Origin of the sequence: Acidithrix ferrooxidans, assembly GCF_000949295.1 — a bacterium.
Lineage (GTDB): Bacteria > Actinomycetota > Acidimicrobiia > Acidimicrobiales > Acidimicrobiaceae > Acidithrix > Acidithrix ferrooxidans.
The window spans coordinates 1-57,671 of sequence record NZ_JXYS01000001.1 but is presented as its reverse complement, the minus strand read 5'-3'; the positions used below and the strand labels follow the sequence as shown (position 1 = coordinate 57,671).

The window sequence follows — 57,671 nt, the reverse complement described above, 5'->3', positions numbered from 1 at the left end:
GCGAAGCTAGAGTACTGTGGGCGCGAGTCATCTTATAGCTAGAGATGCTGCTTCTAAATTGGTCATGGGTGTGATGTTTTCGGTCTTGGTGGTCGAACCGCTTTACTTCACCACTAAATACCACGGCAGACCATGAAGCTCTACACTCTCAAGGCGGTTCGCGTCAGTGTTGGCTCATCCTCACTGCTGGGTTGACTAGTCCGTTACGGCCCGTTCGCCTGGGGCCTTTGCTCCACCCTCATTACAAGAGCTTCATCGCTAATGCACCCCAGTCCGCCCCAGTGGTGACATCCGGCACTCTCGTCTTCGCCTTTCGGCCTCGGCGTACTCCCGTTCCCTGAGTTTTGCCACAAGGACAACTAAACGACTGGTTCCTAAGTTCGATAGAAAGCCAGTACTACGCTCATGCCACCTAAACGCCGGACACCGCCTGGCCAGAAACGAGAACGCCCGCCATCTTCATTGTCGCCAGTTCGCGGCAATTCTAGCCGTGGCGTAGAAAACGACGATCTGGCTAGTATTGGCCAATTGCGATGTCGACATTTACAAAAATGCGAAAAAAACTTGTATTGACAAGTTCTCTTTTTCTTGATATGCGGCCTGAAACTTTGTACCTAGCGGAAACAATATAGGTGTGACAATACAAAATCAAGAGAAGTTTATCAAACCAGGTGCAACTTGGAACGAAGTATATGCTCGTGCTAGGGCCGAAGCCCCAGCCGCCTTTGAGAGCGATAGGATCAACAACCTTTGGGACGGCAAGTGGCAACGTATTGGACATCCACACAACGCCATCTCATCGATTGATGCAAGCTCCATAATCGGACCTTCAATGCTGGATGCAGAAGACGCACATCAGGCTCTGATCGCCTGTGTAAAAGACCATCAAAACTGGTCCTTAGTCGATCTAAGCGAACGTAAAGAACGAGTTCGCCGGGCAATCGATAGAATCAAGGCGAACCGTGAACTTCTAGCTCTCCTGCTTGTCTGGGAGATTGGGAAGCCATATCGACAGGCCCTCACCTCGGTGGATCGAACCACCGGAGGAGTGGAATGGTATCTAGACAATATTGATGCCATGATGGCTGGTCGCACCCCACTACCAGGACCAGTCTCCAACATTGCCTCATGGAATTACCCGCTTTCGGTATTAGCACATTCAATGTTTGTGCAGATGTTAGCTGGAAATGCCGTTATCGCAAAGTCTCCTACTGATGGTGGCGTAGCAGCTCTTACCTTGGCGATGCATTACGCCAACGAAGAAGGGCTACCAGTGACTCTGGTCTCTGGCTCTGGCGGACGTCTCAGCCCCGTTTTAGTTCGATCACCCGAAATTGGCTGCCTCGCCTTCGTAGGAGGTAGGGATACTGGAGGACAGATCGCATCGGAACTAGTAAGAGTCGACAAGCGGCACATGCTTGAGCAAGAAGGCCTTAATGCTTGGGGAATTTGGGACTTCTCAGATTGGAAGACGCTTTCGGGTCACATGAAAAAAGGGTTCGAATATGCAAAACAGCGATGCACTGCGTACCCAAGATTTGTCGTACAAAGGTCCCTCTTTGATCAATTCCTAGAGACCTATATTCCCGTTCTCGACTCCCTCACCATCGGAAATCCCCTAGCCGTCTCCAATGTGAACGACCCCTTGCCCGATGTTGACTTCGGCCCCGTAATCAATGCAACCAAAGCGAGAGAACTTGCACTCAAGGTCGAGGAGGCTATGGCAAAAGGAGGTATCCCGCTCTTTCGTGGAGAATTAGCAGAGAGTAGGTTCGTTCCTGGTCAAAACAAGGATGCATATTTTGCCCCAGTTTCCATACTCAACCCACCGAGTTCGTCGGCACTTTATCACTCCGAACCATTCGGACCAGTAGATACAGTAGTTATCGTGGACACGCCAGCTGAGATGCTAAGCGCCATGAACGTCTCCAACGGTGCATTGGTCTCCTCGATTGCCTGTGACAATATCGACCTAGCCAAACGTCTCGCCGAAGAGGTAAATGCATACAAAGTAGGAATCAATCAACCTCGTTCAAGAGGCGACCGCGAAGAGCCCTTTGGCGGCACGGGAGCATCTTGGAAAGGTGCCTTTGTCGGAGGTCAGTACCTAGTACAGGCCGTTACTGAAGGACCGGTTGGCGAACGACTATTTGGAAACTTCCCCGACTACCACCTCTATCCAAACATCTAATAAAACACCAACACAAAACCTTTGAATCAGGTGACTAATCGAAGATTGCGGGATAAAATCCAACTCAGCGCAATAGCCACCTGATTCATCGCAGAGCCCCTATGAATCGTTTGGTTCTCGAAGGAGATACCACTTCGCCATAACTTTGATGGGCACTATAAAGTTTCAGTGACTTGCCAGTGAAACGGCGACTAACATCAATTTTGCAATCTAATTTTTGGAGCAAATAAATGGATTCACCACTCGATCTAGGAGCTAAACGAAATCCATTTGCATTCCGTCGTAACTTAAATCAGACAAGTTATGACCAAAATGCCATATACCAATTCATAGATCAATACGCGACCTGCACCATTGGCGTAGAAATTGACGGCACCGTCCAAATGGTTCCAACACTCTATGCAAGAGTTGGTGACACGATCCTACTCCATGGATCTAGAGCGTCATCAATCATTCGTGCATCTCTAAAAAACCAAAAGATTACAATTCTGATCAATGCCACCTCTGCGTTAGTATTACCAGACTCCATCTTTGATCACACAATGGACTACAAAAGTGTACTAATCGCAGGCTCGCCTAAAGAGATAGTAAATTCTGCTCTAAAGCTAAAGGCACTAAAACAACTGACGGATTTCATCCTCCCTGGCCGCTGGGATCAAGTGCGAGCACCCAACGAAAAGGAGATGCGACAAACCGTAATTATCGAGGTAGCAATCGAGGATGCTCTATTGAAATTCTCAGAAACTGAACTCTCACAACTGGAATCTAAAACAACTTGGACCGCAAAGATCAATCTAGGCAACCGAAGCTTCGATGTAAAAAACGCACCTTCGCCAGCACCTTCGCCAGCAACGGACCCAGCTAAGATCGCTGAAAAGTTCCTTCGATAATCAACACTTGGCGCTATTACCCCCTGGAATTAATAAAATCCGCCATCGCTCCTAAGCCTGAATCCACAGAATTGGACCAGCTTGAGCCCTTCGGTGTGACTCTGAGTCGGTTTTTCGGAACTGATTTAGGTTTGACGGAGGGTCTATGGCTTAAATCTGGTTTCAGAGAGCCAAATATGACCTATTCCCTTTGTGGTTGAGCCTGTTTGGTCATTTTTGAGATTGTGAAATCTCATTTTGGGTATAGTGACCTAATCCCTTGTCTTCTAGAGCAGTTCCTTCAAGTAATATTCAGTGTGTTAGGTAACCAGATGTTCAGGTGATGGCGATCTCAAACTTTCTGATCCGATCAAGAGCCTCTAAGAACTTATCCTTATAGTGCCAGTGTTCTTCAAGATGCAGTATTACTTTTCTAGCTGAACGAGTGATATGTCCTGCGATCTGAAAGTAACACCGTCGAAGCTTTGGTGTGGTGATAACAGTTTCTGTAATAGCACCTATTCGTGCCAGGTTGTGTGCAGTTGCACCGTGCCAGGTTGTGTGCAGTTGCACCGTGCCAGGTTGTGTGCAGTTGCACCGTGCCAGGTTGTGTGCAATTGCACCAATGGCTAACCAGACCAGAGCCAACCAAACGGCATTAGCGTTCATGTATCTGGATGGAACATGATTCCACCTAGAACCTCCTTTGAGATCCTTGATGACTAGTTCGATCTGGGCATGTGCTCGGTGATCAGCCTCAAGGAAAAGCGTTTCGCCTTGTCGATCGGTAATAAATGCGTGATAGTCATAGTCACTAAATAGTGCCAGCTGAGACCCTGGAGTAGGCTTGACCCTTCCTACGATAAGACGAACGTCTTGTCTATCTCTTGCAAATGCGCGATATTTACTGTTTTTGACGGTATTTCACTTCTGCTACATCAGCTCCACCTTCAAGCCAGTAGGGAATTGAAGTCCAGGCATCCTCTTGGATATCGGAGATGATACCTTTTAGTCTCTTGGACATCCGTGTTGTAATGCAAAAGCGAGTATTGCCCGCACTGGCTGCGTCTCTTACGGCTCTTGAGAAGAACCCAGAGTCAAAACGCATGGTTATTTCACCAGTTGCTCCAGCGGCTCTGGCATTGTTGATTACCTGGGTTACAAACTCCCCGGCACCACGGGCGGTATTGGCATTGCCTTCACGAGTCACTATTCCAAGAATGTCACCTGTTTTACCAACTGCTGCTAGGTGTGGGTGATACCCCCTTAGGTTGGTATAACCAAAGTAAGCTCCTTCTTTTTTGTTTCCATATGCCTGACATATTGTGGAATCAACATCAATGGTGAACGGCTCATCACCTGGACCTGCTCCAGCTAGCCAGGCTCGTTTTAGCAACAAAGCTGCAACTCGTTCAACATCTGCGATGTCACTGGTCTCAAAACTACGCAAGAAGACACCAAACCTAGATGGTGCTGGCATTATCTGACCAAGGATAACTTGTGCATTTGGGCTTTCAAGGATTGCAGTGTCATCAATGCAATCACCACCGGCCAAAATGGAGGCCACGATAGCCATGGCTTTTCTGCCAACATTTGCTCGTCCAGGACGATCCTCTAGGTCAATGTGTAAATCAAAGAGATCCCTAAGGCCAAGTCTCTCAGCAAGGGTGATAGGGAGTATTAACCCACTGTTGGAAACTGCGTTCGAATCGTCAAAGGTGACTATCAAACACTCTAAAGCACTAGTAGATGCTTGCATCTAAAAGGTGCTCCTTGAACTGATAGATTTGAAGTGTCTTCAAACATCATTCTACCAGTTCAAAGCACCTTTTTAATGCCAAAATCAAAGTCGATCGGCTAAATTTTCGGTGGATCCAGGCTAAGACTAAAATCGATTATGTGACTCAACCCTAAAATCACTAAGCTCGAGCTAAGCAGGTATATAAACATTGCCTACGAGCGAACAATTGCCCTTTGGTCCAAGTTCGCCAAACAAATCCCTAAGCTAACCTACCTCGAGCATCAACCTCAAAATAAGAACCAACTCCAGAGAGCGAATTCAATAAGCCGCTACCTGCAACTTTCTTCGATGCCTCGGAGAACGCACCACGTTCAGCAATCTTCCCCTTAGGAAATATGGCGTAGCTGATGTAATCTCCACTTCCACATAAGAACCCACGCCCAACCGCTCAGCACTGTTGAATTGCGGTTCCTTGTTGAAGTGCACCAACTTATTCTGTCCAGTTCTTCCACTCATATGATCTGGATTCTTCTTACTCGGCCCTTCGACCAAGACCTCCTCAACCCTACCAATGCGAGCCTCGTGCCGGGCCAGAGCGCTTCGCTCAATCACAACCTTAAGACGATCGAAACGATCAGAGATCACCTCCGGAGCTATGAAGCGATCCACCATGGCAGCGGCCTCGGTTCCAGGTCGAGGAGAGTAGATAAAGGTATAGGCTCCGTCATATTGTGCACTCGCCGCCACCTCCAATGTGGCCTCGAAGTCCTCTTCGGTTTCACCGGGAAAGCCGACGATAATATCTGTAGTAACAGCTAAGTCGTCAATACCAAGGCGTGCATCACGGAGTTTCTCTAGGTAGCGCTCTGCGCTATATCCACGGTGCATGAGAGCAAGAATCCGATCGGACCCCGATTGAAGAGGAAAATGCAGGTGGTTCATTATCTCTTTAGTCGAGGCCATTGCCTCAATTGTCTCGGGCCTCAAATCCTTTGGATGAGGGGAGGTAAAGCGAACTCGAGAAATGCCGTCTATTTGAGCTACCTCTCGCATAAGGTCGCCAAAGAGCGGCCGTAGCCTTGCCCCTTCCTCACTTAGATATTGTTCACCAACGATCTTAGAATCAAAGACTCCACTGCGCCGTGCGTCAACCGTAAGGTCACGACCATACGAATTTACATTCTGCCCCAAGAGCGTTATCTCGGTAACTCCATCTTGAGCTAGTTGTCGAACTTCACCAAGAAGTTCACCAAAGGGACGAGAGATCTCTTTACCGCGAACTTGCGGGACTATGCAAAAGGCGCAGTTATTATCGCATCCAATTTGCACGGTCACATAAGCCGAATAGGGAAGACTCAATCGAGGACCCGGCGACGAAAAGAACTCTTGATCTAAGATCGACTCCTCAAGGATCTCCACTATTGGCCCTTTGGTAGAAGTCTCCTCCAGAAGTGTTGCTACCCTTGAAACATTGTGGGTACCCACCACCAAATCTACCCAGGGAGCACGCTTGCGGATAAGATCGCGATCCTTCTGGGCCAGACAACCGGCCACTACAATCTTGAAATCCTCTCGCTCGTCCTTGATAGCCTTTAAATGCCCTAGGTTTCCATAGAGCTTGGTGTCAGCATTCTCTCGGATACAACAAGTATTTAGAACCACTACATCGGCCGTGAGGGCATTATCGCTCGAGACATAACCATCGCGAATCAAAAGATTAGATATTCGCTCTGAATCATGCTCATTCATCTGACAACCAAATGTCCTAACAAAAAAACTTTTCTCCACGACTTATAGCCTATCAACCAATGCTCGATTGTCTTTTTGAGATTACCCAGAGTGAGATCAAGTTAAACCTCGCATGGTTGTCCAATGCCAACCCAGACTCCGACAACTTCCGCGAGACCCATAAAACGCGAACCTCATTTAAATGATTTGCCCCTGAAGTATTGATATGCACACTAAATCATAAAATGAAATATTTATAAAAAGTGCTAACAACAAAAGTGCCAAAGGCACCTCGAGGAAAATCATAAAAAAAGGGGTGGGTGAATTCGCTAAGTTCATGAGGGTAAAGGCGATCGACCAAGTGATCGACACACACCAAACCTAAGCCAACCCAAAGCTACCGGATATTAATGGTCTGGTTGCAATTTGGGCACAACTAAAACCTTGATGAAAGACCATTCTGGCTGTTCACAAAAGTGAACAGCCAGAATGCTCCAAATGCGCACGGGGAGTGCTGTATAAAAAGTGCCGTATAAAGCTGATTACTAGGCTCACTAACAGTGCAGCGATAACCTTCCGCACCCACCCCGTTAGGGCGTTAGTACCATTCCTATTGCCTTTGAATAGATATAATCAAAGAGCAGCCTAAATCAAATTTCATAGAAACCGCAAAAAAGCGATTTCATCGAGAAAGAATCACTCGTCTAAATAGATCGGCTCGTCGTCTTCCTCTGTAAATTCCGCCTTATGATCCACGACGACGACAGCTCTAATCTTCTCATCAAGCTCGGCCATCAAAACTGGGTTTGACTCGATATAGGACTTCACGTTCTCACGCCCCTGACCTAGCTGCTCGCCCTCATAGGTATACCATGCGCCAGCCTTCTTTATCAATCCCAGGTCCACTCCCACATCAAGGAGCGACCCCTCCCTTGAGATGCCCTTACCATACATAATGTCAAACTCTGCTTGTTGGAAAGGCGGGGCTACCTTATTTTTAACAACCTTGACACGGGTACGATTACCTACAATATCGGCGCCATCTTTAATCTGATCGATACGCCTAATATCCAATCGGACTGAAGCGTAAAACTTCAGAGCCCTTCCACCTGGAGTCACCTCCGGAGATCCGTACATAACGCCGATCTTTTCACGAAGTTGGTTGATAAAGACAGCAATTGTGTTAGAACGATTCAAGTTAGCTGTCAACTTACGAAGTGCTTGAGACATCAGCCGAGCTTGCAACCCTACGTGAGAGTCACCCATCTCCCCTTCAATTTCGGCACGAGGCGTAAGTGCTGCCACAGAGTCAATGATGAGAACGTCCAAGGCACCTGATCGAACTAGGGTATCAGCGATCTCTAGGGCCTGTTCTCCGGTATCAGGCTGCGAGATCAAAAGGGCATCGATATCCACCCCGATAGCCTTAGCGTAGACTGGATCCAGCGCATGCTCAGCGTCCACGTAAGCGCAAATACCACCCGTACGCTGAGCTTCTGCAACTACGTGTAGCGCCAGTGTTGATTTACCTGAGGACTCTGGGCCAAAGATCTCCACTACCCTACCTCGAGGTAGGCCACCAACGCCAAGAGCAAGATCAAGTGCCATAGCCCCGGTGGAGATGGATTCTATTGCCATCTTAGGAGCCGCGCCCATCCGCATAATTGAGCCTTTGCCGAATTGACGCTCTATCTGGCCTATCGCCATCTCGAGGGCTTTATTTTTGTCCATTCCCTCGCTACTCTGCTTTGGAACTCTTGCGGCCATTTTATCTCCTCTTACTTTCTTTTCAAATTGATCTGCACCACGGACTTTTCTTCCGGGACGAAACTTATCAGTTCAAAGTAACAACGAACTTCAATTGTGTAGTTTCAAAACCTAAGGTACTAGATTAGCACGAATAAGAACATATGTTCGATAGCAGAGAGTTATTTCTAATTGAGTATAGGATATATCTATATCTTTCATTGGAGGTGAGATACTCTCTTTTTCAACCTTGGCTTTAGTATTACCGGCTTTCCCAAAACCGATATTGCTTCGATAGCAGATGACAAACAGAAATAGAGAGAACCAAGGGCGCAGCTTTTAGGTTTTCACCTTTTAGCTTTCCACATTGCCCGACCATAATATGCACAATAGACGACTTCCTACAGCCAAAGCGAATCTTGGGTCAAGTAGCTATTGCATAAGCATCTTTATCGAAATCTCATAAGAGACCGCCGACCTAACTCAAGATCGATCACACGATCACTGCAATCGCCTACGACCTATCAGTTCAATCAGATTCGCCGCGAATTCATCACTTGAAATGACTATTCAAAGGACGCACAAAAGATGCATAGATCCCCAATGAACAATAGATTCACACAATCGCTATCAAAGACCCTACATCGGCCATTCTGGATAGACAACCAAGGGCCGAAAGAATACTCCTCGCCTAGATTGACGACCTCAATCAGGGTTGACCTAGCAATCATAGGAGGTGGCTTTAGCGGCCTTTGGAGTGCAATTTTAGCAAAAGAGGCCAACCCCGCAATTAGAGTCGCAGTTTTAGAGGCGCAAAGTATTGGAAGTGGCGCAAGTGGACGAAATGGAGGCTTTGTCCAACACAGCCTCACACACGGCCTAGAGCAGGGACAATCGCAATTTAACGACGAACTCTATGATCTAGAAAAGTTAGGGGTTGAGAACTTCCTAGCCATTGGCAAATTCATCGAGAACAACTCCATCGAGTGTGACTACCAAGTAGTTGGATCATTGGAATTTGCCACTAGAAAAGATCAGGACCTCAAAGAGACAGTGGACCTTCGCAACCGATATGGTCAAAATGCGAAGCTCCTTAGTGCCAAAGATGCAAAATCAATGATCAATGTCACTGGCTATCAAGAGGCGATCTTCAACCCGGAGCTAACCGCAATCGTTGATCCATATCGCCTTAGCATCGGACTCTACAACCATGCAATAGAGCTCGGTATCGAATTCTTTGAAAATACGCCAGTCACTTCGCTACGAGCTAGGGGTAGTGGCCTGCATCTGCAAAGTGACTTTGGGGAGGTTATCTCATCCAAAGCAATTCTGGCCACCAATGTGGCGACCTCGTTGAACCCTCAGATTCGCCGTTACATTCTGCCCGTTTACGACTATGTTCTAATGACCGAACCATTAGAGAGGGCACAACTAGAAGAGATTAAGTGGGAAGGACGATGGGGACTTTCAGATATCGCCAATCAATTTCACTACTGCCGCCTCACGTCTGACAATCGCATACTTTGGGGCGGATACGACGCGATCTACCACTACGGAGGCAGACTTGACGCTGGTTATGAATGGAGGCCAAAGACATACGAGAAGTTGGCCAACCAATTCTTCGTGACATTTCCCAACTTGGAGGGGATTGGATTTAGCCACGCCTGGTCCGGAGCCATAGACACCTGCACTAGATTTTCCCCATTTTTCGGTACCATATTCGATAAAAAAGTTGCATATTCAACCGGCTACACCGGCCTTGGAGTAGCAGCTACTCGCTTTGGCGCACAGGTCACCAATGACCTTTTATTCAACCCAAACTCAAAGCTACTCGGCCTAAAATATACGAAATCAAAGCCAAGAATCTTGCCCCCTGAACCCTTTAGGTACGCAGCGGTCCAGGTCACACGCCATGCTCTTGCCAGAGAAGACCTCACTGCCAAAGAGGGGCTGTGGCTCAGAACAACCAGAGCCCTAGCCTATGGATTTGACTCGTAACCAAATAGACATCTATTAAGTACTCAAAGGAGTGGCTACCCTTTGAGTATCCGACGACGAAGCAGATCCAAACCCGAGATTGTTGAGAACTGTCGAATTCGCTCGCGATCCCCCGGCAGTTTTAGCTCATGGGCAAAAGGAGCTCCATCACCAAGGTCAACCCCAACAAAGACAGTTCCTACGGCATGATCTCCAACGCCCTCCGGTCCCCCAACTCCACTAAAAGCTAAGCCGACGTCACTTTTGATCGCCGATCGAACCCCAATCGCCATCTCTATCACGGCCTGGGCGGTTATCACATCGTCGGCTACTACTCCCAATAGGGTTCGCTTTACCTCGGTGTCATAGCTCACAACACCTCCCCTAAACCACCGCGATGCTCCTGGAACCGCAACGATACGAGATGCCACTAAACCTCCAGTTACAGACTCCGCAACAGCCAAGGTGAGAGATCTCTCTAAAAGTAACTCACCGACAGCGGCCTCCATGGTGGTATCGTCATAGCCAAAGACATGGTCGCCAATGACTTCAAGAACCTTTGCCTCGTATCGGCTTATCACCTGACTTGCCGCCTCTTTGGTATCAGCCCGGGCACTAAGGCGAACCTTTATACCCTCAATGCCGCTGGCCAAAAAGGCCAATGTTATCGGAGCCTTAGTTGAGTCGATCTCTTGAAAAAGCGGATCAAGGCGTTCAGCTAATGCCGACTCTGAGAGACCCCAACATCGAATCACACGAGAGACGATGCTTGCTTTGTCACCTTGGCGCTCCAAAAGATCAGGGATAATAGCACGATCTAACATCTCAGATAGTTCGTATGGAACTCCAGGTGCTGCATAGATTACTTTTCTACCTACAGGTGCTATCAGTCCAGGTGCGGTACCTCGCACTTGAGTTATGGCACTAGCTCCGACAGGGACCATGGCTTGGAGTAGGTTATTCTGAGACATCGTCCGTCCCCTAGACGAAAAGATCGCCTTGATAGACTCAGCAATATCTTCATGCATCTCAAGGGGAACACCCATAACGCCAGCGATAGCCTCCCTGGTTATATCGTCCTGGGTTGGCCCAAGCCCACCACAGACAATAACCGCATCACTTCGAGAAAGGGCGTCACGAAGGACAAGCTTGATACGCTCTAGGTTATCTCCCACCTTGGCTTGAAAGAAACAGTCCAAACCAACATCCGCGAGCCTTTGCGAGATCATAGTTGAATTCGTATCAACAATTTGACCCAACAGCAACTCAGTTCCAACCGCAACGATCTCTACGCGCAACTTTGCTACTTTCTTTAGAAAACAAAAACCTTAGAGACCTAGCCACAAACCAAAAGGCTGATCGCCTTTACATTTGGCAACTCATAGCTCTATTGGATCACAATGAAAAAAAAATGCAAACGACTCCAGATTATCTCTAAAGTGCCCTAGGCGCAGGGTGAGATCCATCGATGAAATAAAAATAACCTGAGACCAATGCTAGAACTGCTGCAATCCAAATCAAAGAGACCGAAAGAGGACCACGCAATCCACCGATTCCTGGAGTGACTATGACAAAGATCGCCAATAGCTGTGCCACAGTCTTAGCCTTGCCCAATGGCCGAGCTGGTACGGATACTCCTCGCCGACCCAGGTGTGCGCGGTAATACGACATAGCAACCTCCCGAACGGCCATCACTGCTATCGGCAACCACCAAGCATATCCCTTAGCAACAATTGCAAAGAAGACGCCAAAGACCAATATCTTGTCTGCCAATGGGTCTAAAAAAGCGCCAGATCGAGTGGTACCTTGACGTCGTGCCAACCATCCGTCAGCACCGTCTGTCACCGAGACAAAGACCCACAGCAGAGCAACTAAAACGGAAGGCCCCTTATGAATAAATAATATTGCTATGACTGGGGTGAATGCGACCCTAACCGCGGTAATGATATTAGCCGGAGTCGCAATTGCGCTAGGTCCAAATGTGTAGCTCGACACCTCTAAACTATCTCCCGCTCTCCTTGTCCGAAACAACCTCAACTGGCTCACCAACAAGGTCTAACCCGATACAATCTAGGATTTTCACCAATTGTAAAGAGCCTACCTTAAGATTTGATGGAACGACGATCAGACCATCAATCTCAGGCGACTCCATATATGAGCGACCAACCCCTTTACTCTGGACCACGACCTCAAGCTGGCGTCCAATATGAGAGCGTCGCCTAAGGGCCGTGATCGCCTCCTGAGCTTGGGATACCTGTGCGAGTCGATCTACTATAACCTCACTTGGGATTTGGCCCTCTAAGGAGTCAGCATAGGTCCCTTGCTCTTTGGAATAGCCAAAAAATCCAACCCAGTCCAGCTGGGCAGCCTCAATAAATTCAAGCAATTCGTCGTGATCATCCTCAGTCTCACCAGGATATCCGATGATAAAATTGCTTCGAAAGACTGCACTTGGGTAAAGCTCGCGAATCCTTCTAATCTTCTCTAAAAACTCAGAACCAGATCCCGGTCGACGCATTTGTCTCAAAAGCGTCTTTGAAACATGTTGTAGAGAAAGATCAAAATAATTTACTCTAGATGAACCTATCAAATCAATAAGCTCAGAGTTCAGCTGACTCGGATAGAGGTACAAAAGGCGAACCCATTCTATCTTATCCATCAACTCCCGAACCAGTTCAACCAACCGAGCGCTGCCGTATAGATCCCTGCCATAACTAGCCAAATCCTGAGCGATAACGATAATCTCTGGAGAAGCTAAAGTCTCAGCCTCCGCTACCAAGTCATCAAAGTCTCGGCTTTGTTGCTTGCCTCGAAAAGATGGAATTGCGCAAAATCCACACTTGCGGTCACAACCCTCAGCTACTTTGAGGTATGAAAAAGGGCTATTGCTAGGACCAATTGGCAGATTCAATAGGTCAAAGGAGCGATCGAGATCCATCGATGGCGCCCCTTTGCGTCTAGTCTTTGAGATCTTAATAGAAGAGCCCTCTATGCCAGAGGTCTCGTGATGCATAAATTCCTCGCCAAAGCCAACTATTAGATCAACCTCTGGAAGAGCGTCAGTCAATTCCTGCCTGTAGCGCTCTGCCATGCAACCGGTCACAACGATCTTGGCCTCTTTTGCCTTATCTTCTAGGGCATCTAAGATCACTGAGATAGATTCCGCCCTCGCAGCCTCTATAAAGGCACAAGTATTTATCACAACCATGGATGCATCCTTGATTGTCTTGGCGCTTTCGTAACCCAAACCTTGAGCTCGAAAGTGCAACTTCTGAGAATCTACCTCATTCTTAGCGCAACCGAGTGTCTCGATCCAGATGCTCTCATTTACCTTCTTTGTCATAAATCGCCCTTAGCTTCGATCGTCGAGATCATCTGGATCGTCAAGATCCTCCAAAAAACAGATTCCCTCGGTATCTATCGCTACGTCAAACACCTCAGCCGCAACATTCGCCGAAGCTAGTTCATCACGGATCGTCGAGATAGAGGTTGCAATGTCATATCGATCGAATAGCCCAATCATTGAACTTCCCGCGCCGGACCAGGTGGCGAGAAGTGCACCGTTATCGCCAAGTATCTCTTTGATGGTAATCGCCCCAGGGAATATAACCTCACGATATGGTTCGTGCAACTTATCCTCTCCAAATTCAAATCGCATCGCCTCAATATTTGCTAGACCGCCCATCAGCAAAGCCATACGCCCTAGATTAAAGACGGCGTCACCAAAGGCAATGGATTTAGGAAGAACTGCTCGAGCATCTTTAGTAGGTATCTCAATCTCTGGAACCACAATAATGACCCCGTACCGGGGATCAATAGGAATGGAGATAGCCTCCCAAGAGTCTCCAACCCTGCTCCCTGCTACCAACCCACCAAAGTAACTAGCCGCTGCGTTCTCACAGTGACCATCAAAATCACTGCCAACTACAAAAGCATCATAGGCTCCACAGGCTCCTGCAACAGCAACAGACAGTGCTGCCGACGAACCTAAACCTCGAGCCAGGGGAATCTGAGAATCAATCTCTATAGAAACATTGCTATGGCCTAGAACTTCTTGAGCAACAACCGCCGCCAAATGGCTTGCATTGTTTGGCACATCAAAACCAAAGCCACTAGAGACTATAGAAAGGCTCTCTGCTTCGTTCACTTCTACCGTTACATAGATCGACAGTGCCAACCCAAGAACATCAAAACCTGGACCCAAATTGGCACTCGAAGCCGGTACCCTTACCTTCATGAAAAATCAACCTCTTGACCTAGGAAACTCAATATGTGGGCCAATCCTTACTTAGTTAATAGCCCATATTTACCTAAAGAGGGCTAGCTGTTGATGAAGATAGGATCGCGATTTGAAAGAAACTGGAAATGATACGATGTCTACTTAGCCATCACATTGAAGAAAATCATAACTGATAATATCTGCCGACCGCCACAACGTCCCCTAAAGTCTTCGCAATCTCCAAGCTATTGTAGGGGCCTTTACGCTACCGTTGACAATGAGATTTACACTAGCGCTCTCCGAACCGATTGTCGCGGTCAAGGTCCCAACCTTGAAGCCACTACCAAAGGAGGAGGGCAAATTCTTCAACGTTTGGACCCTGTATCGAACTGTCAGTCCGGGCCATCCAACCAATGATATTGAGGCGGCGGTAACGACTGAAACCGCGCTCTGTCCCGGGGCCGAGATCGAACCGACAATCGCACCCTGGTTGATAACTTTGATATTCTTGGGAATCTTCCGAAAAGAATCAAGCAATGCTTTTCCTGCAGATAGCGCGGTAGGAAGCGGGGTGTAGCCCTGTTGTCCCAAGATCACCCCAATTACCTGAGGATTCGAACTAACACTTCGAGGCAGGGCGGGGTTCGCTGGAAGTGTAGTGGTTCCAGAAAATACAAAGTTACCACCCGCTGGCGTGGAGCCTGTCTTTACTCCAGTGATATTGTCGTGGCCCACAAGTCCATTCACATTATAGACGACTCCAGCTACCGGTAGAGTAGCCTGGGGCATCGCCACAATCTGAGCCAAGACCGGATTGGCTAGTAGAGCTTGAGCCGCACGAAGTTGATCCGGAGCGGTACCTGCTGTATTGGAATCCAATCCACTCGGATCGACGTACTTCGAATTCTTCATGCCCAACGAGGCAGCCATCTGATTCATCTTCTGAGTAAAGGCACTTATAGAGCCGGCATCCCACTGAGCCAAAAGGCTAGCCACATTATCAGCAGAGGGGATCAAGAGCGCTTCAAGCGCCTGATACTCCGTTAGAACTTCACCAGAAACGACAGCCATCACCGAATCCTGAGCGGCAAGCATGGATTGATAGTTGCTCACATCGCCTGGAGTTACAGTAAGATTGGGCCCCTGGGCGCCCACAGCGAGAGGGTGATCATGGATGATAACCAAGGCTGTGATTATCTTAGCCACCGAAGCCAACCCTATCGGAGTCTTTGTCCCGTGATTTCCAACACTGCCCACTCCTTCCAATCCAACGTCTGCCGCGCCTTGAGATGGCCATGTAAGAGTTGGAGCGGGGCCCGCGATAGCCTGGCTGGAGGAGATCGATGTCGTTAATTTTGGTTGGGGAGGCGTTCTAAGAAGCTGAAACGCCCCTAGGGCACCAACTAAAACCAAGATCACAAGCAGCCCAATTAGTAATCTCTTAGCTCCCCTGGCACGATCTCTTCGATAATAGCCGTAACCTCCGCCTGATGTTTTAGCACGAGGCACCCATGAATCGTTTCTACCCAACTACCGAATCCCATCTAAATTAAAAAAATAAAAAATTCAATTGAAAAGGTCGTCCTACGAACCGCTACAAATTGAACTTCTCCGATGAAATAGGATAATTGAAGTTGGAAGATCTGGTTCATAGCTTTGGAGCCAACTAACCAAAAAGATAGCTAATAGCCATTCTTGAGCTGGTGTAATCATCAAAAGTAATTAACCAGAATCACCCAGGAGCTAACCTATCAGTCGCTGATCTTTGTAACTCTCAAACTCCTCTTTACCCATCAATACCACTCTCGGCTTCGAGCCCTCTAGCGGGCCGACAATACCCCTACGCTCAAGCAAATCCATAAGGCGACCGGCGCGTGAAAACCCGACCCGCAACTTTCTCTGGAGCATTGAGGTGGACCCGAGTTGAGAGCTAACAACTAGCTCCAACGCTGCCATGAACAATTCGTCCTCATCCTCTTTGGAATCGGAACTGTCGCTTGTAGTCTCAACCACTTCGAAGTCACCTACAAAGCTGGTTCTACCCTGTCGAATCCAGGAAGCTACTACCTTGCGAATCTCCTCTTCCGCGACCCACGGAGCTTGAAGCCTCTGGGGGTGAGACGTTGATGCTCCTAGCATCAACATGTCACCCTTACCGATCAATCTTTCAGCTCCTGGTTGGTCCAAGATGACTCTCGAATCCGCCAAGGATGAGACAGAAAAGGCCATACGAGAGGGGATGTTGGCCTTTATCAACCCCGTAATCACATCTACGCTAGGACGTTGAGTGGCAATCACCAGATGGATTCCGACGGCTCTAGCCATCTGAGCAATACGACAGATCGACTCTTCTACGTCCCTAGCGGCTACCATCATTAGATCATTGAGCTCATCAACGACAACAACGATGTAAGGAAGGTGGCGATAGGACTTCTCTTTGATGGAATCGAACAATGGAGATGGACCCAACTCAATCTCGGATGAGGTCTCATTTGCAGCATCAACGAACGGCAAATCCGCTTTATCTTCTTCAGAGGCCTCCCTCTGAAGGTTTTCGACTATCTGGTTGTAACCCACGATATCTCGAGCACCAAGCTCAGATAGGAGATCATAGCGCTGCTCCATCTCCTTGACCGCCCAGGCTAAGGCGTTCGCCGCCTTTTTGGGATTGGTGACCACAGGAGTCAGAAGGTGCGGGACACCATTATATTGACCTAGCTCTACCCTCTTTGGGTCGATCAGAATCATCCGAACTTCATCTGGGGTGGAACGCATCAGGATTGAGGTCAGAATAGAATTCAAACAAGAAGACTTACCAGAACCGGTCGACCCGGCTATCAGAACGTGAGGCATCTCTGCGAGATTCGCCAATGTCGCCTTGCCCGAGATATCTCGACCAATAGCCACAGCTAGAGGGTGCAAATTAGCCGCCGCCTCTGGAGCGCCAAGAACGTCACCCAATGCAACAATTACTCTGCGCTCATTTGGGACTTCCACCCCAATGGCACTCCTACCTGGAATAGGCGCCAATATTCGGACATCGGCCGCCGCCATGGCATAAGCAATATCTTTGTTTAAAGATGTCACACGAGCCACCTTGACGCCCGCACCAAGTTCCAACTCGTAACGAGTTACAGTAGGACCCACAGTCATTCCAACCAGTGAAGTCTCTACCTTATGGGTTGCTAGGGCGTCGCATAAAATACGACCACGCTTCCAAAGTTCATCTTTGTCTAAGGCGCGGACCGCTGAACGACGTAAAATATTACCCGGAGGCAGCTTCCACGCGACAACTCGCTCATCTGCCTTTTCGTCAAAGTCCTGAGCAACCCCATCTTGGCTATCCAGATCCTCATCGGCTGGAGAGGAGTCGAAAGCATCTGCATTTGAGCCCCCAAGTAGCAGCTCTTCATCTAGCTCTTGTGAATCCGACCCCTCGGCCACAGCTTCTAACGGCGGCACCGGTATGTTTATGACCTTTGATTCAGGATTTCCAAGATCCTTGCTTCCCCGATCAGCCCCTAAATAAGCCTCATTCGATAGAGAATCCTCGGCGTAGTCATATACCGGAACCGATGGCATCCTAGATCGAGATCTAGACCTAGTTGGCTTATGCACCAGAGGAGGCGAGCTAGTGTGTGGCTCGTCCAAGGACAAGGGCGCTCCTTGAATCTCTCTGGCGTCGGATCCGTCGTTGAAATGGCGAGCAATACGGTGGCGATAACGCCGAACGATAGCGATTGGGGAATGGCCAAAAAGATCCAAAAGAGAAAAGACAACTACGACAAAGATTAATATACCAGCGCCACCGGGAGAGACCAATGCGGCAATGCCTCGAAAGGTATACCACCCGATAAGGCCGCCTCGCTCCGCTAATGATGGATTGCGATGAGGATGTAGAAGCTCAAAGATCAAAAAGGAGGAAAAGGCCAACAAAGTCACTATTGTAAGTGCCCCGCTAGATAGATACCGACGCTTGAGCGATGGCCTTATATCTAAGACAAGCACCAGTCCATAATATCCGATATAAGCGTAGAACAAGACCCTTCCATAGCCAAAGGCCGCGGCGAAGAGATGATCAAACGAAGTTCCAACTCCACCTAGTACTGAAAAGAGAGAGAGTAGTCCAAAGATAACGCCACCAAGAATGATCAAACCTGCTACATCGGCCTCTGTCCTTCTGGCACGCAAATGAGCAGGACGCCTATTGCTGGTTGATGATCCCTTTGAAGGGACAGTGGCTATGGCTGACGTTCGAGGAGAGGTTGCCCTGCTCTTTGAAGTCGACCCCGAAGATCGCTTTGCTATCGGCTTTGGCTCCTGGATAATACGGCTCGAACTTGCTTTTTTACGGGTTTCACCAGTGCTTTTCAGGGTCTCAACCTCCAATCTGAACAACTAGACGATTCATTCATCTGAAATTACAAGCATCCAAAATTAGAATAACTACATAAGTGTAGTACCGTGCATCACTAAAGGCTAGACCTATCGTAGCGTTGTGCACAATTTGGTACTATAGATCACTTGAACCCGAAAAGTCTAGGAAAAATCCAAAGAAATCAATTTTAATACTCTTGAGATAAACCGAAGATGAAAAGACCTATAGATTTATCCAGCCAACGGAGAGCTAAATCTCTGTCAGAACTGGAATAACCATCGGTCGCATCTTGGTACGCTTCTCGATTAGTTTCGCAGTCGTGGTACGAATATGTCGAGATACCGTATCGTAGTCAGAGCCTGCCTCACCAATCGTGGTGGTAATAGTCGCTCTAATCGCTGCCTTTAGATCCTCAATAAGTTCGGCAATAGAGTCAGGACGATCATTGTCACTATGGGCCCATCCTCGGGTTACGATCTCAGGACCAGTAATTATCGTAGCACTAGCTACATCGACAGAGACCACAACTACTACAACACCCTCTGAGGCGAGGGTCTTTCTATCCCGAAGGACACCTTTGGAGAGGCCATCCACAACCCCATCGACATAAAGATAGCTCGCGGGGACCTTGCCATCTCTGGTCAAGCTCTCGCGATCCAATCGAAGCACATCACCGTCTAGGCAGACAATTATGTTATCCTTTGGCACACCCATCTCATTTGCAAGTCGGGAATGAGAATTCAAATGTCGAAATTCACCATGTACTGGAACAAAAAAACGTGGTTTACAGATCGTCTGCAATAGCCTCAACTCTTGACGCTTGGCATGGCCAGATGTGTGAACCTTGGCTATCCCTGCATGGACCACGTCAGCTCCACGACGGTGAAGTCCATCGATAACCTTGCCAACAGCTGACTCGTTACCGGGGATCACATCAGCGGAGATGATGACAAGGTCATTTTGATTCAATTTAAGAAACTTATTCTCATTGGCCGCCATTAGGGTAAGAGCAGACATCGCCTCGCCCTGACTTCCTGTGGAGATAACACAGATACGATCATCAGGATAGGAATTAACCTTCTCTATATCAGCTAGTGATGCTTCGGGTATATTCAATAGACCAATAGAGCGAGCAAGCGCAATGTTTTTCCCCATAGAACGCCCAAGGGGAAAGATCATTCTGCCTGCCTCCAGAGCTGCATTAGCAATCTGTTGCATTCTGTGGATATGCGAAGCAAAGCAGGTGACCACGATTCTTTTGGTCTTATTGGTCGCAAACAGCTGTCCAAGCACCGGGCCGACCTCTGACTCAGAGTCAGAGTGACCTGACTCCTCTGCGTTGGTCGAATCAGCCAACAGCAGGGCTATGCCCTCAGAACTAGCGATCTGACCAAGACGTGCGAGATCGGGCAGTCGCCCATCCACAGGGGTAAGGTCAATCTTAAAGTCGCCCGAATGAACAATTGTGCCGATCGAAGTTCGTATTGCAAGCGCAAAAGAGTCGGGCACAGAGTGGGTAACCGGGATAAATTCTACAACAAAGCTACCTATATCTCGGACCTCGCGGTCAGAGACGTAGTGCATCCGGGCTTTTGCGCCTAGGCCTGCTTCTTCTATCCTTGAGCTAGCTAGCGAAAGCGCTAGCTGCGAGCCGTAGATATCAAGGCTCATCTCTCGTAAGAGAAATTGAAGTGCACCGATATGATCTTCGTGACCATGGGTTATGACGACCCCAATCACCTTATCTTTATTTTCCAAGAGGTAAGAGAAGTCCGGAAGAATCAAATCCACACCAGGGGTGTCGTGAGTTGGAAACATCAAACCGCAGTCGATGATCAAGATCTCATCACCCATCTCAATCGCTGCGCAGTTGCGACCTATCTCACCTAACCCGCCAAGGAAAACTACCCTGACGTGATCTTGGCTGTTATCAATTTTGCTTGTCAAAAATTCACCTTAATTGAATAGTTTTGGGCGCTTTCCTTCAAATTAGCCAAGACTCGCTTCGCATCTTCTTGAAGGCCGAGAGGGGGTGCTCCCATGGGAAGTCGACACTGACCAACCCTAAAGCCCATTTCGTTCATCATTACCTTTGTTGGCATGGGATTAGGCGCGAAATCGCCTGTCTCAAAGCCATACGATTCAAATAGTGCTGCATTGATCGACATGGCACGGCGATGGTCGCCAGAATTAAAGGCCTCTATCATCGCTGAAAAAAATTCACTCGCCCAATGCGTCGCGACACCAATGGCGCCTATTGCACCTACGGCCATCAAGGGCAACGTCATAGCGTCATCACCTGAATAGACGTCAAAGCCGCTTCCAAGGCCGGCAATCACTGTAGCGGTGGCACTAGGGTCACCCGCTGCATCCTTGAGTCCAACTATGTTGTCACAACTGTTGGCTAACTCAAAGATCGTAGAAGTAGCGATCTTTCGACCGGTGCGAACGGGAATATCGTAGATAATCACAGGTAGATCGGTCGCATTGGCCATCTCTCGGATATGACCGAAGATTCCACTTTGAGGGGGGCGATTGTAATAGGGAGCAACCGCCAAGACACCAGCGATCTTCAGCTTTGTCGCCTGCTTGGTAAGGGAAACAGAGTGCAGGGTGTCATTACTTCCAGAGCCAGCAATTACCGGGATATTCACACTTGAGGAGACTGCATCCCATATAGAGAGCTTCTCGTCATCGGTAAGCGTCGAAGCCTCGCCAGTTGTACCCGAAACAACCAATGCACTGTTGCCGGCAGTTTCTAGATACTTAGCAACTGAAACCGTCGCATCTAAGTCCAACTCGCCATCTTCATCAAAGGCGGTGATCATAGCTGTGACTACTGAACCAAACTGATCTAGCGCTCTTCCCATTCCCTACTCCCCAGCTAACCAATAACGTCAAATACCGACTAGCTCTCTTGTCAAACCAGATCAAATGCAAGTCATTCGAACCAATTGACTATCTCTACCTTAAACCCAAATAATCATCCAAAATCGACTCAATTCCAATGGTCAACCCATCGCGCTCGGAGATCGCTTTAATCGCTAACAGCACCCCTGGCATAAAAGAATTCCGATCATAGGAGTCGTGCCTGATACTCAAGGTCTGGCCCGTAGTCCCAAAGATAACCTCTTGATGTGCGACCATTCCGGCCATTCGCACAGAATGAATAGAGATATTTTTATCGACCCGACTACCTCGTGCTCCATCAAGCTCAGCGGAGGTTACATCTTGAGCAAAACCACCGTTCTTGGCCGAGGCGATTCGACCAGCAGTTACAAGTGCGGTGCCACTCGGTGCATCAGCTTTTCGATTGTGATGAAACTCAATTATCTCGCACGTCTCAAATAACGGAGCGGCCAACTCGGCAAAACGCATCATCAAGACCGCGCCAATCGCAAAGTTCGGAGCGATTAGACAATTTGAATTCGACTTTGAAAAAGCCTCTTTGAGAATCTCAATCTGCCGGCTTGTCAACCCAGTCGTGCCTATCACGATATGAATTGAATTCCTGGCGCAAAAAAGAGCATTCTCGAAAGAAGCTTCCGCTTCGGTAAAGTCAACTGCTACGTCAACCTTATCTGGCTCAAGAGCATCCCGTTCTCCCAAGATACTAAGGCCGGTTCCGAGGATTGACGTCGCTTGCCCTAGATCGATCCCAGCTAAGCGAGGATCTAGGGCGCTACTAAGTTCACAATCATCATCGTTAAGCACAGCCCTACAGACGCTTGCGCCCATCTGACCACCCGCGCCAAACACTGCTACTCGAATCTTATTGATAAGTCAATCCTCCGACCAAAATCCAACGAAATATCAGATACTATCTACGACTGTCACGACGTGGACGGGAACGACGATTTCGGTCACGATCTCGACCACCATCATTGCCGGCGAATGCTCGAGGCTCAGCTTGCTCGGGACCTAGATCACCGTATTCAGCACGCAGTTGATCCTCAAAAGCAGCTTCAAAGGAGACGACCTCAATGTCGTCCTCTTCGTACTTATTTCGCTCTATCCGATCGCCGCCTCTGGGTGTAGCTGGCTCGTGAGCAACGGGGGCTCGATCATGAATGGGACTTTGGCTACCACCGCCAAATCTATCGCCACCATCATCATCGTCGTCGTTGTCATCGTCGTCGTCACGATCTGTCACCAACGAGAGCGAAAGTTTACCATTTGGATCAATGTCATCAACTACAACACGTAGCTCTTGGCCCATGGATAAAACATCCTCAACCCGATCAATTCGACGTCCTCCGCCGATCTTTGAGATATGCAACAGTCCGTCACGACCAGGAAGAATATTTACGAAAGCGCCAAATTTGGCTATGCCAACGACCTTACCCGAGTAATGGCCACCGACTTGCGCTAGAGGTGGATTGATGATCGCAAGAATGCGGTCTCTAGCCTCATTGACGGCTGCCATCTCCTTGGCACCGATGGTGACCATTGCGGTCTCTCCATCTTCATCTAGCGTTATCTCTGTCCCAGTCTCTTGTTGGATTGCGTTTATCACTTTGCCCTTCGGCCCAATGATTTCACCCATCTTGTCAAGTGGAATCTCAAAATTAACGATCTTTGGAGCATTGTGATTGAGCTCAAGCCTTGGAGCCGGAAGGGTTTCTAGGATAACTCGCAAAACCTCTAATCGGGCCGTCTTTGCCTGCGAAAGCGCGCTAGCCAAAACGCTTGCTGGAATGCCGTCGATCTTGGTATCAAGTTGAAGTGCAGTCACAAACTCTGAGGTCCCAGCCACTTTGAAGTCCATGTCACCAAAGGCATCTTCGGCACCCAAAATATCTGTAAGAGTGGTGTATTTGCCATCATGGAGCACTAGGCCCATCGCTATGCCACCAACAGGAGCCTTAATGGGAACACCTGCATCCATCAAAGAAAGAGTCGATCCACAGACTGACGCCATTGAGGTCGAACCATTTGAGGCCAGCGCCTCTGAAACCAAACGTAGCGTGTAAGGAAATTCATCCTCTGGTGGAATAACAGGTAGCAAAGCTCGCTCAGCCAGAAGACCATGACCAATCTCTCGTCGCTTTGGTGCCCGCATGAATCCAACCTCTCCGGTAGAAAAAGGTGGGAAGTTGTAGTGGTGCATATAACGCTTGAAGTCATCGGTGCCAAGCGAATCCAGCATCTGGTTCATCTTTGGCATACCCAAGGTGCAAACATTTAGGACTTGAGTCTCGCCACGCTGAAAGAGCCCCGACCCGTGAGCAGTAGGAATAAGACCTACAGCCGCTGTCAATGGACGGATGGTTGTCGTATCCCGACCATCAATTCGAACGCCATCGTTTACTATTCGCTCGCGAATAACTGTCTTGGTGATAGATCGAATTGCTGCCGAGATCTCTTTCGAAGCATCTGGGAATTCCCCAGCTAGCTCTTCTTGAACACTTATGGCTACACCATCGAGTGCTGCGGCCCTCTCTGCCTTACCGGCAACGACGTTTGCTTGTCGCATTCGATCCATAGCTATGGCAGACACTCGGCTATAGACTTCATCGGAATAGTCAACCACTGGCGTGTATGCCATCGGAACGACGTTTCCAAAGGCCTCTACTAGAGAGTGCTGAAGTGCAATCGACTCACGTATCCAAGTCTTAGCGGCCTCTAATCCCTCAGCAATGACCTCTTCGGTTACCATAGGTGCTCCACCTTGGTAATTCTTCCAAGATGCCGCCGTGCCACCAGCCTCTACCATAATTATTGCAATGTCGCCCGTACTTTCGCCAGAACGCACTTGTCGACCAGCAACAACTAGTTCAAAAGAGGAGTCATCTCCATCTTGATAGGATGGATTTGCAATCCATGAACCATCGCTCGAGTATGCAATCCTAACCGCACCAACTGGTCCATTGAATGGAATTCCAGAGATCATCAAAGCGGCAGATGCAGCGTTTATAAAAAGAACGTCATAAGGACTCTCGGAGTCAGCGCCCAAGACAGTTCCCACGATATGTACGTCGTGACGAAAATCCTTTGGAAAACACGGTCGAATCGGACGATCTGTAAGCCGCGATGCCAATACGGCAAAGTCTGTCGCCTTTCCTTCACGACGGAAGAACGAGCCCGGAATCTTTCCTGCTGCGTACATTCGCTCTTCGACATCGACTGTCAATGGGAAAAAATCGATACCCTCTTTGACTGATTTTGAAGCTACGGCTGTAGCCAAAACCATCGTGTCTCCCAATCGAGCCACGACTGATCCATCTGCAAGCGGCGCTAAGAGGCCTGTTTCAAATGAGATGGTCTTCTCAGTCCCTGATATTTGGGCCTGAACTTTTATAATTTCTTTCATACTTCCTCTGATTTGATACGTCGAACTAATCGCTCATGCGAAGAGTTCGACTCTATAGTTGAGCACCATTTTTATAACTAGGCGGGCCTATACCTAGATAACAAGTCGCACCAGCTTCGCCTTGGCAAATTCGCATTCTCGCAGTTCCCAGTGGACTAGGTCCAAACCCAATTGAAGTTTCAATTCGGGCCCACTCCACTGGCAGCTGCAAGCCTTACACCCTTGACATGGAAATTGCGGCTTATATGGTGCGATTCATTCTGCTACATATTACAAATTAGCCGATTCCAACGCATATATCGCCGAAGATATAGACGTCCTTTCAAATGAAGCTTGACATAGACAAAGAGCCTGGCGAATAAACGCCAGGCCCGAGACGTAAACTTCAAGCTCACACTCTAAAAAATCGACTAACGACGAATTCCTAAACGAGCGATAATACTTCTATAACGCTCCACATCATTGGACTTTACGTAGTCCAAAAGACGTCGCCTTTGACCAATTAGCATCATAAGGCCACGACGCGTATGGTGGTCACCTTTATGCTGCCTTAAGTGCTCGGTTAGATGCGAGATTCTGGAACTAAGAAGTGCTATTTGCACCTCGGGAGATCCAGTATCTGCCTCATTTTTACCAAACTCTGCGATTATCGCCTTTTTGTCAATCATTCCTGCACCTTGCGAAGAGCTTCTAAAAACTTCTGTGAAACACGAATTCATAAGCTTAGTTGCTCAGATGTAATTTGCCTACCTTTGCTTTACCTTTACATCCTCAACGTCAAGTTCAATCTGATCGACTAACTCCTTTGAATTGGAGAAAGTCTTCTGTGGCCTCAAAAAGTGAGTAAATCCCACTTGGATCTCCCGCCCATAGAGATCACCATCAAAGTCCAAAAGAAACGCCTCAATCAATCGATTACCCTCTTTGGGGTAGTAAGTAGGACGAGTTCCTACAGATACTGCAGCCATGTAACGACTCTGCTGATACTGAACCCACCCGGCGTAAACACCATCCACTGGCAGAACTCTATTATCCTGATAGGAGACGTTCGCCGTTGGATAGCCCAACTCTGAACCACCTCTACCATCGCCCGACGTGACTAAACCAACTATGTAGAAGTCTCTGCCCAAAAGGCGATGCGCCAATTCGACACTACCGAGCGAGATCAACCTTCGAATCAACGTAGAGGAGACCACCACCTCTCCTTCATCTTGTAGCTCCGGAAGAACCTTTCCAACCGATGCGGCGATCTCACCTACCAATTTGACCAATAGATCAGATTCAACTACAAAACCACAGTCTCCAGCCATCTCTTGGAGCAGGTCCACATTACCGGCTCGTTTCGAACCAAATCGGAAATCCGGGCCAACTATCACAACCTTCGCGCCCAGATCTCCAACCAACGTCCCCTTTACAAAATCTGACGCCAATTCTTGGGATCTGGCTAGGTCAAACTCAACCAGGTAGCAATAGTCCACTCCCAACTCTTCAAACAGCGCTAGCCGCTCCTCAAAAGAGTTGATCAAAGCTGGTGCAGTTCCACCTCTGACTATGGTTGCTGGGTGAGGATTAAAGGTTATTGCTACACTGGGAATTCCCAAGGCGTCACCTCGCCGCTTAGCATGTTCCAAAAGATTGCGATGGCCAAGGTGAACACCATCAAAGGTTCCAATGGTTACAACCGACGCCGCTAACGGCGTCTGCGTGGCTGGGGTCAAAAGTTTCATATCTCTCCAACAATCGATTCCTTGCCGTCATTGCAACTTCTCTAATCGCATCGACTACCGAGAATTATCACTATCTCTATCTATGAATGATAGCCCTACGAAGTCGGCCACCGGAAACTCATTTTGCCAACGTTGGATCGCAAGGCTCACTTTGAATGTTCGCTCACCTCATACTTAGCCCACGCACAAAAAGCTCGACTTCAAAACAATCTCTTCGACTTTTCCTAAGGAAACGGCCGTCTCGTTCCGATAAATGCCCATAGACAATGGAATGTGTATCCTAGGCCCCTCGATTGACGTAAAGAGATAGAAAATTTTATCTCAATGAGGCGGCACGCAACTGGAAGTTAAGTGAGGATCGAATGGCTACAGCTACCAAGAAAGCCGAAGAAAGCTCGGCTAAAGAAGAAAAGAAGGGGTCAAAAAAGAAGCTCATTTTGATCATACTGCTGGTAGTTTTAGCAGCTGGAGGAGGGGGCTTTGGCGCATTGACCTTTCTTGGATCATCAAAACCGCATAAGGCTGCCTTTGTACCTCCCAAAGTTGGACCGATCTATGGCTTTGGTACCATCACAACAAATCTCTCAGATGGTCATTTGATACAGCTAGGGATGAGCCTCCAATTGGGAGTCAAAGACCTGACAACAGCGATCACCCCATTGAATAAGGATATGACCGACGTCGTAATTACTGATCTTTCGGGTTGGACCTACGCCCAGCTTCTGTCGCCCATAGCCAAACTCACCTTAAAGAAACAGCTAATTCTTGATCTAAATAAGATCGTAAAGGTAGCAACCGGTAAAAACGAAATCACCGACATCTATTTCACATCATTCATAATGCAATAGTCGCCATTGTCACCAATAGGCGTTGGAGCAATTTGCCCGATAGGCTAGTTATGGATAATCTTTTAGAAACCCTCATCTAACATATCTAAAACGTTAAAACACCCGCTAGCCCAACACAACATCAATGAAGACAAATTAGATAGATACGGCTGATACCCGGAGCAATCATAAATTGAACAGTCACTAGGAGCCTAAACAGTTCACCAAATCCCAACAGGTCCTAGCAAAAACATCGCCGTGAGCGAAAAAGCCACTGCGTCTAATCCAGCCTACCATTTGATATACGATCGAAAACCAAGGCCCAGCCCAAACACAGAGCAAATTGAACATACGAGAGCTTGATACCATCCAGCTAAAATCGTAAACAAAAAGAGCATCTAAGCCGAGAAACCCCCGCTCAATAACGCCAAACAGGGTCCTTAGATATCGGGTTAGCCACATCATCAATATCTGATCCCAGGTACACAGACATGTTCTTTAGCAATCAAATCATCCCAAAAAATCTAAGGATATAAGCCAAAGACCAATAGCCTCCCTTGACAAAAGTCCTTAGAGACTCGGAGCCATAAAAACGATCTTTGGAATCAACATATCCCCACTGACCCCATAGATCCCGATCAGATTATCGAACGTTACCTCGCCATCACCCAAAGATCTATCATCGGACAAAAGCGCAACTAACGAATCAGAGCCACCTTCACCAAAATTACGTCCGCCACTAAGGGGAATTGGACCACCGTGACAGGCGCGCTGGAGTAGACCTGGCTCTATAAACATAGTGTCAAAAGAGGAAAGCACCTTAGAGAAAGGAAGAAATGAGTCCCTCGACAAAGAATCGATCTCCACACAATCATCTATGGAATACCCATCGGAGGAGGTACGTCGCAAAGAAGTCAAATGGCCATAGGTCCCTAACCTTTGGGCGATTGTCTCACCCAAGGTACGCACATATGTTCCACGCGAGCAGACAACGTCCACTGCCAGAATCGACGGATCGGGTGTCAATTGGATAGAAAGTTCCACTATCTCAACCTCTACGGCTGCGAGTTCGACGGCCCGATTTTCACGAGCAAGGACGTGACTGGGGACCCCAGCTACCTTTTTAGCGGAAAAAGCTGGAGGCGTCTGCATTTGGTGACCGAGCAAGGACAGTGCCACAGCGTCTAATTGCCCTTGTGTAAGAATAGGCACTGGTGCGCTCAAAATAACTTCACCAGTATGGTCAGCCGTATCTGTCGCTGACCCTAAAGTCAAACTAGCACTATAAGCCTTAGTTGAAGAGTGGATATGTGGGATCAGCTTGGTCGCCTGTCCGACACAAACTACTTGGACCCCGCTCGCAAAGGGGTCCAATGTACCCATGTGCCCAGCCCTGCTGTTTCCAGCTACGCGTCGCACAACAGAGAGGGCCCCATTTGAAGTTATCCCTATTGGCTTATCTAGAACGACAACACCGAAGGGTAAACCACCAGGATAGACTTTACGTCTGGCCAATCGTCAAACCACCAGGCAATTCATTCATCGCCGCCAGGCATATCCATCACATTTGGAGGGATAACCTTACGAAGAATCGACTCTATGGCAAGACCGGAGGCAATCGCTGGGTCAGCCTCAAAGAACAACAAAGGAGTACTTCTCATACGAACCCCATTTGCAATCTCGCGTTGAAGCTTCACCCTATTGGTGCTCAACCAATCTTCAAGACGCGGCGAAAGGTGATCAAAATAGACCTTGGCTCTGCGCAAATCTGGGTCGACAACCACGGCCGTAACCGTAGCTATCGACTCGGAATCGATCGGTTCATAGTGTTTCTCCATGGCAAAAGCCAAAACTCTCTGAACCTCATTCGAGACCCTATCCATTCTCGGGAAAGAACCCCGCTTGGTCATCTGTCGATTAGCCATCTAAATTACCTCAAAGCACTCTAGCGTCAAAGAGCTCGAGGAATCTCGCGATCCTCGAAGGTCTCTATTATGTCGCCAGATCGCAGGTCTTGAAAGTCACTAAGCCCAATTCCACACTCAAATCCAGAGGCAACTTCGCGAACATCGTCCTTGAAGCGACGCAAAGAGGTAATCGAGCCCTTCCAGATAACTACGCCATCTCGAAGGAAGCGAACCTTGGAACCACGTGTAATGGAACCATTTTGTACGTAACAGCCAGCAACAGCTCCAACCTTTGGCACTCTAAAGATATCGCGCACCTCGGCCTCACCCGTAACTACCTCTTCATACTCAGGAGCAAGCATACCGACCATGGCCGCTTCAATATCCTCGAGCATCTTATAGATAATCTCATAGGTTCTAATCTCAACGTGCTGTGCCTCGGCGGCCTCTCGACCACGACGATCGGGACGGACGTTAAAGCCGATGATCAATGCATTCGAGGCGGCCCCAAGGGAAACATCATTCTCATTGATTCCACCAACTGCTCGGCGTACGATACTCAACTTCACCTCAGGTCGTTCGAGCTTTCGAAGACTTTCAGTAACTGCCTCCAGCGAACCCTGCACGTCAGCTTTGATAATCACATTAAGAGTCGCAGTTTCCCCACGCTTAATCTGCTCAAAGAGATCTTCCAGTTTTGCACCCGGTGCCGCTCCACTTTGAGCACTCAGACCAGCAAGACGAATCCGCTGTTCGCGCATGGAACCGATCTGTCGAGCAACGCTAAGCTCAGCCGTCTCTCTAAATTCATCTCCAGCACTTGGAACCTCAGAAAATCCTAAAACTTGAACTGGAGTAGATGGCTCAGCCTCGTGAACTGGATTACCAGCCTCATCTATGAGAGCCTTGACCCTACCAAAGGCTGGCCCTGCCACCAAGTTAGAACCAACTCTCAGAACACCTTGCTTCACTATAACCGTCGCCACTGGGCCACGTCCAGGATCCAAATTGGCCTCCAAGACAACACCCTTGGCGCGGCCGACCTTGGTGGAGGTCAACTCCAACACCTCGGCCAACACAACCAGCTGTTCCAAAAGATCATCGACACCCAAATTCTGGAGAGCCGAAAGCTCAACCATTATAGTGTCGCCGCCCCATGCCTCAGGGACTAAACCATATTCAGAGAGCTGTTGCATAACACGATTCGGATCAGCGTCTGCACGATCGATCTTATTTATTGCAACTACTATCGGCACGTGAGCAGCCTTAGCATGGTCAATCGCCTCGATCGTCTGGGGCATCACCCCATCATCAGCAGCTACGACCAAAACCACGATATCGGTGACACCCGCACCTCGAGCACGCATAGCCGTAAAGGCTTCGTGGCCAGGTGTATCGATAAAGGTAACGAACTTGTTGTCGACTTGTGCCCTATAAGCACCAATGTGCTGTGTAATTCCACCGGCCTCTTTGGCAACGACGTTGGTCTCTCTAATTCGATCAAGCAGCTTTGTCTTACCATGATCAACATGGCCCATAACCGTCACAACCGGAGCACGCCACTCAGCTTCACCCTGTGGAACGATATCGTCGTCGGAGAAGTATTTGGCATAAAGCTCAGCCTCTTGTTCTTGTCCGGGGTCAACCAACTTAACCTTCGCGCCCAATTCAGCGGCGAAAAGCTCAATCGCATCATCTGAAAGCGTCTGGGTTGCAGTTACTGGTTCGCCCTGCAAAAGTAGGAATCGAACCACATCTCCAGCAGATCGATTGAACTTTGGCCCTACCTCTTGAGCCGATGATCCTCTTTCAATAATTATCTCGCCATCAGGCACTGGTGCATTGGATGGTATATAGGACGTAACCTGAGTTGGCTCCAGCTCTTCCATATTCTTTCTACTGCGGCGCTTAGCGGCACGCTGTAGTGGTCGTCCTCGAGATCCAGCTGGCGACTTTCCACCAAAAGCTCCGCCCGGAGATGGGGTTGGAGTTCTAGAACCCGGAAATCCTCCACCAGTTCGAGGAGCAAAACCCGTTGAGGGACCACTCCTTGGGAAACCACCACCGCCACCTTGGCCCGCGCCACCCGGACGAGGTCCACGATCGGCGAAGTTGCCTTGGCCGCCACCGGGACGAGGTCCACGATCGGCGAAGTTACCTTGGCCGCCACCGGGACGAGGTCCACGATCGGCGAAGTTACCTTGGCCCGCGCCACGATCTGGGCGATCACCAAAATTACCTTGACGTCCGCCTTCAGAATTACGATCAAATCCACCACCGGGACGAGGTCCTCTATTAAAGCCAGGACGATCGCCTTGTCTTGGATTTGGGGAATCGTTCTGATACCGCCCTCCTGATCCTTGACGGTTAGAGCCCATCCCTGGAGGTGGCGGAATTGGCTTTCCCGAAAGCGACAAGGGTACCCTGGGACGCGGAGGGGGAGCCACGCTTCCACCTTTTGCACCTGGTTCTAGACTAGGGGCTGAATTGGCCTCCACGTCATTACGAACCACAGGTGGCCTGGTATCTCGATTTGGCCCCATTGACGATCGTTGACCATGTGATTCGGTAGACCTGAATACGCGACCGCGTGAATCACGAGCCTTTGGAGCAAGATTTTCCGATGAGCTACTTTTGTTCTCAGGCTTGTTCTCGGCCTCGGGAGCCGGTTGCACCTTTTGCACAGTGGCATCGGCATCGCTCTTTACGACAACCGTGCCCCTATCTAAATCTGGAGTAATGACTACTTTTTCCTCTTGTTTGGCTGGAGCCTCGGGTGATTTTACCACCTTTTGTTCGTGCTCATTATTCTTCGAAGATGCTAATTGTGATGGAGCAACATCAACCCTAGCGACAGGCTCTGATGGCAGAACCTCACTAACCGTGCCACTTACCGCTTTAAAGTTATCTTTAGCCGCTCGATCACTCTTGTCCGTGCCAGCCTCAGAGTCCCTAGGGGCATCCGCCCCGCGACGGTGGCTCTGCTTTGAATGGCCGGAATCTAAATGCCTACTGGTATCAGGCTCAGTTAGGGGCTCTGTCTTGGCTTGTACTTGTGCCTCGGGTTTAGCTTCAATTACTGGCGGTGCCTTGGATTCGCTCTGTGGCTCACCTAGAGGCTGCGCCTTGACTTGTATTCGTGGCTCGGCTGCGGGAGGTTCTATCGGCGCTGAAGCTTTACTAGCTATCGGATCCGCCGGCAAAACGTTAACGGCAGCATCGCCAGCCGCCACGGTAGTCTTTGTATCGCCGTGTGAGTGCTCTCCACCACCGGCCCTCTCATAGCGTCCAGCGCCTTCTCGAACTACCTTACGCCTAGCCCGATCAGCTTGAGCATCTTCTATGCTCGACGATGGACTCTTAATACCCATGCCAAGATCGTTGCATAGGTCAAATGCGCCCTTGTTTGAAAGCCCTAGTTCTTTGGCTAGGTCATAGACCCGTATCCGTTTTGCCAACTGCTACTTCAGTCCTCTCCTAAAACACTCATTCAAATTGAGAAATTATCGTCCAAATCAATACTGGACGAACATAGAATAACGACACGCAGACAAAACGGCCGCCTTCCAATGCTACACGGTTTTTTACGTTCACCCAATAAACGTGCGATATCGTCCGATTAGCACGTAACCACTTCGGTTACCTTGATACCTCTTTTAGACAAAGCATACATAATCCTAGTCGGATCCAAGCAAGTGCTAGCATCTGCATGCACCCAGTATCCCCGACCACAATCAATCTCCGTCGATTGGGCGCGATTCTCCGAGATTCGAAGTCTAATCAACTTCGACTTCGAATCTCTTGTTCGACACACAATACAACTTCGCAAAAAGCGACTCTTTGACACCGGTAGTTCTTTCGTTACAACCAATGAATGGCCCTCCGCGAGCTATTCTTCGCCTTGGCCGGCCTCTGGTTGATCCTCGTCTTCGTCTATCGGAACCGAATCCAAAATCGCAGCTTCCTCGCCTGTTCCAATATCAATTCGCCACCCGGTCAAACGAGCAGCGAGTTTGGCATTGAGACCCTCCTTGCCGATAGCAAGAGGCTGCTCGGATGCATCGACGATTACGATTGCAGTTCCAGTGGCATCGTTTAGGTCAACCTCACGCACGTGGGCAGGCTGCAATGCTCGAGCTACAAATTCAGCTGGCTCCTCGGAAAATGGAATTATGTCGATTCGCTCGTTGCGCAATTCAGCCATTACCATTCGAACACGAGCTCCCCTAGGTCCAACACATGCCCCAACGGGATCAACATTTGGGTCATTTGAAGCAACTGCGATCTTAGAGCGAATGCCTGGCTCGCGAGAGAGAGCTTTTATCTCTACTACCCCACTAGCAATCTCTGGAACTTCCAATTCAAACAATTTTTTCATCAGACCAGGATGAGAGCGAGAAACCACTATCTGTGGTCCCTTGTTGGTCCGGCGTACCTCGACAATATAGGCTTTGACTCTTACGCCATTGCCATAGCGCTCTCCCGGAAGCTGCTCTTGAAGAGGCAGCAGAGCCTCAACCTTACCCAAATTGAGCAAAGTGTAACGACTATCGGCTTGCTGTACAATTCCGGTAACAATGTCGCCTTCGCGTCCTGCATATTCCTCATACTTTAAATCGCGCTCTGCATCGCGAATACGTTGAAACATGACTTGCTTAGCAGTCTGAGCCGCAATACGGCCGAAATCTGTTGGCGTATCGTCCCATTCGCGAATTACATTACCATCTTCATCTAGGTCCTGCGCCCAAACCTGAATATCGCCAGAATCGGGATCAATAGTGACCTCGGCATCTTCAGCCGAATCAGGCCTACGCTTATATGCTGCAAGTAAGGCATTCGCCAATGACTCTAGAAGGGTCTCAACCGAGACACCCTTCTCTCGCGCAATCGCCTGCAAAGGCTCCATAAAGTCGCCACCAAGCCTCGCCATTGATATCATCCACCTTCCCGCTTTTTACACTCGACAACGAGCGTAATCATAAAATCTTTCGTTATTTCTTGTCTTTTGAGCCACTTTTGGGCGCCATAGTTCGCTTCTCACCAATTTGCCACTCAAAGACCGTCTTTGCTCGCTCAATATCAATTAATTCAATAACTTGAACGTTTGCGGAGCCTACGGGAGAATCAAAACCAATGATAACAGTCGAATCCTGCACACCTTGTATCCAACCCAAGACTCGTCGATCTGAAGAGACTCCACTCTTGAGCTTGATATTCACTTTGCTTCCGATGAACCTAGCGAAGTGACCCGGCGTTCGAAGAGTTCGCTCTAGACCTGGGGATGAGACTTCAAGCATATATTGACCCGAATAAGCCTTATCCACTGCCTCAATAGAATCCAACAACTCAGAGACCAAGGGTGTTAGCAGTTCAAGCTTACTTGCGTCAACATTTCCTTTTGGGTCGTCAAAGGTGACCCTCAAAGTATCTTTGGTCGCCTCAATCTCAAGAACCTCAAGTCCATTTGCTTTTGACAACGGCTCCAACTGCACATAGAGCATTTCAACCAGTTCCTCATTAAATGCAGATCCCTTTGCCAACTCACCCTCCGATCCTTCTCTAAAATCACAATAGCGCTAGAGCAAGACAAGCGTGGGCCATGGGCCCACGCTTGTGAAAACAATACACCTATAGTCTATTTGAAAAACTAGTTAATTGGTCGTTTCAGGCACTCAAGGCACTATTGCCGATTAGTTCGACTACTGTTTCTGAGATCGAATCGATAGCTAGATTCAACGGAACACTTCTAGAAGAACCCGCAGAACGAAGCTTTATCTCAATTAAACCATTTGCAATCGTTTTTGGCCCCACCACCACATGGATAGGCATACCCATAAGATCAGCATCTTTCAGCTTGACTCCGGCGCCAACATCACGATCGTCCAATATGACTTCAATTCCGAGCTTTGAAAGTTCCCCATAGATCTGTTCTGCAGCCGCTTTGACCTCTTCGTTACCGCTGAAGTTAATTGCAACTAGATGTACCGCAAATGGAGCAATTGAGATTGGCCAGATCAACCCCGCATCGTCGTTGGAGACTTCAGCTACAACTGCTGGAAATCTGGAGACACCAATTCCATAGCATCCCATAAAGTACATCGTTTCGCTGCCGTCCTCACCAGAGAAACGAGCAGATCGAATCTTTTGTGGATATGTCAATCCAAGTTGAAAGGTATGTCCTGCCTCGACAGATCTCCTTAGATCCATTGGCGCCTCACAACGTGGACAACTATCGCCTTGTGTAACCACCACTAGGTTATCAAAGTCGTCAACGGAAAAATCGCGACCCAACACTGCATCTAGGATGTGGATACCTTCAGCATTTCCTCCAACAACATAGCCTAAATTAGAGACAATTGAATTATCGGCAATAACACGCACTCCACGATCACCCATTGATATCGGACCAATCGAGCCAAGTGTAAGAAATGGATACTGCGCAAATTCCTCCCCAGAGAGCGGAGCATAGCCGTGAGGAACCTTCAATACCCGATCACCAGGGACCAAAGCTAAAGTAAGTTTTGAATCCTTGGACTTTAGCGCCATAGTCTTTATTGTCTCCGAAGCTCGCACCTCGATTCCCTTAGATTTAAGGAGATCGACAACTTCATCAATTGATTTAGCTTGGCCGGTTTCAACCTCGTAAGATCGACCCACCTCACCTTGGCCGCCACCTGAAAAGTTAGAGGAACGAACCGCAGCCTCAATATTCGCGCGATAACCGCAATTTGAACAGCTAGCAAAGTGGTCCTCGCCGATGGCTGCCGGAACCATAAACTCGTGATTTACGTCTCCACCAATTGAGCCAGAGTCAGCCTCAACTGGATAATATTCGACACCAATTCGATCAAAGATCCTACAGTAGGCATCAAAAATATTCCTATACGACTCACGCATGGCCTCCTTGGACTCATCAAAGGAGTAAGCATCCGCCATAACGAATTCACGGGTTCTCAAAAGACCAAAACGAGGACGCGCTTCATCTCGAAACTTGGTCTGAATCTGATAGACCGTAGCTGGCAAATCTCGATACGACGCTAAATCTGGACTAACAGCAGCTATGACGGCTTCCTCGTGGGTCGGCCCCAAAACAAACTTACCGCCTCTAACCTCTAGCCGCATTAAGACATCGTCCATAGTGGCAGACCGATTTGTCTCTTCCCATATCTCCACAGGCTGTAATGCGGGCAAAAGGACCTCTTGGGCGCCCGCATTGTCGAACTCTTGCCTAATAATAGCTTCAACCTTACGTAGAACCCTAAGACCCAGTGGCAGATATGCATATACACCCGATGAGAGTCGCCGAATGTATCCGGCTCTTACTAATAGCCTATGTGAGATCGCTTCCGCATCAACTGGGGCTTGCCTTTGAGTTTTCGCAACTAGACGTGTCATTCGCATTACAACAGCCTAACCGCGCTTCAAAGGGTCAAAGTTCTCTTAGCTACAAGTTGTTAACGCTAAGGCATCTTGGCTTATTCGCTAAGATCGATCCGACGACGTATCTGCTCGATCTTAGTGATCGAATTATTAGCATCAACCCCTCGATTTTCCAAAAGCGCCAACCTATCGGCTTCAGCTTCGGCTTGCGCATTGGGATCTGCCGCAGCCAATCGAGCCTCCACTCCCTCTTTGGCTATCTTTTGAGCTTCTTCAACTAGCGCAGAAACCATCTCTGACTCTTTTACGACACCGACTATCTTGCCCTTAATAAAAAGATGGCCCTTTGATCGCCCAGCCGCAATTCCAAGATCTGCTTCTCGAGCTTCACCTGGACCATTGACCACACATCCCATGACTGCAACCTGAAGTGGGAGATTCAACTTCTCAAGTGCCTCTTGGGCAGCCTTGGCGACAGCTATAACATCAATCTCGGCTCGACCACAGCTAGGACACGCGATCAGATCAAGTCCCTTACGCTCACGAAGACCAAGGGCTTCTAGTAGAACACGACCTGCCTTTACCTCTTCAATAGGATCTGCTGTCAGAGAGTAGCGAATGGTATCGCCAATCCCCTCTGATAGGAGGGTTGCAATTCCGGCCGTCGCCTTTATGATACCGGCCGGAGGCGGCCCCGCCTCGGTAACACCTAAGTGAAGCGGGACGTCCACGGTCTCTGCCAAAATTCGATAGGCCTCAATCATCAAAACAACGTTGGAGGCTTTGACGGAGATCTTTACATCCTCAAACCCCACCTCACCAAAGAGGCTCAGCTCGTTCATCGCAGATTCAACGAGTGCCTCGGGGGTAACTCCATTGTACTTCTTATATAAATCCGGGTGAAGAGAACCGGCATTTACTCCGATGCGTATTGGAACGCCGCGATCTTTAGCCTCCTGAGCGACCAGCTTTATCTCGGCTGGTTTGCGTAAGTTGCCTGGATTCAAACGTAACCCGGCAACGCCAGCCTCAAGTGCAGCAAGTGCCATCTCCACATGAAAATGAATGTCAGCGACGATTGGGAGGGGAGATCTTGGAACAATTTGAGCCAGCCCTATAGCTGCTTCCCCATCATTACAAGTGCAACGCACAATGTCACATCCTGCTCCTGCTAGAGAATAGATCTGTGATAGAGTCGCCTCGACATTGGCAGTCTTTGTTGTCGTCATTGACTGAATCGAGACCGGGCTATCTCCACCAACTTGAACTTTTCCAAGGTAGATTGACTTAGAGTGTCTCCTTGGCGCGCTAAATGTGTTAGATCTGGCCATCATATTCTCCTTTTAAAAACATTCCTTAAAAACGCCAGTAAATATATTCGCTGTAGCCTCTCCATAGATGTCGAGAGACCAAGACACCTGTCCACAACGGTCCTACAAAATCGCAAACATCCACGAGTGTCAAAAACTCCTCATCCGGAAAACTCTCAAAATCCCAAAGGCACTTATTGAGAATTCAGCCAAAAGGATTTGCTATCGGATGTGTTATATCAAGATATAAAGCCGTCACTCCTAAAAGAACGATAACAAACAATACGGCGTACGTGAGCGGAACCATCTTCATCATGTCGGCGTGATATTTCCTTCCCTTTCGAGAACGAATAGCCTCGTATGTTGCGATAACTACATGACCTCCATCTAGAGGCAGTAGAGGAGCGAGATTGAAGATTCCAACGAAAATATTGATTGAAAAAAGCAACGTTAAAACCGCCCCCAGCCCAACATTGGCAGCCTGGCTTGCCAGTCTTACAATGCCTACTGGGGATTCAAAACGAATACTTGCACCCGAACCTGAGACCGTGGAGGCCGGATGCTGTAGAGCATTCACGTACTTTGATATCCCGTTTGGACTAAAGTGAGAGACCAAAGCACCAACAGTAGCGGCGCTATAGGAGCTAACAACGCCAAATGGCTTTATAAAACTAGAAAAGAACGAGCTAGTCTGTGTCGGCTCGCTGAGTCGAACCCCTATAAGCCCATTGTTAGCTGCGGCTGGAGATAGCCCTTTTTCTACGGTGCCGGCTTTGACTGGAGTAACTTTTATGGAAATCGTGTGTCCATTCCGCAAGATCTCCAAGGTCAAAGAGTGATTTGGGGAATTCTGTATTGCGGTCACAAGATCATTAGCAGAGACCAAATTATGACCATTGACACCAGTGATGATATCTCCTGGCCGAATGCCAGCACTAGCAGCAGGAGATCCACCTGAAGAGAAAGTACTTACGGCGTCAACCTTAGCTTGAGCTGCATTAGGAACACCAACAAACAAAAACAAGACGACAAGGATCAAATATGCCATGACAAAGTGCATGAAAGAACCAGCAGCAGAGACCGCTAAACGTCGTGGATAGGTTGCATTTCTATAGGCCCGTGCTTCATCTGCTGGATCCACCTGCTCAAGATTGGACATACCCACGATCTTAACGTATCCACCTGCTGGGATCGCCTTTACGCCGTATTCAGTCTCACCTCGCTTGATAGACCAAATCTTTGGACCAAAGCCCAAGAAATACTCGGTTACCTTCATACCAGACCACTTTGCGGTTGCAAAGTGACCGAGCTCGTGAATCATGATCATGGCAATTAAGGCGACCACAACAATGAGCGTCTTAGCGAAATTTAGATAAAGAGCAACCAAGACCACAGCGGTTAATATCAGCGCTGTCCGAGCTAGGTTTCTCCACAGTTGTCCACGACTTGCGACGAGATCCTCGCCTAGAAGATCGTCACTTTCGTTGGAATTTCTTGGTCCATCAGAGATATCTTCTGTTATCTCTAGTTTGTCTGACTCCAATTAAACTCCTCGATTACTTCACGCAATTTAGGTGAAAAAATTCAATTAACCTTCGAATGCGCATCTACTACTTCTTGTGCTCGCACTCTTGCCAACTCATCCAACGCTATAACATCGTCAACTTGTTCCAAAACGCAAGATTCAAAGCGAGCCAACGCATCCTCCAACAGGGGGTATATCTCCAACCATTGAAATCTTCCATCCAAATATGCCGCTACGACCACCTCGTTTATGGCATTAAGCCAAGTGGTGGCACCATTACCATTCCGAAGTACATCAAAAGCAAAATCCAATCCCCGAAAAATATCTCTCCTAGGGGGCTCAAAGCTTAACGAAAAGGAATTCTGAAAGTCTATCGGCCCATAAATCGGCTCAAATCTCCCAGGATAATTGATTGCATAAGCAATCGGCAACTTCATATCTGGCCTTGACATCTGGGCAAGGATCGAACCATCTCTAAAGGCCACCATGGAATGAACTATCGACTGGGCATGCACCACAACCTCTACCTGAGAGGGAGCAAGGTCGAAAAGCTCTACCGCCTCGATAATCTCTAGCGCCTTATTCATCAAAGTTGAAGAATCCACTGTAATCTTGGGACCCATCTTCCAGGTGGGATGATTAAGTGCCTCCTCTAAGGTCACCTTGGTCAGTTCTTCATAGGTCTTGGTCCGAAATGGTCCCCCAGAACTCGTAAGAATGACTTTATCGACCTCATCAGTCTTACCCCCACGCAAACACTGATGGATTGCTCCGTGCTCAGAGTCAATCGGAACAATCATTGCGCCAGGCGTAGAACGTACGCGCCTTACGACCGGTCCGCCGGCTACTAACGACTCTTTATTAGCTAGTGCCAGCCGCTTACCCGCTTCCAACGCGCCCAGGGTCACCCAAAGTCCTGCAAAGCCAACCACAGCGTTGACACTTACATCGGCTTCGCGAGCGGTCTCATAGAGGCCCAACGGACCAAAACGAACTTCCAGAGCCGGAAAAAGCTCTTGAATATAACGTGAAGCCACCTCGTTAGCCACAACCACTATCTTCGGATGGAACTCTCGAATCTGATCAACGAGCAGGTCCAACGACTTATCCACGCTCAGCGCCAAAATCTCAAAACGACCCTTTGAATCACGAACGACATCTAAGGTCTGTCGACCGATACTACCGCTTGATCCAAAGATTGAAAGAGTTGTAGTCAAGTTGCTGAGATCCATTTCCACAAAAGTATTCATAGGGCACTTAACTGTTAAATACCTTGAATCCACGATACGAAAAACTTTAAAACATCAAAGTTTATCCCCAGGTTAGGCTCCATCAAGGACAATCACCTATCGACCTTACCGATTCGGAAATAATGTTGGTCGAATAAAAAGGTCGATGGCCGCCTCTATGTGATCAATCAAGACGACATCGGCTCCCCAAAAGCACCTTTAATCAAAAACGATAACTGGATAATACCTTCAAAAAAAATCCTTCAAAATTGAAAGTTACCATCACAGAAACTTCGTACCATCAAAGATGATGGCTGAAGTACAAAACATAATAAAGAATCGGTGTAACGAAGATCAATGCGTCAATACGATCCAAGATGCCGCCATGACCCGGCAGGATGCTACCTGCATCCTTAGCACCGATCTCTCGCTTGATCTTAGATTCAACTAGATCTCCAACTGGAGCTGCAAAGGCGGTTATCAGTCCAATGGTCCCACCCAGAAGCGGAGTCACAGGATGTATGTGGCTCGTAATCAAAGCACCCACCAAAACAGAACCTAGAGCACCAAAGAGAAAGCCCTCGATAGTCTTGCCTGGAGATATTGTTGGAGCGAGCTTTCTACGGCCCAATGCCAACCCACCAAAATAGGCAAAGACATCGGCAGAGACCGTTACCAACAAAATCGCCATCATGTAGGCCAAGCCACGCCGGGGATCACCCGGAATAGGACGCATCACCAATGCTATGAATGCCCCACCCAAGCCAATCCAGGCAATACCTAAAAAGGTTACAGAGGCATTAGGGAGAATTGGACCTTTGAGTATTCCGGCGAGATACCAGACAAAACACGCAACCAACGAGATGCTCAAGACATAAGCGATAGCTGCAGCACCTTGGTAGTATGCACCGTATATCAACGCGACGCCACCTAGGATCCCTATCAGCTTGGCAGGCTTATACCCGCCAACTGGTGCATTTGGATGATCGGTGACCAGCATGTTGTAGAACTCAGACATTGCAATGACCACCGCTATGGTTAAGATAACCAAAACAGCCCATTGTCCCACCAGAAAACAGACTACAGCCAACGCTCCAAGAGCCGCTCCAGTCGCAATCCGTAAGAAAACTGACGACTTCTTAGCCCTAGCGCCCAATGTGTCGTTGGTATCGCCCTTCAGAGAATAGAGAACCTCACCCGCTGGGTTCGAAGAAGAAGCAGGTGGCTCTACCCTTCTTTCACCTCGCTTGTTTCGCGCCATTGTTTGATCATCCTTAATCGAACGCGACGGCCCCTCGGCCGGCGCGTTATTTTCACTTGGAGCACGCATTGGTTTTGTTTTAGTCTTGTCTCTTCGTCCCAATCTCGAGACAAACGACGAAGAATCCTCTACCAGTGGGGCGTCAAACCCTGCTGGAGGCAGATCGGCTGCATCGCCTTTTAAATCCCTTGAAACTTCTTTGTTAGAGGTTCGCATGTGACGGTGCTTTGGTTGAGGAGTAGATGCAGCGTTGTCACCGACCAAAGGAGAGACCTTTGTCCTTCTGGTCGAGCGTGTAGAGGACGATACTGTACGCACTGGGGTGGTGGATATACGTCGAGCATGCTTGCCTATGGGATAATCATCGAAACCTTCGAGGTCAATCACATCCTCCTCGATCAAATCGCCGCTGCTGGCAAAGTGCCGTCCAACGGCTACCTCACTTTGAGCGGAAAAAAGAGCCTCCTTGGTGGCTTCAAACTCGTCGTCAGCGTCCAGATGTCTTCGATTTTTAACCCATCGAAAAGCCCCTTCATCGACAGAGTCCAGATCAACATCGATTACCTCAGTGCGGTCAATTGCAAATTGGATAGGAATCTCACCAGTCGGAGCTTCCGTCCAGTGGGGTAAATCGGCGTCATAACCATCCGTATCGACATCATTTCGTGACAGAGCGCGTTTTTCTTGTCGCTCTCGCCACTTTGGTGACTTATCATCACCTAAAGAGTCGTACGATCCGTCTTGGCTTGCCTGAGTCACTAAATCCTCCTTGACTCCATCTACGAAGTCACCGCTGTACTCGATCCTAGATCTCCAAGAGTTCTTTCTCTTTACTTTCTAACATCTTGTCAATGTCAGCAATTGAATCTGCTGTAATCTTCTCCAGGTCCTTCTCTGCGCGGTCAAGTTGATCCTGATTGATCTCATTGCGCTTCTGGGCTGCCTCGAGCTCTTGACGAATAGTCCGACGAAGATTTCGTATGCCGACTCGTCCTTCTTCTGCGCGATGTTTTACCTGTTTCACAAGGTCCTTACGACGTTGCTCGGTTAGAACAGGAAAGTTCAAGCGAATGACAGCCCCATCATTGGATGGATTGATGCCAACGTCTGATGCCTGAATCGCCTTTTCAATAGCCCCAAGAGCACCTTTGTCATATGGAGTGATAACCAAAACTCTTGCCTCAGGAACTGAAAAACCAGCAATCTGCAAAAGCGGCACCTCAGTGCCATAATACTCAACTGGTAAACGCTCAACTATGCTCGATGATGCTCGACCAGTTCTAAATGCACCAAATTCACTGTGAGTATGCGCAATTACCTTTTGCATACGGTCTTTGGCGTCTAAAAGTGTTAATTCAATAATTGATTCATCCATTATGAAACCAGAGTACCTAAGAATTCGCCCCGTAGCGCACGAAGTATGTTACCTGGAGTCATTAAATCAAAAACATGTACTGGAATGTTGTTGTCTTTACAGAAAGTGATAGCCGTCAAGTCCATAACCTTTAGATCCCGAGCGACAACCTCCATAAAAGGGATGTAATCAAACTTGGTAGCAGAAGGATCTAATTTCGGGTCAGCACTATAGATACCATCGATTCCTGAATGTGTACCCTTCAGAACTACTTGAGCATCTATCTCAGCCGCCCGAAGCGCTGCAGCCGTATCGGTAGTAAAGTAGGGATTACCTGTTCCTGCTGCAAAGATGACAATTCGACCCTTTTCGAGATGTCTTATGGCCTTACGCCTGATATAGGGCTCCGCCAACTCGGCCATTTGAATCGCACTTTGGACTCGAGTCGCTTGACCCAACTTCTCTATCGCATTTTGGAGTGCGAGTGCATTTATAGTTGTAGCAAGCATTCCCATGTGGTCGCTTGTTGCGCGCTCGAGCATTGCGCCCGGACCAACTGCTCCCCGCCAAATATTGCCGCCTCCAACGATAATGGCCAGCTCCACCTGGAAGTCACGTGCCGCCTCGACAACCTCGGCAGCTATTTGATTTAGAACGAGCGCATCGATAATCTCATCCGAAGAGGAGCTAGCCAGCGCCTCTCCGGAGATTTTAAGAACAGCACGCTTCCACTTGGCCACTACCGGCTGTGAAGTCTGTGCCATAGCTTATTGGCCGATAAGAATTTGAGAAAATCTGGTCACTTTAGCTTGTCCTAGGAGTTGCTCAAGTGTAATTTTTTCATCCCGGATGAACCTTTGATCCATCAGACAGATGCCCTCATAAAAGCCACGCATACGACCATCAACGATCTTTTCAATCTGAGCATCAGGCTTTCCCTCGTTCCTAGAGATGGTCTCTAGGGTCTGGCGCTCGGCCTCCACCTCATCCTTGGGTACTTCGTCGCGAGAGACAAAGCGGGGACGCGAAAAGCCTATATGCATTGCGATATCATGTGCCAATTCGCGACTGCCACCCGACACCTCGACCAGAACGGCATTGACGCCGCGATCAGACTGAGTGTGCAAATAGCCATCGACTACAGAGCCTTCAGGTGCAACAAAGCGAGCTACCTTACCGACTTCGATCTTCTCTTTCAAAGTGGCCCTTAGCAGATCCAGGTCTGCCTCAAAGGTATCTTTAGCCTCTTCGCCCTTTTCGGCGACAGCAATCGTAATTCGCTCTAAGATTGCAATAAATTCCGAAGACTTAGCAACGAAATCGGTCTCGCACTTCAACTCAGCGATGGCGCCCAAATGATCGTCGATGACAACAAGCGCTACAGCTCCTTGAGAGTTTTCGCGGTCCTCACGCTTTGCCGCACCGGCCTTCCCCTTCTCCCGAAGGATCTGAGCGGCCTTCTCCATGTCACCGTCGGCATCTTCCAAAGCCTTCTTTACATCCATCATTCCGGCACCGGTCGCTTTTCGAAGCGTAGCCACATCAGCTGCAGTTATTGCCATTTTTTCACCCTAACCTTGGTTGTCGTAATAGTAATTTCGATGAATTGAGTAGTTCCAGACATTGAAAGTGGCCAACCACATGTGTGTCAGCCACTTCAGGAATCTAGATCTACCCTACTTGATAAACTCTTTGGGGATTGCTCCACCTGAAGATGACTCCTTCGAGAATCTCCAGGATTTTAATGTTAGGCTTCGCCCTCTGCTTCACTCTCTTTGCCACGCGCACGCTTTGAAGCGATTCGGGCTTCGCGCTCGCGTGCCTCGTCAGCGGCCTTACGTCGAGCCTCAGCTTGTGCGGATAGCCTCTTTGCCTCTTCCTCGGGATCCAACACTTTAGCCATAGAAACAACTTGGGGAAGAGTTCTGCGACCTTCCAAAACTGCATCTGAAACGATTCGACACATCAATTCGCCTGAGCGAATCGCGTCATCATTTCCAGGTATCACATACTTGATCACATCTGGATCACAGTTTGTATCTACAACTGCGACAATCGGGATGCCTAATTTATTCGCCTCTGTAACAGCAATGGCCTCTTTTTTCGTATCGATGATAAAAAGGGCGTCCGGAAGACGATCGAGATTGCGCAGACCACCTAAGTTTCGCTGCAACTTCTCCAACTCACGAGAGAGAATCAGTGCTTCTTTCTTTGGCATGGCGTCAAAATCACCAGCTGCCTTCATTCGCTCATACTCTTGCATCTTCTTGACACGACCAAGGATGGTCTGGAAGTTTGTAAGCATGCCACCGAGCCATCGCTCATTCACGAAAGGCATTCCACAGACTTGAGCAAAATTGGCTATCGGCTCTTGGGTTTGCTTCTTCGTACCAACAAACAAAACGGTTTTGTCTTGTGCCGCTAGCTCGCGAACAAAAAGAAAAGCAGTCTCAATTCGCTTTAGGGTTTGATGAAGATCAATGACATAGATTCCGTTTTGCTCGCCATAGATGAATCGCTTCATCTTCGGGTTCCATCGACGGGTCTGATGTCCGAAATGCACACCGGCTTCTAGAAGCTGACGCATAGTTACAACAGGTTGCTGACTCATATTGGTTTCCTCCCACGGTTATACCAGTTTTGGAGCTCGCGCACTATTTTGTGCGACCGTTGGGACGCTCCAGAACTTGAATTAGTCGTCATACAGCTTATATAATCAATACAACAAAAGCGTCGTTTTAGAATGAAACCCCAAAACAAATCTGCTCAACTTCGATACATGGGACTTACATCGTAGCTATATTCAGACTCTAAGGCTAACCCATGACGATTTCGGCCTGCGATCCATCCCGGAATGCGAGAGCTCCACAGGTTTACGGATAAGAGATCCTCGCCCAAGGTACACTGAGCGTCTAATGGAGACCACTATTTAGCACCACAGTGAATTAGGGGGATGAAGTAGGGGGATATAGAACAGTTGAACCAAAAAAAAGGGGGGCCAGTACGAAACAGGCCAGTACGAAACAGGCATGCGCTAACAAGGTTATACGACGATCAACAAAGCAGGATTCCTTGTTCGATGGAGTTATGCCTCCGTCGGTCATCGGGTATCGACCTAAAAAGAGATTTAGAGCGATCTTTGTTACCTATGTGGCACATTTATAGAACCAGTTCGTCTTTTACCTAATAAAAACAATTCAAAGATCCCGGCATCTTGGGGCATAGACGCTTATGACTGGTTCGGCTCTTCAATTTAGCTCTTCCATTTGGGCAAAAAAAGAGTAGCCTTGTTGTCTTGCGGGCCAAATCATTCTCGCTGGGCTGCCTAGCCAAGGAAGTCTCCCAGCACGCCTAAGTCGTGGTCCATAATGACCAAAACAAAATTTAGCTAATTGAGGGCAGATATGGTGATATGTCAACTCTCACGATAACTAGGCCCAGAGGGTTGGAGTATCCCTTAATAGCCGAATAGTAATGTGTTGAATCTTGGATGTGGCGGGAATCTAATTCTGAGAATCGAAATCGTTCAGCCGTAATCGGAGTTGCATTACAGCCTTGGTGTGGATCTGACAAACTCGAGATTCAGTGACGCCTAATACTTGCCCGATTTCCGCAAGGGTAAAGCTCTCGTAGTAATAGAGAGCCAAAACCATCTTCTCTCGATCGCCAAGTCGATTTACGGCTTGCGCGAGAAGCTGCTTTGTCTCTTCGTTCTCAAAAACTAGGACGGGACCAGTTGCTTTGTCTGGAATCGAATCACCTAAAGTACCAGAATCACCGCGCTCTGAACTGGCCAAAATCTCATCTAGTGCTGCAATTCCAAGACGTCGAGTTTCAGTAAGAATATCACCAAGATCCTTTGGTGTGATCCCCAACTCGGCGGCCAACTCTTCGTCGCTTGGACTTCGCAATAGCTTTGCCTCTAGCTTTACTATTGCCTTTTCAACCGATCGTGCCTTAGCTCGGACCGAGCGAGGCACCCAATCTATGGCTCGCAACTCATCGATAATCGCACCCTTTATTCGAGCAATTGCATAGGTCTCAAATTTAATCGCTCGCTCAGGGTCAAATTTGTCTATAGCATCAATCAAACCGAAAATGCCATAGGAAACCAAGTCGGAAGGATCTATGTTTCCTGGCAAACCGCTAGCGACTCGTCCTGCTACGTATTTCACCAGAGGAGAGTAATTCACGATCAACCTATCACGAGCATCCGAGCTCTTGGTTGTCTTGTACTCTTTCCACAAAAGAGTCACTTGATCTTGATCGTCTACTTCCACAGTTTGCATCTTAGTTGTCATTTGCCCTCGGATGGGTCTTAGCGTGGACCTCTTTGAGGCGGGCCAACGATACTTTTGTATAAATCTGCGTCGTAGCAATCGAACTGTGACCCAAAAGTTCTTGAACGGATCGCAGATCCGCACCGTTGTTCAATAGGTCTGTTGCAAAGGAGTGGCGCAACTGATGTGGAGAAATCGGAAAAAGCGACCAACGCTCCAATATTCGCCTCACATCCCGCGGAGTCATCGGGTTCCCCCTTGAATTCTTCAAAAACGGATTGTGAGAATTTACTTCCACGTCCACACCTTCATCCCCTGCATGGCCGAGCGTACTTGAGGAATCAACGGCAGCTCTAAATTGTCCTAGAGCCCTTAGTGCAGATCCAGAAAGAGGAACATCTCGTCTTTTTGAACCCTTGCCAAGAATCTGAACAAATCCTGAACCTAGTCGAAAGTCCGGCCACTCAAGTGAACACAACTCAGCAACTCGCAACCCTGAGCCATAGATCAACTCCAAAATAAGCCAATCCCGAAGATCGACCAGTGTCATTGAAATTTTGGCAGTCGTTTCGACTCTATCGATAAGCTCTCGCGTAACAGATTCACTTAACGGCTTTGGAAGTGAACTCGGAGTTCGCCCAACGCTCAATGCTCGCCCAAATTCATCCGGATCGTTCGGATTTTGCGATCGAACAAAATGCATAAATCCGCGCACAACGCTCGCCTTACGCAGGAGCGTGCGTTGAGACAGGCCAGCAGCACGACATGTTGAAAAATATCTCCGCAAATCATCATTTGAGAGTTGCACTATCTCATTCTCATGCGGATGCGAGACAAAATCCTTCAAATCGCGTCGATATAGCGCCAAAGAAGACTCAGCTAACCGACGTCGCGTTCCAAGATAACTATCGACCAGTGCAAGTCCTCGATCAGTAAGATCCAACTTAGATTCGAGCAACTGCCCTCGCGCGTATCGTCCCATAGCTCCCCAACTTACTACGGACTCACCGTTATAAAAATATGATGACTTCGAAACCAACAACAATTTAAGTTATCGGCAGATCTTGCCGAGAACTCAACACTTAGAATCTTGAAAATTAAAATATTCTAAGACAAACGATAGCACCAAATACCTTGATCATTTTGCTCCCAACTCTCCTCTTTAAAGCAAAACCTAAGTGGCTGGAAAGCAAAACCTAAGTGACTGGCGCCTCTCTGATTTAAATAAATTCTAAAGCAAAAAATGCAACCCAAAACTTTTACAGTGAGAGCTAGCCCTCCAAAGCGAACGTGACCACCACAGACTTATAACCAGAACAAACCGCACTCTGGATCGTTTCATAGTATTTATCTTGGGGGTTCAAAGCCTCGTTTGGAACAATCCTGGACACCTTAGCATTGAGCTGCTACCAACCTATTGGTGGAATACAAGTCCCTCCACAGCCCACTAAAGCCGCGACCAAAACAAAAAACGCGGTAGCAGCCAAATCAAATCGACCCTTGGTCCAACTTCCCCTTGGCCTTAAATTGCTCCAAATCCATTGCGATCAATCCAACACTTGGTAAAGCCTTATGGGAGCAAGACCTTATTAGACCTAAGCATCAATCCAAAACACAAATCCCTTCAAAGGAAAAGCGCTGGCACAGTGATAGTCACACAAACTATTTTATCCTGTGTTAGCGTTCCAAAACATAGGCAATGAAACGTTAGATAGGAAATACGTCTGGCTAGCTAAAAGAATTAAAAAGTTTTGATCTTGGAACGTTTCAATTAGCCAAACCCTCAAAATGAAAAAATCCTCTTGGATAGCTATAGGGATCACTCCCGTAGCATCGCTACATAAAATCATAAAAATTAAAACGGATACTAATAATGATCTTCATGAATACTAAAAGAAGCACTATCTAAAGCTCAGAGCTGGCTCCTCGATTAGGTCATATATGACACCCAGTCAGCTCTCGTCGCTCTGGTACCGCCTTCGCGGGGATGGCTTCGTCGATTGGTTCAATTGGCTAAATTGGCGCACATTGAGGATCGCAATATCATAGAATGACGAAATCTAGCAAGACTAATAGATCGGCTCAAAACTAATAATTCAAAACGCCAAGATTGGCAAACTAACTCCGGATCCCGAGCAAAGGAATGACATTAGAGAGAATTACTGACAACATAAGTACTCAAATACAATCGAAGGTTCGAGAACCAAAATTCAAGATTCCCGATAACGATGCTAAAACTCGCTCAAAGCACCATTACAGACTCGATAAAGTAATCAAGGTGGCTCAATTCCTAACAGCGTCAAGATCTAAAAAAACGAAATCCTCTTAATCAACCGAGACCGATCAAGAGGATGGATAAGGATGATCCGGGGCCAAGAAGTCAAATTGACTTGGGGGACAGATCTCAGATAGTTCTTAAACCTTAATCCGGACATCCTTAAAAAGTTATCAATTTTTCATTACTCGGCGCTCAACCTCACTTTACTTTACTTTGCCCAAAGGAAGAACTTCGCGCTTGTAGACAAAGGCCAAGATATCAGCGGCAGCCTTATAAAAAGCAATCAAAGCAAAGACAATCCCGACATAGCCGCCAAACTTTCCTATGCTTGCGGAACCAGTCCAGTTTGAAATAGACGCACAGGATAGCGCAATTACGATCAAGGCAAAGATCACGGCAAGTACTTTTTCGATCCTAAGGGCGCATAAAAAGTAGATGACAGTCATAAGTACATAACACGCTATGAACGCTCCAAAAGCTTTACCTCCGGCAGTACCAGCCATAGGTGCAAAGTGCCAAATCCAAAGGCCGACGATAATCCAAAAAGCTCCGTATGTTCCAAAAACAGCGTAAGTGAAGGTATTCCCTCGCGAGTATTCACCGAGGGCAACAATAATTTGGATCAAACCAGCTAGCACAATCCCTACCGGAATGATCAAGGCTGTCGCCTTTCCATCGAGGACTCCTGCATTGACAAAATTCAAAAGCAATGACCCAGTCGCAAAGGCAAGAACGCCCAGCGGGCCTGGATCGGCTCGATTATCTAGGACAGTTGGAGTCGCCGGATCCCATTGTGGCTCCAACCCTGAAATTTGGGCAGTTTTTTCGCGTGTACTCACGAATAATCTCTCTTTCTCTAACAGATCTTCTCCAGACGCGATCTGTTGTTGTAGATGATATATGACATAAGTCACAAATACAAATCAGACAAGTATACGTGTCTGACAATCATACGCCAAGGAAAAAAACAGGGCCAAAGGGCAGTCACCTCGCCAGTAATGATTCAAAACACCGCCAAGCTTCCAGCCATTTAATTCCTCGCCAACGCAAATGTGGCAGTTGAAGTTGGACGGGCAAAACCAAGGCAGTTCACATCACCCCGGGCAAATAGCGCCAGCGCAGCGTTCTTAATTCTTGGGCAATATCACGTCCTTATCTTTGGGCGATTCAATGGCAGGGCACTTGGGCGATTCAATACAGACTTGGGCACCTTATGTGAATAGGTCTTTATTGATGATGCAGTAGCCCAGGACTCTTAGGTGCCGAATTGGTCGTAATGCATACCAAGTGAACTGGAGCCCTATCATCTAGTTTCCTAAATGCCAAACAATAACTTATCTATCATTTAGAAATCTTAACAAGTCCCAAAAATCCTCGTAAAATTCTAGTTTTTGTCAAAGGGGGTCGTCGTATGAAAAAGCTAAAGCAACAAGAACCTAGAGTCACTTTTTTGGGTCTCGCTACAGTGGTGACCGTGGCTCGCTTTGTCGATCAGTGGGCAAGCAGTCTCAGCTAACCTTGTTTCGACGAAGGGACTGGCCGACAAACCAGTTTCATAATGAAACTTAGGCTCGAACCAATAACTAGCGGACTCATCATTCAGATCTCATCGAATGTCGTGGCTCTTCGATATCGATGGGCATCTTGGCTAAATTGGCGCTGGCTCAGGAGTTCCGGGCAGTTCTCAGACGAATGAAGCCTTCTCTAAAGACGAGACTCATCATAGATCTGGTCAAGAATCACCACGGGATATAACCATCCTTCAAAGAACCACACTTTAATTGTTAGAGTTCCAATGGGGCTGTGGCTATCGTAACGAGTGTTATTCCAACTTCGCAAAGGTAGTCTCATCAGCGATTAGCAAATCGATTACCATCGATATTCGCCCTGGCGAATCCCCTGCGAAAGCTTTGTACCGATAAAGAGGTCGCTGCGGACTAAAGGTATTGACAACGGGGCCAAACTGACCTTTTGTCGCTTGGGTCGGCACTAGTTTGCTAAGGATAATCAAACCTTAAATAGTTATTCAATGTGATCTTTGCGGATGTTTGCCACGGCTAGCCAAACGGAGTCGATTACCCAAGCTTCTTTGTGCTGGGGTAATCGAACCTAGTTTGGCATCCCGATAGATCACCTGAATCGATAGTTACCTTCATTGAATACGGTCCACAACTACGAGCTATCAGTCCTAGCGATCCTCATTCAACTACTAACATTGAGGTAAAAGCGGCTAAAGAAGGTAAATACTAGTGAACGACGACGCCAGAAAGAGCGTGATTTCAAAGACGGTCTCAATCTCTGAAGCACTAACCGAGGAGCTTCGCTCGAAAGTCCTCGATGGAGACATCCCAGCCGGGTCTCTGGTTACCGAAACGGAAGTAGCTTCAACCTATGGAGTTTCACGTCCAACGGCGAAGTCAGCGATTCAATCTCTCACTCATGACGGCTTACTACGCCGTCGTCCAAACAAGCCTGCCTATGTTCCACATTTGAGCAAAAGCGACATAGAGGATCTATATTTTGTTCGAATTCAGATTGAGACATCTGTCGTTCGCCATCTGGCCAAAAACAACTTGGCTCCATCGGCAGCACTAAAGGCTGCCGATGAATTGGCCGAATTGCCAGAAGATGCCCCCTCATCCGTCTTTGCCTATACCGACCTCGCATTTCACGCCAGCCTTGTGGATGCCACTAATAGCGAGCGATTAATTGAACTCTATAGAACACTTCTTGATGAGATAAGGCTCTCAATGGCTCAAGCTCGTTACGCTCTCGGCCAACAGAGAATATCTTCGGAACACCATGGAATCTACTTTGCAATAGAAGAAAGAAACGAACTCCTAGCCGTGGATCGCCTTACCGACCATCTAAACGGGGCTTGCTACGCCCTTTGCGCCAACCAAGCCAAAAAATAGTTTCGTCGCTAACTGCATAGCCATAGATCTACCGAGTTGCACGTTCGACAAGAGATATGAATGGCTCAAATGAGACGCCCAACTCATCGCTTAGAGTTGCCTCACAAGTGCTAGCAAAAGAAAATGCACCGTCAAAGACGAGGCCCTTCAACTCCATAACTTCGTCCCGAAGAGCAGACTTGACTACTTCGGGGTACAACATTCCACGATTGCCTCCGGCGCCACAGCACGTCGCCGATTCAGGCACTACGACAACATTGGCTAGCTGCTGAGCAATTCCCACCGCGGTTTCAGAGAGTCCCACCCGGGTAAGGGCACAAGTTGGATGAATCAAAACACGATCTAACCGATTAGTAATCGCGAGACGCGGTAGCAAGTCCTCAATCCAAACTATAAGATCCCTGATTTGAAGGTCCGAATGATGGCCTCTATTGGCGGAGGTCAAGAGATCACCTCTAACGCCAAAGGATTGCCGTCCTAACTCCTGCATGAGACTATGCGTACATGAAGTTACGTCACAGATAATCGGGATCTCTCCAGAACGAGTCCAACGCCAAAATGAATCGACCGCCTTATTGGCCGAGACCGAAGCTCCGTCTTCGTAGCCATTATGCGACCATGGTTGAGAGCAACATACTCCCTGGACATCCTCTGGTATCTCAAGGTAAATTCCGGCTCGACCGGCGACCCTAAGAACTAAATCAACCACAGACGCACCATCGACGTTGCCCTGGCCAAACATCCGCGAGACACAAGATGGAAAATAGATGGCATCTGGTCTACGTCGCAGCGTTGGGCGCGCAATTGATATGGAAGTTCCCAGACTGACCGGCGGGCTAGGTAAAACAATGTCTAACTTGCGAAGTTGCGTATTCAATTTCTCTAGTGATCGATTCCCCACAACCTTCGTAATGCGCTTGTTGACCACCAATGCCCCTCTAGTCGCTGTTTCTATTAGCGAGAATCGCTCGGCTGCCAACTTTGCGACGAACTGCGAGGTCTTGGTCTTTGCCATCGATCGGTCGTGATCCACCAAATCTGCGGTATTGATGCCCATTGGACAAACCGTGGCACACATACCATCTGCTACACAGCTATCTCGGCCGGCGTATTCGTACTCGCGCCACATTTGCTCAGCCTCATCAATTTCCTCATCTGCCAAAAGAGACAGATGGCTCCGATGGGCTACGATACGCTGCCTTGGGGTCAATGTGACATACCTGGTGGGACAGACATGCTCGCAATAACCACATTCGATACACTTGTCAATTGTGTTATCCCCAATGATCTTGATGGCCTTAATCTTCTCCAGATGGACATTAGGATTATCATTTATAATCACACCAGGATTCAACAAACCGTACGGATCGCACAGTGTTTTAATCTCCTTGAGATACCCATAGGCCTTTGAGCCCCACTCCTTTTCTACAAAAGGAGCAACCGCTCGACCGGTTCCATGTTCAGCCTTTAGTGACCCCTCAAGTCCAACCACCAAGTCGATCACTTCGTCCATAAATGTAGAAAAATGAAGGACACGAGACTGATCGGACATGTCGTCACAGACAAGAAAATGGACGTTCCCAGCTTTGGCATGGCCGAAGATAACTCCCGCATATCCATATCGATCAAACAAAGCGTTCAAAGACGACACCAACTCACCAAGATGGATTGGCTCCACCGCTACATCTTCCAAGATGACGGTAGTACCTGGTGCTCTTTCACCACCGACGCTCGCAAAGATACCGTCCCGAACAGACCACAACTGAGCCCTCTCCTTGGCGGAAGTCGAAAATGGAGTATCTGCCACCAATGCAAGCTCATCCACAACCCTTTGTGCGCCTTCGATCAAAAGTTCAAGAGCCTCGCTGCTCGAGGCAGCTAGGTCAAAAAGCAACGCTGCAGAACCAGTCGGTATCGTCTCAACCACCGCAGGGACGCCGACACGACCAACCACCGAAGTTAGAGATGCATAATCCAATAACTCGACCGCAGCCGGATTGATAACGGCTAGATCCCCAACGGCCCTAGCCGCGTCTTGGTCGGAAGCAAAAAAAAGTAATCTACTTGCCCGATAAGGCTCTATCGGAAGGGTCGATAGGGTCGCTTTAGCGATAAACCCCAGCGTACCTTCGGCGCCAATCAACAGGTGAGAAAAGATGTCGCATGGATCATCAAAGTCCAAAAAGGAGTTCAGCGAATAACCTGTTACATTCTTTATACGATATTTTCTTTTGATTCGATCGCGCAATTCGATATCTGACCGTATCGCGTCGCGAATTCTAAGCAGCCCATTGACAATCTTGGGCTCATCCCGTCCAAAACGCTCTCTATCTGCAGCTTTAGAGGTGTCATATCGGTGGCCGTTGTACAGCACAAACTCCAACGAGACAAGAGTATGGTAGGAGTTCTGTATCACTCCTGCTTGCATGCCGCTGGAGTTATTAGAGAGAACTCCACCCATCATCGCCGCCGATTTGGAGGCTGGATCCGGTCCAATCTTTCTTCCAAACGGAGAAAGCTTCGCATTCACCTGATTGACGGTTACACCAGGCTCGAAGGATACCAGATCCCCACCACCATGCACCGAGATACCTCTAAAGCCAGTGCGAAGTTCACCGATAATTCCTTCTCCAACGGTCTGACCTGATAGAGATGTACCCCCTGCGCGAAATGTAATTGGAATACCCTCGTTTCGAGAGAAATCTATCAACGCCAAGGCATCTTCGATTTGGCCTAGACGGACAATAGCCTGAGGTTTATATTCAAAATAAGAGCCATCCCGAGAATAGACCGAGCGATAGAGAGCGCTTGTAAGAACTCGGTTCGAGGGGTATATTCTAACTAACTTTTGCCGAAGTGGATCCTGAGGTGCCACCTTGACCACACGCTTAGAAATTCCCCTAAAAACTCTCGATCCGCTCATCCAAATCCTCCATCAATACGAACAAAAATGAAAAACAGACGACGGCCAACGACGAATTGCCAAAAGCGATTAGGAGTGTTCACAGGACAAGAGCAAAAACCCCAAAATACACACTGGCGAATAAAGTGTGTCGGTCATCTGTCTGTCCCTTAATTCAAACTATACATCATCGATCAAAGATTAACAAAGTAGATTTCCGTAAATTTCAACCAAGTGGAAGGCTTCCATTTAATTGATCCGCTAATAATGTGAGCTTTGTATCCATAATGTAGATGGAGGAAATTGTTGTGAAGTCCAAAAGGCATACCCCCGAACAGGCTTTCAAAAAGATCACCGAAGGGGACAAGGCGCTAAAGCGAAGGTGCAGCCATAAGTCAAGCTGCCCGGAGCGCCGCAGTCACTAAAGACCACCTGGCAGCTTGGTAAGCCTGAATCCACAGAAATGGACCAGCTTGAGCCCTTCGGTGTGACTCTGAGTCGGTTTTTCGGAACTGATTTAGGTTTGACGGAGGGTCTATGGCTTAAATCTGGTTTCAGAGTGCCAAATATGACCTATTCCCTTTGTGGTTGAGCCTGTTTGGTCATTTTTGAGATTGTGAAATCTCATTTTAGCCATAGTGACCTAGTCCCTTGTCTTCTAGAGCAGTTCCTTCAAGTAATATTCAGTGTGTTAGGTAACCAGATGTTCAGGTGATGGCGATCTCAAACTTTCTGATCCGATCAAGAGCCTCTAAGAACTTATCCTTATAGTGCCAGTGTTCTTCAAGATGCAGTATTACTTTTCTAGCTGAACGAGTGATATGTCCTGCGATCTGAAAGTAACACCGTCGAAGCTTTGGTGTGGTGTAACAGTTTCTGTAATAGCACGTATTCGTGCAGTGAATCGTGCCAGGTTGTGTTCAATTGCACCGTGCCAGGTTGTGCAGTTGCACCGTGCCAGGTTGTGTGCAATTGCACCGTGCCAGGTTGTGTGCAATTGCACCGTGCCAGGTTGTGTGCAGTTGCACCGTGTCAGGTTGTGCAGTTGCACCGTGTCAGGTTGTGCAGTTGCACCGTGTCAGGTTGTGCAGTTGCACCGTGCCAGGTTGTGCAGTTGCACCGTGTCAGGTTGTGCAGTTGCACCGTGTCAGGTTGTGCAGTTGCACCGTGTCAGGTTGTGCAGTTGCACCGTGTCAGGTTGTGCAGTTGATACGCCCCGGGTTTAATGGAGACTCCATTATCGCAGAACCAATCGGTTCTCTTGGGTACGCATTAGCGTAGCAGAGACGGATGTCAATACCCCTAAAAGCACGATATTTGATGGAATTTGAGCTGTCTGGCGAACTAGTTGTTTAGATTAAATCTTTAAAATATGGCTGGTTCTTTACTATTTAGGACATCTCTCACTACCACCAACTTTGTAACAAACAAATCCACAATCACAACAGAAGCATTTGTGGTGATTGTCGACTTAAAATGCTGGGTACATCAAAATACCTACGGGAACTTTGATGGAGCTCTGGATTTAACTATGGAAGGTTAGTTATCGAGATCGACGGGGGCGACTGGTTCGTCACAATGAGGACAAGGACCACCCGTTCCAATACGGGTACG

The 57,671-nt window shown here is 48.2% G+C and carries 42 protein-coding genes; 6 read left to right on the top strand and 36 right to left on the bottom strand.

Translation table 11 applies throughout. The annotated features are described in order from the left end of the window. The first annotated feature begins 634 nt into the window (after nt 1-634). Together AXFE_RS00205 and AXFE_RS00200 are read left to right on the top strand one after the other, a co-directional pair. Complete coding sequence (locus tag AXFE_RS00205) at nt 635-2,191, top strand: aldehyde dehydrogenase family protein (RefSeq protein WP_200891137.1); 1,557 nt, start codon at nt 635-637, stop codon at nt 2,189-2,191. Between the two features lie 230 nt (nt 2,192-2,421). Further along, nucleotides 2,422-3,081, top strand: a complete 660-nt coding sequence (locus AXFE_RS00200; protein WP_052603884.1) for a pyridoxamine 5'-phosphate oxidase family protein — start codon at nt 2,422-2,424, stop codon at nt 3,079-3,081. 315 nt (nt 3,082-3,396) lie between these two features. Here the strand turns inward: AXFE_RS00200 and AXFE_RS21220 are convergent, their stop codons facing one another. The 4 genes from AXFE_RS21220 to recA all read right to left on the bottom strand — a co-directional run bounded on the left by AXFE_RS21220 (nt 3,397) and on the right by recA (nt 8,296). Further along, complete coding sequence (locus AXFE_RS21220) at nt 3,397-3,729, bottom strand: hypothetical protein (RefSeq protein ID WP_052603883.1); 333 nt, start codon at nt 3,727-3,729, stop codon at nt 3,397-3,399. A 235-nt stretch (nt 3,730-3,964) separates the two neighbouring features. Next, nucleotides 3,965-4,819: a transposase gene (locus tag AXFE_RS20950; RefSeq protein ID WP_052603882.1), complete on the bottom strand. Its 855-nt coding sequence runs from the start codon at nt 4,817-4,819 to the stop codon at nt 3,965-3,967. 300 nt (nt 4,820-5,119) lie between these two features. Next, the gene (gene miaB / locus AXFE_RS00185; protein WP_082058344.1) at nt 5,120-6,589 is read right to left on the bottom strand and encodes a tRNA (N6-isopentenyl adenosine(37)-C2)-methylthiotransferase MiaB; all 1,470 of its coding nucleotides are present in this window, start codon (nt 6,587-6,589) and stop codon (nt 5,120-5,122) included. A 636-nt stretch (nt 6,590-7,225) separates the two neighbouring features. Next, the gene (recA, locus tag AXFE_RS00180) at nt 7,226-8,296 is read right to left on the bottom strand and encodes a recombinase RecA (protein WP_052603880.1); all 1,071 of its coding nucleotides are present in this window, start codon (nt 8,294-8,296) and stop codon (nt 7,226-7,228) included. 582 nt (nt 8,297-8,878) lie between these two features. Between recA and AXFE_RS00175 the strand changes: the two genes are divergently transcribed. Beyond that, entirely contained in the window at nt 8,879-10,273 is a 1,395-nt protein-coding gene (locus AXFE_RS00175; RefSeq protein WP_052603879.1) for an NAD(P)/FAD-dependent oxidoreductase, read from the top strand. A gap of 35 nt (nt 10,274-10,308) precedes the next feature. Here the strand turns inward: AXFE_RS00175 and AXFE_RS00170 are convergent, their stop codons facing one another. The 6 genes from AXFE_RS00170 to AXFE_RS00145 form a co-directional block, all read right to left on the bottom strand. After that, nucleotides 10,309-11,550, bottom strand: coding sequence for a competence/damage-inducible protein A (locus tag AXFE_RS00170; protein WP_052603878.1), 1,242 nt, complete (start codon nt 11,548-11,550; stop codon nt 10,309-10,311). Between the two features lie 136 nt (nt 11,551-11,686). Beyond that, complete coding sequence (locus AXFE_RS00165) at nt 11,687-12,247, bottom strand: CDP-alcohol phosphatidyltransferase family protein (RefSeq protein WP_052603877.1); 561 nt, start codon at nt 12,245-12,247, stop codon at nt 11,687-11,689. A 7-nt stretch (nt 12,248-12,254) separates the two neighbouring features. Beyond that, nucleotides 12,255-13,595, bottom strand: coding sequence for a 30S ribosomal protein S12 methylthiotransferase RimO (gene rimO, locus AXFE_RS00160; protein WP_052603876.1), 1,341 nt, complete (start codon nt 13,593-13,595; stop codon nt 12,255-12,257). Between the two features lie 9 nt (nt 13,596-13,604). Next, entirely contained in the window at nt 13,605-14,489 is an 885-nt protein-coding gene (gene thrB, locus AXFE_RS00155; protein WP_052603875.1) for a homoserine kinase, read from the bottom strand. Between the two features lie 204 nt (nt 14,490-14,693). Further along, on the bottom strand, nt 14,694-15,980 hold the full coding sequence (locus AXFE_RS00150) for a D-alanyl-D-alanine carboxypeptidase family protein (RefSeq protein ID WP_160291669.1): 1,287 nt from the start codon (nt 15,978-15,980) through the stop codon (nt 14,694-14,696). Nucleotides 15,981-16,214: 234 nt separating this feature from the next. After that, entirely contained in the window at nt 16,215-18,662 is a 2,448-nt protein-coding gene (locus AXFE_RS00145; RefSeq protein ID WP_052603873.1) for an FtsK/SpoIIIE family DNA translocase, read from the bottom strand. 52 nt (nt 18,663-18,714) lie between these two features. Here AXFE_RS00145 and AXFE_RS00140 point away from each other — a divergent pair, with 52 nt between their 5' ends. Further along, nucleotides 18,715-18,873 carry a hypothetical protein gene (locus AXFE_RS00140; RefSeq protein WP_235347485.1) on the top strand — a complete coding sequence of 53 codons (159 nt, stop codon included), beginning with the start codon at nt 18,715-18,717 and terminating at the stop codon, nt 18,871-18,873. Between the two features lie 225 nt (nt 18,874-19,098). Here AXFE_RS00140 and AXFE_RS00135 read toward each other — a convergent pair whose 3' ends face one another. The 6 genes from AXFE_RS00135 to AXFE_RS00110 form a co-directional block, all read right to left on the bottom strand. Next, a complete protein-coding gene (locus AXFE_RS00135; RefSeq protein ID WP_052603871.1) occupies nt 19,099-20,796 on the bottom strand; it encodes a ribonuclease J in 1,698 nt (565 codons plus the stop codon). Beyond that, nucleotides 20,793-21,719 (bottom strand): 4-hydroxy-tetrahydrodipicolinate synthase, encoded by a 927-nt coding sequence (dapA, locus tag AXFE_RS00130; protein ID WP_052603870.1) that lies wholly within the window; start codon nt 21,717-21,719, stop codon nt 20,793-20,795. The genes AXFE_RS00135 and dapA overlap by 4 nt, the downstream gene beginning before the upstream one ends. 94 nt (nt 21,720-21,813) lie before the next feature. After that, nucleotides 21,814-22,620, bottom strand: a complete 807-nt coding sequence (dapB, locus tag AXFE_RS00125; protein WP_082058341.1) for a 4-hydroxy-tetrahydrodipicolinate reductase — start codon at nt 22,618-22,620, stop codon at nt 21,814-21,816. 49 nt (nt 22,621-22,669) lie between these two features. Next, nucleotides 22,670-25,162 (bottom strand): polyribonucleotide nucleotidyltransferase, encoded by a 2,493-nt coding sequence (locus AXFE_RS00120; RefSeq protein WP_052603869.1) that lies wholly within the window; start codon nt 25,160-25,162, stop codon nt 22,670-22,672. Between the two features lie 410 nt (nt 25,163-25,572). Continuing rightward, nucleotides 25,573-25,830 carry a 30S ribosomal protein S15 gene (rpsO, locus tag AXFE_RS00115; protein ID WP_052603868.1) on the bottom strand — a complete coding sequence of 86 codons (258 nt, stop codon included), beginning with the start codon at nt 25,828-25,830 and terminating at the stop codon, nt 25,573-25,575. 78 nt (nt 25,831-25,908) lie between these two features. Beyond that, a complete protein-coding gene (locus tag AXFE_RS00110) occupies nt 25,909-26,889 on the bottom strand; it encodes a bifunctional riboflavin kinase/FAD synthetase (protein WP_052603867.1) in 981 nt (326 codons plus the stop codon). Nucleotides 26,890-27,251: 362 nt separating this feature from the next. On the opposite strand from AXFE_RS00110, the gene AXFE_RS00105 reads away from it, so the two are divergent. Beyond that, the gene (locus AXFE_RS00105) at nt 27,252-27,737 is read left to right on the top strand and encodes a flagellar basal body-associated FliL family protein (protein ID WP_052603866.1); all 486 of its coding nucleotides are present in this window, start codon (nt 27,252-27,254) and stop codon (nt 27,735-27,737) included. A 549-nt stretch (nt 27,738-28,286) separates the two neighbouring features. On the opposite strand, the gene truB is transcribed toward AXFE_RS00105, so the two are convergent. From truB to AXFE_RS00020, 18 genes are all read right to left on the bottom strand, one after another. Then, complete coding sequence (gene truB, locus AXFE_RS00100; protein ID WP_052603865.1) at nt 28,287-29,231, bottom strand: tRNA pseudouridine(55) synthase TruB; 945 nt, start codon at nt 29,229-29,231, stop codon at nt 28,287-28,289. 20 nt (nt 29,232-29,251) lie between these two features. Beyond that, nucleotides 29,252-29,641 (bottom strand): ribosome-binding factor A, encoded by a 390-nt coding sequence (locus AXFE_RS00095; RefSeq protein ID WP_052603864.1) that lies wholly within the window; start codon nt 29,639-29,641, stop codon nt 29,252-29,254. A 26-nt stretch (nt 29,642-29,667) separates the two neighbouring features. Next, complete coding sequence (gene infB / locus AXFE_RS00090) at nt 29,668-33,081, bottom strand: translation initiation factor IF-2 (protein WP_052603863.1); 3,414 nt, start codon at nt 33,079-33,081, stop codon at nt 29,668-29,670. Nucleotides 33,082-33,242: 161 nt separating this feature from the next. After that, nucleotides 33,243-33,437: a hypothetical protein gene (locus AXFE_RS21215; RefSeq protein ID WP_160291668.1), complete on the bottom strand. Its 195-nt coding sequence runs from the start codon at nt 33,435-33,437 to the stop codon at nt 33,243-33,245. Between the two features lie 75 nt (nt 33,438-33,512). Beyond that, nucleotides 33,513-34,553, bottom strand: coding sequence for a transcription termination factor NusA (gene nusA / locus AXFE_RS00085; RefSeq protein ID WP_082058339.1), 1,041 nt, complete (start codon nt 34,551-34,553; stop codon nt 33,513-33,515). 61 nt (nt 34,554-34,614) lie between these two features. Next, nucleotides 34,615-35,163 carry a ribosome maturation factor RimP gene (locus AXFE_RS00080; RefSeq protein ID WP_052603862.1) on the bottom strand — a complete coding sequence of 183 codons (549 nt, stop codon included), beginning with the start codon at nt 35,161-35,163 and terminating at the stop codon, nt 34,615-34,617. Nucleotides 35,164-35,287: 124 nt separating this feature from the next. Further along, nucleotides 35,288-37,018, bottom strand: coding sequence for a proline--tRNA ligase (locus AXFE_RS00075; protein WP_160291667.1), 1,731 nt, complete (start codon nt 37,016-37,018; stop codon nt 35,288-35,290). 80 nt (nt 37,019-37,098) lie between these two features. Further along, a complete protein-coding gene (gene ispG / locus AXFE_RS00070) occupies nt 37,099-38,334 on the bottom strand; it encodes a flavodoxin-dependent (E)-4-hydroxy-3-methylbut-2-enyl-diphosphate synthase (RefSeq protein ID WP_052603860.1) in 1,236 nt (411 codons plus the stop codon). Nucleotides 38,335-38,518: 184 nt separating this feature from the next. Further along, nucleotides 38,519-39,856 carry a M50 family metallopeptidase gene (locus tag AXFE_RS00065; RefSeq protein WP_052603859.1) on the bottom strand — a complete coding sequence of 446 codons (1,338 nt, stop codon included), beginning with the start codon at nt 39,854-39,856 and terminating at the stop codon, nt 38,519-38,521. Nucleotides 39,857-39,897: 41 nt separating this feature from the next. Continuing rightward, nucleotides 39,898-41,088 carry a 1-deoxy-D-xylulose-5-phosphate reductoisomerase gene (gene dxr, locus AXFE_RS00060; protein WP_235347483.1) on the bottom strand — a complete coding sequence of 397 codons (1,191 nt, stop codon included), beginning with the start codon at nt 41,086-41,088 and terminating at the stop codon, nt 39,898-39,900. A gap of 280 nt (nt 41,089-41,368) precedes the next feature. Then, nucleotides 41,369-43,087 carry a phosphatidate cytidylyltransferase gene (locus AXFE_RS00055; RefSeq protein WP_052603858.1) on the bottom strand — a complete coding sequence of 573 codons (1,719 nt, stop codon included), beginning with the start codon at nt 43,085-43,087 and terminating at the stop codon, nt 41,369-41,371. Between the two features lie 46 nt (nt 43,088-43,133). Then, nucleotides 43,134-43,703 (bottom strand): ribosome recycling factor, encoded by a 570-nt coding sequence (frr, locus tag AXFE_RS00050; protein ID WP_052603857.1) that lies wholly within the window; start codon nt 43,701-43,703, stop codon nt 43,134-43,136. Beyond that, nucleotides 43,703-44,446 (bottom strand): UMP kinase, encoded by a 744-nt coding sequence (gene pyrH / locus AXFE_RS00045; protein ID WP_052603856.1) that lies wholly within the window; start codon nt 44,444-44,446, stop codon nt 43,703-43,705. The genes frr and pyrH overlap by 1 nt, the downstream gene beginning before the upstream one ends. 3 nt (nt 44,447-44,449) lie before the next feature. Continuing rightward, nucleotides 44,450-45,244: a translation elongation factor Ts gene (gene tsf, locus AXFE_RS00040; protein WP_052603855.1), complete on the bottom strand. Its 795-nt coding sequence runs from the start codon at nt 45,242-45,244 to the stop codon at nt 44,450-44,452. A gap of 185 nt (nt 45,245-45,429) precedes the next feature. After that, nucleotides 45,430-46,293 carry a 30S ribosomal protein S2 gene (gene rpsB / locus AXFE_RS00035; protein WP_052603854.1) on the bottom strand — a complete coding sequence of 288 codons (864 nt, stop codon included), beginning with the start codon at nt 46,291-46,293 and terminating at the stop codon, nt 45,430-45,432. An 892-nt stretch (nt 46,294-47,185) separates the two neighbouring features. Beyond that, nucleotides 47,186-47,971 carry an RNA polymerase sigma factor WhiG gene (whiG, locus tag AXFE_RS00030; protein WP_052603982.1) on the bottom strand — a complete coding sequence of 262 codons (786 nt, stop codon included), beginning with the start codon at nt 47,969-47,971 and terminating at the stop codon, nt 47,186-47,188. A 1-nt stretch (nt 47,972) separates the two neighbouring features. After that, the gene (locus AXFE_RS00025; RefSeq protein WP_052603853.1) at nt 47,973-48,944 is read right to left on the bottom strand and encodes a tyrosine-type recombinase/integrase; all 972 of its coding nucleotides are present in this window, start codon (nt 48,942-48,944) and stop codon (nt 47,973-47,975) included. Nucleotides 48,945-50,443: 1,499 nt separating this feature from the next. Beyond that, a complete protein-coding gene (locus AXFE_RS00020; protein ID WP_052603852.1) occupies nt 50,444-51,079 on the bottom strand; it encodes an acetate uptake transporter in 636 nt (211 codons plus the stop codon). A gap of 1,410 nt (nt 51,080-52,489) precedes the next feature. Between AXFE_RS00020 and AXFE_RS00010 the strand changes: the two genes are divergently transcribed. Next, nucleotides 52,490-53,155 carry a GntR family transcriptional regulator gene (locus AXFE_RS00010; RefSeq protein ID WP_052603850.1) on the top strand — a complete coding sequence of 222 codons (666 nt, stop codon included), beginning with the start codon at nt 52,490-52,492 and terminating at the stop codon, nt 53,153-53,155. 28 nt (nt 53,156-53,183) lie between these two features. On the opposite strand, the gene AXFE_RS00005 is transcribed toward AXFE_RS00010, so the two are convergent. Both AXFE_RS00005 and AXFE_RS18875 read right to left on the bottom strand, forming a co-directional pair. Next, nucleotides 53,184-56,078, bottom strand: coding sequence for an FAD-binding and (Fe-S)-binding domain-containing protein (locus tag AXFE_RS00005; protein ID WP_052603849.1), 2,895 nt, complete (start codon nt 56,076-56,078; stop codon nt 53,184-53,186). Between the two features lie 775 nt (nt 56,079-56,853). Next, complete coding sequence (locus tag AXFE_RS18875; RefSeq protein ID WP_152625754.1) at nt 56,854-57,108, bottom strand: hypothetical protein; 255 nt, start codon at nt 57,106-57,108, stop codon at nt 56,854-56,856. Nucleotides 57,109-57,671: the final 563 nt, after the last annotated feature.

Coding starts and splice junctions, on each gene's coding strand:
- AXFE_RS00200 (WP_052603884.1), top strand. CDS start 2,422: ATGGATTCACCACTCGATCTAGGAGCTAAACGAAATCCATTTGCATTC.
- AXFE_RS21220 (WP_052603883.1), bottom strand. CDS start 3,729: ATGAACGCTAATGCCGTTTGGTTGGCTCTGGTCTGGTTAGCCATTGGT.
- AXFE_RS20950 (WP_052603882.1), bottom strand. CDS start 4,819: ATGCAAGCATCTACTAGTGCTTTAGAGTGTTTGATAGTCACCTTTGAC.
- recA (WP_052603880.1), bottom strand. CDS start 8,296: ATGGCCGCAAGAGTTCCAAAGCAGAGTAGCGAGGGAATGGACAAAAAT.
- AXFE_RS00175 (WP_052603879.1), top strand. CDS start 8,879: ATGAACAATAGATTCACACAATCGCTATCAAAGACCCTACATCGGCCA.
- rimO (WP_052603876.1), bottom strand. CDS start 13,595: ATGACAAAGAAGGTAAATGAGAGCATCTGGATCGAGACACTCGGTTGC.
- thrB (WP_052603875.1), bottom strand. CDS start 14,489: ATGAAGGTAAGGGTACCGGCTTCGAGTGCCAATTTGGGTCCAGGTTTT.
- AXFE_RS00140 (WP_235347485.1), top strand. CDS start 18,715: ATGGCTGACGTTCGAGGAGAGGTTGCCCTGCTCTTTGAAGTCGACCCC.
- dapA (WP_052603870.1), bottom strand. CDS start 21,719: ATGGGAAGAGCGCTAGATCAGTTTGGTTCAGTAGTCACAGCTATGATC.
- AXFE_RS00120 (WP_052603869.1), bottom strand. CDS start 25,162: ATGAAAGAAATTATAAAAGTTCAGGCCCAAATATCAGGGACTGAGAAG.
- rpsO (WP_052603868.1), bottom strand. CDS start 25,830: ATGATTGACAAAAAGGCGATAATCGCAGAGTTTGGTAAAAATGAGGCA.
- AXFE_RS00110 (WP_052603867.1), bottom strand. CDS start 26,889: ATGAAACTTTTGACCCCAGCCACGCAGACGCCGTTAGCGGCGTCGGTT.
- AXFE_RS00105 (WP_052603866.1), top strand. CDS start 27,252: ATGGCTACAGCTACCAAGAAAGCCGAAGAAAGCTCGGCTAAAGAAGAA.
- AXFE_RS00095 (WP_052603864.1), bottom strand. CDS start 29,641: ATGGCTAATCGACAGATGACCAAGCGGGGTTCTTTCCCGAGAATGGAT.
- nusA (WP_082058339.1), bottom strand. CDS start 34,553: ATGGCGAGGCTTGGTGGCGACTTTATGGAGCCTTTGCAGGCGATTGCG.
- AXFE_RS00075 (WP_160291667.1), bottom strand. CDS start 37,018: ATGACACGTCTAGTTGCGAAAACTCAAAGGCAAGCCCCAGTTGATGCG.
- ispG (WP_052603860.1), bottom strand. CDS start 38,334: ATGGCCAGATCTAACACATTTAGCGCGCCAAGGAGACACTCTAAGTCA.
- dxr (WP_235347483.1), bottom strand. CDS start 41,088: ATGAATACTTTTGTGGAAATGGATCTCAGCAACTTGACTACAACTCTT.
- frr (WP_052603857.1), bottom strand. CDS start 43,703: ATGGATGAATCAATTATTGAATTAACACTTTTAGACGCCAAAGACCGT.
- pyrH (WP_052603856.1), bottom strand. CDS start 44,446: ATGGCACAGACTTCACAGCCGGTAGTGGCCAAGTGGAAGCGTGCTGTT.
- tsf (WP_052603855.1), bottom strand. CDS start 45,244: ATGGCAATAACTGCAGCTGATGTGGCTACGCTTCGAAAAGCGACCGGT.
- rpsB (WP_052603854.1), bottom strand. CDS start 46,293: ATGAGTCAGCAACCTGTTGTAACTATGCGTCAGCTTCTAGAAGCCGGT.
- whiG (WP_052603982.1), bottom strand. CDS start 47,971: ATGCAAACTGTGGAAGTAGACGATCAAGATCAAGTGACTCTTTTGTGG.
- AXFE_RS00025 (WP_052603853.1), bottom strand. CDS start 48,944: ATGGGACGATACGCGCGAGGGCAGTTGCTCGAATCTAAGTTGGATCTT.
- AXFE_RS00005 (WP_052603849.1), bottom strand. CDS start 56,078: ATGAGCGGATCGAGAGTTTTTAGGGGAATTTCTAAGCGTGTGGTCAAG.